The organism is Demequina sp., from assembly GCF_047975725.1.
Taxonomy (GTDB): domain Bacteria; phylum Actinomycetota; class Actinomycetes; order Actinomycetales; family Demequinaceae; genus Demequina.
The window spans coordinates 56,847-101,665 of sequence record NZ_JBKEED010000032.1; the positions used below are offsets into that span (position 1 = coordinate 56,847).

Here is a 44,819-nt window from a genome sequence, read left to right on the forward strand (position 1 = left end):
TTCTTCGGGGTGCTCGACGTGTCGCTGCTGGGCAAGGCGCGCCAACGCGAACTCGTTGACGCCCGCGTGCATCAACTGCGCGACTGGACGCACGACGTGCACGGCACCGTCGACGACGCGCCCTTTGGTGGCGGCGCCGGCATGGTCATGAAGGCCGATGTGTGGGGCGCCGCGCTCGATGACGTCATGCAGCCTGGCGCGCACCTCATCGTGCCCAGCCCCGCTGGCGTGCCGTTCACTCAGGCCATGGCGGCCTCGTTGGCCCAGGAGCCACAGCTCGTGTTCGCGTGCGGACGCTACGAGGGCATCGATGCGCGTGTGGCCGAGCACTACGCGAGCGAGGGCTACCGGGTCACCGAGGTCTCGCTCGGCGACTACGTGCTCAACGGGGGAGAGGTGGCCGCGGTCGCGATGATCGAGGCCGTCACGCGGCTGATCCCGGGCTTCATGGGCAACGCGCAGTCGATCGTCGAGGAGTCGCACTCCGACGGGCTGCTCGAGTACCCGTCGTACACGCGACCAGCCTCGTGGCGCGGGCTCGACGTCCCCCCGGTGTTGCTCAGCGGCCACCACGGACGCGTGGCCGAGTGGCGTCACGAGCAACAGCTCGAGCGCACGCGCGCACGCCGCCCGGATCTGCTCCCTGACTGACGCTCGGCCCATACCGTCGTCAGACGCGCGCGCTGTCGCGAAGCGCCACGCGGGGCTGGGCTGGCGCAGGCCCGTGTGGCATAATTGCTCTTCGGTGCGCGCGGCGCTCAGACCTGCCACAGGGGGTTGAGCACAGCCCGCGACGCACAGCAATCACCGAATGCCGCAAGGCAGATATCGTGCAGGACCTGTGGCGTGTGCGAGGAGAAAGAGTCATGCAGAAGCTTGACCACATCACCGCGGGCCAGCTCCGCGATGACGTTCCGGCGTTCCGCGCCGGTGACACCGTCAAGGTGCACGTGAAGGTCATCGAAGGTACCCGTTCGCGTATTCAGGTGTTCCAGGGCGTCGTGCTCGGCCGTCAGGGCAAGGGCATTGGCGAGACCTTCACCGTCCGCAAGATCTCGTTCGGCGTGGGAGTCGAGCGCACCTACCCGGTGCACACCCCCACGATCGACCACATCGAGCTGGTCAGCCGTGGCGACGTTCGTCGCGCGAAGCTGTACTACCTCCGCGAGCGTCGCGGCAAGGCCGCGCGTATCCGCGAGAAGCGCGAGAACTGAGATCAGCAACATCTCCGAAGCACCGGCGGGCGGCTCCAAGCCGTCCGCCGGTGCTCGTATGTGGGGCTACACCAAGGAGCTCCTCATCATCCTCATCAGCGCGCTTGCTCTGTCGCTGCTGCTGAAGACCTTCTTCTTCCAGTCGTTCTGGATTCCGTCGGAGTCGATGGACCCCACCCTCCAGAAGAACGACCGGATCCTCGTCACCAAGTGGCGGCCCGGCCCCCTGGACCTGCGCCGTGGTGACATCGTCGTGTTCAAGGACACCGCCGGCTGGCTCGGTCCGGTTGACACCTCGGATGACACGGCCCTCGAGACGTTCGGCAAGAACGTGCTGACCTTTACCGGGTTGCTGCCCGAGGACGCGGGCGAGCACCTGGTCAAGCGTGTCGTGGGACTGCCGGGCGAGACCGTGGTGTGCTGCGATGCCGAGGGCCGCCTCACCATCGACGGCGAACCGCTCGACGAGACGTACCTTCCCGACGGAGTTAACCCCTCGGACTTCGAGTTCACGGCCGAGGTGCCCGAGGGCTACATCTGGGTCATGGGCGACAACCGCCCCCGCAGCGCCGACTCTCGCGCGCACCTGGGTGATCCCGGCGGCGGCTCGGTGCCGATCTCGTCGATCGTGGGCACGACCTTCGCCACCGTGTGGCCCCTGAATCACTTCCACGCGTTCACCAACCCCTACGAGGACCCCGACTCGGTTCAGGAGTAGCCGGTGGCCGTTTCGCTCGAGCACGAGGCTGTGCTGTGGGACGCGGGCGCCCGCGTGGTGGCTGGCATCGATGAGGTCGGCAGGGGAGCGCTCGCCGGCCCCGTCACGGTGGGGGTATGCGCGCTGTCACGCCGTGAGGACTGGCCCGTCGGCCTTGCCGATTCCAAGGAACTGACCCCCGCGCGCAGGCTCAGCATGGCCGATGCGCTGGCTGAGTACGGCGTGGCACGCGCCGTCGCGCACGCCTCGCCGGCGGAGATCGATGCGGTGGGGATCGTGGGGGCGTTGCGCCTGGCTGGCATGCGAGCCCTGGCGGCGATCGCCGACGGTGGCGTTCACGTTGACGCCGTGCTGCTCGACGGCAAACATGACTGGCTGACGCCGCCCCCGGCGACGTTGTTCGGGGACTCAACTGGCGCATCGGCCCTGCTGCCGGGGCCCCCGGCGCCGCCGGTGACGATGGTCATCAAGGGCGACTCCCTGTGCGCCTCGATCGCCGCGGGCTCGGTGCTCGCGAAGGTCGAACGAGACGCGCTGATGGCCGATGCCCACCTGCGCCACCCCGAGTACGGCTGGGCGGGCAACAAGGGCTACGGCGCGGCGGGCCATCTGGAAGCACTGCGCAGGCTCGGCGCCACCGATGAGCACCGGCGCTCGTGGTCCTTGCCCGCACACGAGCCGGCGTGACCGGCGCGGCGAGTCGCGGCCCGTTGGCGGAACGAGGATGATGGTCCGGTGAGCAGTGAGGACCTGGAGAACTACGAGACCGACGCCGAGCTGGCCCTGTATCGCGAGTACCGCGACGTGGTGGGCCTGTTCCAGTACGTGGTCGAGACCGAGCGTCGCTTCTACCTGTGCAACAAGGTCGACCTGCAGGTCAAGGCCTCTGGCGGTGACGTCTACTTCGAGGTCACCATGAGCGACGCGTGGGTGTGGGACGTGTACCGCTCGGCGAGGCTCGTCAAGCACGTGCGGGTCGTGACGTTCAAGGACGTCAACATCGAGGAACTCGCGCAGGACGACTCGATGCCCGACATTCGCCAGTTGCGCGCGCGCTGACGGGTATCACGCGCGCGCCGGCCGGCTGAAAGCCGTCGAGGCGGGTATCAAGCGTAGCGGGGAGTGCGCAGATAACGTGGGCGTATGAGTGCCGCCACCGAGGTTGACCGCCGTAGCGGGATAGTCCCCATGTTCATCGGTCTGATGACGGCCATGCTGCTGTCTGCCCTGGACCAGACCATGTTCGCCACGGCTCTGCCGACGATCGTGGGCGAATTGGGCGGCGTGGACCTGATGCTGTGGGTTACGACGGCGTACATTCTCGCGGCGACCATCATGATGCCCATCTACGGCAAGTTCGGCGACCTTGTGGGACGCAAGGGCTTGCTGCTGATCGCAATCGGCATCTTCATGGCCGGTTCCGTCGTGGGCGCGCTCGCCGACAGCATGCCCGGACTGATCCTCGGCCGTGCCATCCAGGGTGTGGGTGGCGGTGGTCTCATGGTGCTGGCGCAGGCGATCATCGCGGACGTGATCCCTGCCCGCGAACGCGGCCGCTACATGGGAGTGCTGGGCTCGGTGTTCGCGCTGTCTAGCGTGCTGGGGCCGCTGCTGGGTGGGTGGTTCACCGAGAGCATCGGCTGGCAGTGGTGCCTGTGGATCAACGTGCCGATGGGTCTGGTGGCGGTCGCCTCTGTGCTGTTCTTCCTGCATCCGCCAAAGTTCGACCGGGCCAAGGTGGTGCCGGATGTGGCGGGCATGACACTGCTCGCCGTCGCGACCACCTGCCTGGTGCTCGCGACCACGTGGGGCGGGCACGAGTACGCGTGGATCTCGCCCATGATTATCGTGCTGCTCGCGGTGACGGTGGCCTCGGCCGTGGGCCTGGTCTTTGTCGAGCGCCGCGCGAAGGAGCCTGTGCTGCCCATCGCGCTGTTCCGCCGCCGCAACTTTGTGCTCACCACCATCGCAGGCCTCATGGTCGGCATCGCGATGTTCGGCACCATCACGTACATGCCCACCTACATGCAGATGGTTACGGGCGTGAACGCGACGGTGGCTGGCCTGCTGATCGTTCCGCTCGCGGCGACCCAGGTTCTCACCTCCGTGGTGGCCGGCCGGATCGTGACCCGCACGGGTCGATACAAGCGACTGCTGCTGCTGGGCGTCGGCATCGTCACTGTCGCGCTGCTGCTGATGTCCACGATGGTCTACGACGAGTCGCTGTGGCTCACGTGCCTGTACCTCGCGCTGCTGGGGCTCGGTCTGGGCATGGTGCTGCAGAACCTCGTGCTGGTGGTGCAGAACACCTTCCCGCTCACGGTGGTGGGCACCGCCACGGCGGCCAACAACTACTTCCGCCAGATCGGCGCAACGCTGGGCGCGGCCTTGGTGGGTTCGGTGTTCACTGGTCGCCTCACGGCGTTGTTGTCGCATCGTCTTCCGGCGGATGCAGTGGAATCCTCGGGGGTCGACTTCAACTCCATCACTCCTGAGTTGGTCGCAGGCCTGCCCGATCCGTACCACGACATCGTCGTGAGCTCCTACAACGATGCGCTCGCGCCGGTGCTCGGCTGGATCGCCCCACTGACGCTGTTCGCCTTTGTGCTGTTGCTGTTCGTCAAGGAGGTGCCGCTGCGCACCACCGTGAGCCGGACGGATCAGGAACCGGATCCCGGCAAGGCGCTAGGCGAGCAACTCGACTGGGATGGGCGCCTGGAGTCTGACTACTCCTCGCCGCTCACGGGTGAGGAGAAGGTCGAGCTGCTCGAGCAGGAGCGTGCGGACCTGTACGAACGTATCGGCGTCATCGACGCGGAGGTGTCGACCGTGGAACTCGACCTACGTCGAGCCAGGGGAGACCAGCCGAACTGAGGGTGCCTGGCGTCGCACTCCCCCCTCCCAGGAGGCAAGTGGCGCCTACGGATCAGCGCGCGGGGGGCGAACGAGGCAAGTGGCGCCTACGGATGAGCGCGCGGGGGGCGAACGAGGCAAGTGATGCTCACGCCGCGCCGCCCTACGAGTCCCGGCCCGCGCATCGGCCGCGCGCACCCACATGCCGCAAACAAAACTCTGCAAAGAAAGTGTTGCAAAGAAACCTTTGCAAGCGTAGCGTGAGGGCATGTCCTCGGTACCCCAGCGTCACATCGATGCCACCGCACTCAAAGCGCTCACCCACCCCCTGCGGGTGGACCTGCTAGACCAACTCGCCATGGGCGGCTCCGCCACCGCGAGCATGCTGGCCGAACGTCTGGGGGAGTCGTCCGGAGCAACCAGCTACCACCTGCGCCAACTCGCGCGCCACGGTCTGATCGAGCAGGACAGCAGCCGCGGCACGGGGCGTGAGCGCTGGTGGCGGATTGTCCCCGGCGGGCTCACCATTGCCGCCAAGGATGTCCGCGACGATGTGGTGGCGCGCAATGCCGCCATCCACGTCTCGCGCCAGATGGCGGACCTCAGGGCCCGCCACGTCGACGCCTTCCTGCGTAGCGGCGGGGAGGAGTTTGGTGCCGATTGGGTGGATGCCTCCCACATGCTGTCGGCTCGCATGCGACTCACCCGCGAGGAGATGCTCGAGATCGCCACTCGCTTTCAACAGGCGATCGACGACGTCGTGGGTCCGCTGCGCGGCCGCGACGAGCCCGCGGGCGCGCGAACCGTCGCCCTGCACTTCAACCTTTTCCCGGTCGTCGGTGTTGAGGGGCCGACCCCTGCCGAACACTCGGAGGAACCGTCATGAGTACCCACGCACCACGAATGGGAGCGGGGTTTGGCCGGCTATGGTCCGCCGCCCTGGGCTCCAATCTTGCCGACGGGATCGCCCGCGTGGCCATCCCTCTCACCGCCGTCACGCTCACGAGTGACCCGATCGCGATCTCGGTCCTGACGGCGTTGGCATACCTGCCCTGGTTGCTGTTTGGGCTCCCGGCGGGGATGATCGTCGACCACGTTGACCGGCGTCACGCGATGGCCGCGGCAAACCTCATGCGCGTGGTCGCCGCGGCGGGGGTGGCGCTCGCGATCGCGACAGGACACCTCAGCATCGTGGTGCTCGCGATCGCGACCATCGTCTTCGGCATGGGGGAGACGCTCTTCGACAACGCCACCAACGCGGTGTTGCCGTCCCTTGTATCGCGGTCGGGTCTCGACAAGGCCAACGGCCGCATCCAGGCCGCGCAGGTGGGTGTGGACCAGTTCATCGCCACGCCCATCTCGGGGGTGTTGTTCGCGGTCGCCATGGTGGTGCCGTTGATCGTGGGCGGGTTGGGGTACTTGATCGCGGGACTCCTCGCGCTCAGCTTGCCGGTAGCGGCCGCGCGGGCCCATGGAGCGTCGGCGGACAGGCCTGCCCCTGTGCCGCTGAGCGTCGCCATGCGGTTCTTGTGGAACCACCGCTACTTGCGCTCGATGGTGATCGTGACGTCGTTCGTGGGATCGTTCCTGGCGATTGCGCAGTCCATTACCATCCTGTTGTTCGTCGAGCGATTCGGCGTGACGGCGCAGCTCATCGGCGTGGTGACCGCAGGCGTGGGGCTCGGTGGGCTGGTGGGCGCCCTGACCGCGGGGATGCTGGTGGCCGCGATGGGTAGGGGCCGGGTGCTGCTCATGGGGTCGGCGTTGGGCGGCCTGGGCCTGGTCGGCGTGGGCTTTGCCCCCAACGCGTGGCTCGCGGTCGCGGCCTATGCCGTGAGTGCGTTCGGGATCGCCTGTTGGAACGTCCCCTGGGGCTCCTTGCGTCAGGCGATCGTGCCTGGTGAGTTGCTGGGACGCGTGATCGGAGCCGCGCGCACGGTCTCGTGGGGGTTGTTCCCCATTGCGACGCTGCTGGGTGGTGTGCTCGGTCGCGTCGATCTCCAGTTGCCGTACATCGTCGGAGGGGCGGGGGCGCTGGTGGTGACGATCGTCGCCGCCCGCCTGCTGCTGTCTGCCGATGCGCAGATGCCGGCCGACGACGAGAGCACCCCCGAGGAGGCCATCGCGAGTGCTGTCGTGGCCGTGGCGCCCGGCGTCGACCCTGACGGCAGTCCGGTCGTGGTCACCGATGCGGCCGATGCGCTCGTGGCGGAGCCTGTCCGTCGCGCCTGACGGCGCTACAGAGCATCCCCAGGCAGGGCCGATGCGGGCTTCTCCCCAGCATCGGCCCTCGCCGTTTGTGGTGGTCGCCTGGGTGCCACCACTGTGGGTCGCGGAGGTGACCCGTGGACGTCAGGCGGCAAGTGGGGCGGTACGGCGAGGACGTCGTCGCGCGAAGGCTCGGCGAACTCGGCTGGGAGGTGCTCGAGCGCAATTGGCGCTGCGCGAGGGGTGAACTCGACATCGTGGCGCTCGATGGAGCGACGCTCGTGGCAGTCGAGGTGAAGACCCGACGTGGCGGGACGCACGGGGGCGGGCTCGAAGCGCTGACCGCGGAGAAGGTGGCCCGCCTCAGGCGCCTGATCGCCCTGTGGCTCGAGGCTCACGACGGCAGCTATGCCTCGGTGCGTATTGATGCCGTCGCGGTGTCGCTGCCCGCCGCGGGGGCGGCGGTGCTCGATCACGTGCGGGGCATCGAGTGATCGGGCGCACGAGTGCCGTGGTGCTGTCGGGCCTCACCGGCCACCTGGTTGACGTCGAGGCGCACATTGGGTCGAGCCTGCCGGGGTTCACGATTGTCGGACTGCCCGATGCGTCGTTGTCCGAGGCAAGGGACCGGGTGCGTGCCGCCGTGGCTAGCTCGGGTCTCGCGTGGCCCCAGCGGCGCATCACGGTCAATCTGTCACCGGCCTCGTTGCCCAAGAGCGGAACGGGGACGGACCTCGCCATCGCTGTCGCGGTGTTGGCGGCAGCAGAACAGATCGATCCCGTGCGCGCGGCCGGCGTGACGCACATTGGCGAACTGGGTCTGGATGGGCGGGTCCGTCCCATCCCGGGAGTACTGCCCGCGGTTGCGGCGGCCGCTGCGCGAGGCGCGGAGCGGGTCGCGGTGCCAGGGGCGAATCTCGATGAGGCTCGGCTCGTGCCCGGCGTGGAGGTCGCGGGGCTCGTGACGCTCGCCGAATTGGCGCAGGCCTATGGTGCGACCACGGCCGTCGCCACCACGAGCGCGCCAGTGCCCTTGCCCACGCAGCCGCTTGCGCTCGTGGAGCAGGTCGACCTCGCCGAGGTGCAAGGGCAGGAGGAGGCTCGGTGGGCGCTCGAGGTCGCTGCCGCAGGGGGTCATCACCTGCTGATGTCGGGGCCGCCCGGGGCCGGCAAGACCATGCTCGCGCGGCGACTCCCGACCATCCTGCCGGACCTCACGGACGAGGACGCCGTGACGACGACCGCCATCCATTCGCTCGCTGGCACGCTCGACCCCACCGGAGGGCTGCTGCGCACGCCGCCTTTTGAGGCGCCGCACCACAGTGCCTCTGCAGCATCGATCGTGGGCGGCGGGTCGGGGCTTGCCAGGCCCGGCGCCATCTCTCGCGCGCACGCCGGGGTGTTGTTTCTCGACGAGGCTCCCGAGTTCCCCGCACGGGTGCTGCAAACCTTGCGCCAGCCGCTCGAGCACGGCGAGGTCGTGTTGCATCGCGCGCACGGCACAGCGAGATACCCCGCGCGATTCCAGTTGGTGTTGGCCGCAAACCCGTGCCCGTGCGGACGCTTCTACGGCACCGGTGAGCGCTGCGACTGCTCGCCGATGGCCAGGCGGCGCTACTTTGGCCGACTCTCTGGCCCGCTCCTGGACCGGGTGGACCTGCAGGTGGAGGTCATGCCGGTGCGGGGCGCCTCCGCGGAACCGGCCGAAAGTTCCGCCGCCGTCGCGGCCCGCGTCGTGCGCGCACGCGCGGCGGCCGCCGCACGGCTGAGCGACACCCCCTGGACCCTGAACTCGCAGGCGTCAGGCACGTGGCTGCGCCGCCACACCGCACGAGGCAGTGCGGCGCTGATCTGGCAGGCGCTCGAGGGTGGCGTGATCACGGCGCGTGGGGCGGATCGCGCCCTGCGCGTGGCGTGGACGCTCGCCGATCTCGACGGGCGTGACAGCCCTGGCCCCGACGATGTCGCGCAGGCCCTGACCTTGCGCTCGCGGGGAGGGGCGGGATGAACCTCGTCAGCGCCGCCGCGGGTGGGCGGCTCGAGCGCTCCGCCGCCACCGTCGCCGATGCGTGGCTTGCGTGGAGCGTTCTGGCTGAGCCTGGCGACGAGGCTGCGGGAGCCCTCGTGCACCTGTGGGGCCCGCAAGCGGCGCTGACGTGGCTCGCCCAGGCGTTGGCCGACCCTGTTGCCGCCACCCATGCGCTCGCGCCCGAACTGCAGCCCCGCGACGTCGACACCTTGGTGCGGGCGAGCGAGCGGTGGGGGCGCCGCGCCGCAGACCTCGACGTCGACGCGGTGCGACAGCGCAGTGAGCAGTGTGGGGCGCGGATCGTGCTGCGAGGGGATCCGCAGTGGCCGCACGCGGTCGACGATCTTGGGGTCGCCGCTCCGTTCGTCCTGTGGGTGCGTGGCGACGGCGATCTGCGCGTCTTGGGAAGCCAGGCGGTGGCGCTGGTCGGCGCCCGCTCGTGCACGGCGTACGGCGACCACATGGCGGCGCAACTCGCTGCCGACCTTGCGCAAGCGGGAAGGGTCGTGGTGTCGGGTGGCGCGTATGGCATCGATGCCGCCGCGCATCGGGGAGCGCTCGCGGCAGGCGGCCAGAGCCTGGCCGTCATGGCGGGTGGGGTGGACCGTCTGTACCCCGTGGGCAACTCCGATCTCCTGGCTCGCACCATGCGCTCTGGCCTGGTGGTGAGTGAGGTGCCGCCTGGATGGGCGCCGCACCGCTCGCGCTTTCTGAGCCGCAACAGGGTGATCGCGTGTGCCGCGGCGACGGTGGTGGTCGAGGCCGCTCACCGTTCAGGGGCGCTCAACACGGTGGGCCACGCGCAGCGGCTGATGCGCCCGGTGGCGGCGGTGCCGGGGCCCGCGACCAGCGCGAGCTCTGTGGGGTGTCACCGGCTCGTGCGCGATCAGGAGGCGGTGCTGGTCACGTGCGCGGCCGAGGTCATCGAGCTCACGGGACCGCTCGAGATCGCGGCCGTGGTGCAGCCGGACGTGGACACGGGCAGGCTCGACTTCGCCAGGCCCGAGGACCGGGCCGCGTTCGATGCCTTGGGGCGGAGGAGCCTGCTCGAGGGCGACATCGCTGTCACCGCGGGACTGACAGCGCCACAGGTGCGCGCGGCCTTGGGTCGGATGGAGGCGACTGGCCTGGTGGAACGCGACAGGGGAGGGTGGCGGCGTCGGTCCGGCGCTTCACTGATCTGAGGACGCAAGACGGGACCGACTTCCCTGGAATCCCTCCCAAATCAGGACAAACCACACGTGAAGTATGAGGTTGATGTGACAAATGTGACACGAGGGGTTGATTTGACGCATGTGACGATGCCACAGTGGCCTCATGCTGACGAGGGGAGACGGTGATCAGGCTGATCTGATCGCCCAGTTCGAGGGCTACCTGCGCCATGAGCGCGGGCTGTCCGAGAACACGGTGCGCGCCTATCGCGGCGATCTGCTACACCTGGCCTCCCATTGCGCTGGCGGATCCAGCATCGACAACGGTGATGAGGCCGATGCTGTCCTGACCGACGTCGCGCTCGCGGACTTGCGCTCTTGGCTCGCGGCGATGGCCGGGGCGGGTCTGTCCCGCACCACCCTCGCGCGTCGCGGCGCTGCCGTGCGGACCTTCTACGCGTGGGCACTCGACTCCGGCACACTCTCGGTGAACCCCGCTGCGCGCTTGGCCTCCGCGCGCGCCGCGAGCACGCTGCCGGCCGTGATGAGCCCTGCCGATGTGGTGACTCTGCTGTCCATTGCCCAGGCTCGCTGCGACGACGGCGACTCGGTGCACGTGCGCGACTGGGCCATGGCTGAACTGCTGTACGCGACGGGCATGCGCGTGGGCGAACTTGTGGGCATCGACCTGCAGGACATCGATCTTGGCGAACGGCTGGTCCGCGTGACGGGCAAGGGCGACAAGGAACGCATGGTGCCCTTCGGGGTGCCAGCGGCACGGGCGATTCGGGACTGGATCGAGACTGCCCGGCCAGCACTGGTGTCCTCCGAGACCGGTCGCGCCCTGTTCCTGGGGCGCAAAGGTGCTCGCGTGGGCCAGCGTCAGGTGCGCGAGGTGGTCCACGAGCTTTGCCGCCTTGCGGAGCTGCCTGAGATCGCCCCGCACGCCTTGCGCCACAGCGCCGCCACGCATCTTCTCGGGGGCGGCTCTGACCTGAGGTCCGTCCAAGAGGTGCTCGGTCACGCGAGCCTCAACACCACACAGCGCTACACCCACGTATCCGCAGAACGTCTGCGGGCCACCTACCAACTCGCGCATCCGCGCGCCTAGGGAGACGCCATGACCAGCCTGAACCCCGTGCTGTCCGAGGACACCGAGGAGGTCGCCGTCGTCGCGCCCGCGCGCGCCGACGCCGCACAGTTGGGCCAGTGGTGGCAGCGCCTCGACATCGACAGCGGCGCATCCCGTCAGGCCGCACGCGACGCGCTGATCACGCACTACGCGCCGCTGGTCACCCAGGTGGCCTCGCGCCTGATTGGGCGCCTTCCTGACATGGTCGAGCTTGCAGACCTCGTCTCCTACGGCACCTTTGGCCTCATCGATGCGGTGGAGAAGTTCGAGCCCGAGCGCGGATTCAAGTTCGAAACCTACGCGGCCCAGCGCATCCGCGGCGCGATTATCGACGAGCTCCGGGCGGCCGATTGGGTGCCCCGCTCCGTGCGCTCCAAGGCGAAGGTGCTGGAGCAGGCGCACCGAGCACTCGAGCAAAAGTTGCTGCGTCCCGTCACCGACGGCGACGTCGCCGACTACGTGGGCTGGCAGACCGGCGAGGTGCGCACTGTGCGCGCTCAGGTGGCACTGTCGCATGTCGCGGCGCTGGACGGGATCGTCGACGCCGGGCAGAGCCGCGCGCTGGATGCACTCATCGACTCCTCGGCGCCCGAGGCATCGGCTTCGGTCGAGGCTCGCGAGACGACCGCGCTGCTGGCCGCCGCGATCCAGGGCGTCCGAGAGCGCGAGCAAGAGGTGCTGCGGCTGTACTACTTCGACAACCTCACCCTCGCGCAGATCGGCCAGATCCTGGGAGTGACGGAGTCGCGCGTCTCCCAGATTCACTCAGGTGCGGTCAAGAAGTTGCGTGAGTCGCTGCAGCGAACGGGCGCCTTCGACTGACCCACGCACCCCGCTCGCGCGGGAGCAGCCGCACGGGACCATAGCCCTCCAGCACGTCAAGGGGGTCCACGTACTGACCGCCGATGCGCACTCCCCAATGCAGGCAGGCGGCAGGCATGCAGTGGCCGGGGGTGTCGGCGACCTGGCCCACACTCTGCCCTGGGGAAACCCGGGCGCCGACGGTGACGCTCGCCACCACTGGCTCGAGGCTTGAGATGGTGCCGTCGTGGTGAGTGATCGACAGGACCGGACGGTCCACGACCACCCCGGCGAAGGTGACGATGCCCGCAGCGGGCGAGCGCACAGGATCCCCGACCGCCGCGGCGAGGTCGACGCCTCGACGCCCCGGCTTCCAATCAGGACGCGGGATTCGAGCGAGAGCCACCACGCGCATCGGCTCTACAGGACTGATGACGGACGGCGAACCGTCGGCAGCACGAGGGACGGCGAGCGGCGCCGGCACGGCGACCGCAGATGCGGGCGAGGCGAGCAGGAGCGCCCACGCGAGCCACAGCACGACAAGGCGAGTGGACGGCAGGGTCATGCGGCCAGCACACTGGGTGACATCGACTACCGCCACCCGCGAGCGGCAAGGCGGGGGAGAGGGCCTCGTCGCTGGACGCTGGGGACGGGCTGAACCTGCCACCCGGTCGCGTGACCTACGCCCCGTCCGGTATCATCGTGACCTGCATCCGGCCTGCCCGGATGACATCGCGCGCCATTCGCGTTCTCGACCGCTCATGCGGCAGGGATCGCGCCGGAAGGGCGTCGTCCGAGTTCTTGCTCGGTGCCCGACCGCGATGGCGCCAGGGATTCGACCCGCGGTGGGTCGCATCGGCAACAAAATACGCGGGACCAACCCGCCCCAACATAGGCACGCAAACGCGCGTGCGGAACAGGAAGTGCCATGGCCGTCGTGACCATGCGCCAGCTGCTCGACTCGGGCGTCCACTTCGGACACCAGACCAGCCGCTGGAACCCCAAGATGAAGCGCTTTATCTTCACCGAGCGCAACGGCATCTACATCATCGACATCCAGCAGTCGCTGGCCAAGATCGACGCCGCCTACGAGTTCGTGCGCGACACCGTCGCCCACGGCGGCACCGTGCTCTTCGTGGGTACCAAGCGCCAGGCGCAGGAGCAGATCGCTGAGCAGGCCGCTCGTGTGGGCATGCCCTACGTGAACGAGCGCTGGCTGGGCGGCATGCTCACCAACTTCCAGACGGTGAGCAAGCGCGTGCAGCGCCTCAAGGAGCTCGAAGAGATCGACTTCGACGACGTTGCCGGCTCGGGCCGCACCAAGAAGGAGCTGCTGGGCCTTCGTCGCGAGAAGGAGAAGCTCGACAAGACCCTCGGCGGCATCCGCGACATGGCGAAGACCCCCTCCGTCGTGTGGATCGTCGACACCAACAAGGAGCACCTCGCGGTGGACGAGGCCCGCAAGCTGGGCATCCCCGTCGTGGGCATCCTCGACTCGAACTGTGACCCCGACGACGTCGCCTACGGCATCCCCGGTAACGACGACGCCATCCGCGCCGTGGGTCTGCTGACCCGTGTGATCGCCGATGCTGTAGCCGAGGGCGTGCGCATCCGCCACACCCCCAAGGGTGACGAGGCCGACGCCACTGGCGCCGAAGAGCCCCTGGCCGAGTGGGAGCAGGAGCTGCTCGACGGCGCGAAGGCCGACGAGGCCCCCGCCGCTGAGGCCCCCGCCGCAGAGGTGAAGGCCGACGAGGCCCCCGCCGCTGAGGCAACCGAGGCAAAGGCCGACGAGGCCCCCGCCGCCGACGAGAAGTAAGGGAACCGCACATGGCGAACTACACCGTTGCAGACATCCAGGCGCTGCGTGAGCGCACCGGCGCCGGCATGCTCGACGTCAAGAAGGCTCTCGACGAGGCTGACGGCGACCAGAACAAGGCCGTCGACATCCTCCGCGTGAAGGGCCTCAAGGGCGTCACCAAGCGTGAGGGCCGTTCGGCCTCCGAGGGCCTCGTGGCCGCCTCCATCGAGTCCGTCGATGGCGGTCAGGTGGGCACGCTCATCGAGCTCAACTCCGAGACCGACTTTGTGGCCAAGAACGACAAGTTCGTGGCGCTCGCCGAGAAGGTGCTCGCTGCCGTCGTGGCCGCTGGCGCTGACTCGGCCGAGGCCGCTCTTGCCGCCGCCGTGGACGGCACCACCGTCCAGGACCTCATCGACTCCGAGGCCGGCATCCTGGGCGAGAAGATCGTCCTGCGCCGCGTCGCTCGCGTCGAGGCCCCGGTCGTGACCGAGTACCTGCACCGCACCAACAAGGACCTCCCCGCACAGGTGGGCGTCCTGGTCGGTACCGACGCTGCTGCTGGTGAGGTCGCTCGCGACGTTGCCATGCACATCGCCGCGTACTCGCCCACCTACCTCGTGCGTGAGGACGTCCCCGAGGACGTCGTCGCCAACGAGCGTCGCGTGGCCGAGGAGACCGCGAAGGGTGAGGGCAAGCCTGAGGGCGCACTGCCCAAGATCGTTGAGGGCCGACTGAACGGCTTCTTCAAGGAGAACACCCTGGTGGAGCAGGCGTTCGCGAAGGACCCCAAGACCACGGTCGGCAAGGTCATCGAGAACACCGGCGGCGCCATCACTGCCTTCTCGCGTTTCCGCGTGGGAGCGTAGGCTTCCCGCCAGGAGGCAATCTCACCATCAGCAACGCGCCGCACCCCAGGAGGAACCCGATGCCCGAGTCCACTACCGTGAATCCGGACATTGAGTCCCCAGGGATGCGGCGCGTTTTGCTGAAACTGTCAGGCGAGATGTTTGGCGGAGGGTCCATCGGGCTCGACGCCGACGTCGTCGGCAGGATCGCGCGCGAGGTCGCGGAGGCCGTGAACCAAGGCGTGCAGGTGTGCATCGTCGTGGGCGGCGGCAACTTCTTCCGCGGAGCGGAGCTGTCGCAGCGCGGCATGGAACGCGCCCGCGCGGACTACATGGGCATGCTGGGCACCGTCATGAATGCCCTCGCCCTTCAGGACTTCCTCGAGCAGGCCGGCGTGGCCACTCGCGTGCAGACCGCCATCACGATGGGGCAGGTCGCCGAGCCCTACATCCCGCTGCGCGCGGTGCGTCACCTCGAGAAGGGGCGCGTCGTGATCTTCGCTGCGGGAGCAGGCATGCCGTACTTCTCGACCGACACCGTGAGCCTTCAGCGCGCCCTTGAGGTGGCCTGCACTGAGGTGCTCATGGGCAAGAACGGTGTGGACGGTGTCTACACCGCAGACCCGCGCAAGGACCCTCACGCGCGCCTGCTGGAGCACGTGACGTACTCCGACGCCCTCAGCCAGGGCCTCAACGTCATGGACGCAGCGGCATTCTCGCTGGCAAAGGACAACGGCATGCCCATGCGCGTGTTTGGCCTTGAAGAGCATGGCAACGTGACTCGCGCCCTTGTCGGTGACACAATCGGGACGCTGGTGACGGCCTAACGGTCGCGCCCGCACTACACAAGGAGCACACGTGATCGACGAGATCCTCCTCGAAGCCGAGGAGCACATGGACAACGCGGTGAGCGTCGCCAAGAACAACTTCGCGAGCATCCGTAGCGGGCAGGCCTCGGCGGCCATGTTCGCCAACATCTCCGTCAACTACTACGGCGCGCCCACTCCGCTGCAGCAGCTTGCCGCGATCACGGTGCCCGAGGCTCGCATGGTGCTGGTGTCGCCCTACGATGCCTCCGCCAAGAAGGACATCGAGAGCGCCATTCGTGCCTCGGACCTGGGCGTGAACCCCTCGGACGACGGCAACGTGCTGCGCATCGTGATGCCTCAGCTGACCGAGGAGCGCCGCCGCGACTACGTCAAGCTTGCGAAGACCAAGGCCGAAGAGGCCCGTGTGACCGTGCGTAACATGCGTCGTAAGGCCAAGGACCAGATTGACTCTGCCGTCAAGGATGGCGAGGTCGGCGAGGACGAGGGCAACCGCGGCGAGAAGGACCTCGACGCGCTCACCAAGAAGAACGTCGACGCTATCGACGCGCTCTTGGCGGCCAAGGAAAGCGAGCTGCTCGAGGTCTGACCTCGGGCCGCTCTTTCGTGCGGCGTCCTTTCCATGAGCCCCTTCCGTCGTCGCAACCACCCCGAGCCGCAGGCAGAGCCGTCGCCCGCGCCCTGGGGCACGGCTGGCACTCAGTCGAGCCCCACGCCACTGTGGTTGCCCACGCACTCGGAGCCCGCGTGGGCGGACCCTGACGTGGCGCCGGGCGTGCATGCGGCCGTCGAGGATGCCCAGCGTTTTGCCGTGACAGGTGAGGTGGACGCCGCACAGGACGCTGTCGATGACGTGCGCGTGGATCCCGCCACCGTCAGGGTGGCCGAGGAGCCCGTGGCTCAGGTCGCGCCGGTGTCGCGCTCGGGCCGCAACATGCCCGTGGCCATCGTGGTGGGGCTGACGCTGCTCGCCCTCGTCGTGGTCGCGGCCTGGGTGCACCCGCTCGCCTTCGCGGGACTGGTCGCCGCAGCGACCTTGCTCGCTGTCGTCGAGTGGCGTGGAGCGCTCGCGAAGCATGACCGGCACGTGCCGCTCGTGCCCGTGTCACTGGTGACCGTCGGTCTCGTCATCGCGACCTGGTTTGGCGGTCCTGAAGGGCTGGTGGTGGCCCTGATGGTGGGCCTGGCCGGTACGGTCGCGTGGCGCGTGGTGGACGAGCGCATCGAGAACACGATGGCTGATTCCCTCGCGGCGATGATGACCGTGCTGTGGATCCCGTTCCTCGGCTCATTCCTGCTCTTGCTCGAACTCGCCAACGACGGTTGGCAACGAGTGCTCATCGTCATCTTGGCCGTGGTGGGCTCCGACACCGGAGGTCTCGCGGCAGGCATGCTCTTTGGGCGTCACCCCATGGCCCCGCGCGTGAGCCCCAAGAAGACCTGGGAGGGCTTCGCCGGAGGGTTGCTGCTCGGTACCGCCGCAGCGGCCGTGGCGGCGTGGTTCTTCTTCGATGGGCGCTGGTGGGTGGGCGCTCTCGTGGGTGCCGCGTGCGCGATGGCCGGTGTCGTGGGGGACTTGGCCGAGTCCGCGATCAAGCGCGACATCGGTATCAAGGACATGAGCTCGATCCTTCCCGGCCACGGGGGCATCATGGATCGTGTGGACTCGCTGCTCATCGCTGCCCCCGTCGCTTACGTTGTTTTCTCTTTGCTGCTAGGAACGTCATGACCTCTCGCCCCTTGCTCCAGATGGCCGCACCGCGGCGCGGCAAGCCGCCGCGCCACTTCGCTGACCTGTCCCACGACGAGCGCGTCGAGACGATGCGCGAGCTGGGTTTGCCTGCGTTCCGCGCCAAGCAGCTCGCCACGCACTACTACTCGCACCTGACGGTCGACCCTGCCGACATGACCGACCTTCCCTCGGGGGCGCGCGAGGAACTCGCGGAGCAGATGTTCCCCCCGCTCATGTCGTCCATCACGTCGCTGGTGGCCGACGGCGGTGCCACACGCAAGACGCTGTGGAAGCTCCACGACGGCGTCAAGGTCGAGTCCGTCCTGATGAAGTACCCCGAGCGAGCTACCTTGTGCGTCACGAGCCAGGCTGGCTGTGGCATGGCGTGCCCGTTTTGCGCGACCGGCCAGATGGGCCTCACGCGCAACCTTTCTGCCGCGGAGATCATCGAGCAGGTGCGTCTCGCGGCCCGCGCGTCGCGCGACGGCGAACTCGGCGAGAGCGTGCGGCTGTCCAACGTGGTGTTCATGGGTATGGGCGAGCCGCTGGCCAACTACAAGGCCGTCATCCAGACGGTGCGCGCGCTGGTGGCACCCGAGCCGCAGGGTTTCGGACTGTCCGCCCGGCACGTCACGGTGTCGACGGTGGGCCTGGTGCCCGCGATGGACAAGCTCGCCAAGGAGGGCATCCCGGTGACCCTCGCGCTGAGCTTGCACGCGCCTGACGACGAACTGCGCAACGAACTGGTGCCGATCAACACGCGCTGGAGCGTGGACGAGGCGCTGGATGCCGCACGGCGCTACTTCGACGCCACGGGCCGTCGCGTATCCATCGAGTACGCACTGATCCGCGACATGAACGACCACGCGCACCGCGCGGACCTGCTCGGTCGCAAGCTCAAGGCGCGCGGCGAGGGGTGGGTGCACGTCAATCCCATCCCGCTGAACCCCACGCCGGGATCGATCTGGACGGCCTCGGACCCGCAGGTCGAGCAGGAGTTTGTCCACACCCTGCGCGGTCACGGGATTCCGACGACTATCAGGGATACTCGTGGCAGTGACATCGATGGCGCCTGCGGTCAGCTGGCGATCAAGGAGGCGTGATGGCGGATCTGTTCCCGCGTGCGGGCTCGACCAAGCTTGGCTACAAGGTCGAGGACGTCGACGCGTACTTTGGCCGTGCGCGCTACGTCTACGAGCAGCCCGGTGCCGCTGAGGAGTTGGCGGACTTCGACGTGCGCCGGGCCAGCTTTGGCCTCCAGCGCGGCGGGTATCAGACGCCGGCCGTCGACTCTGCGCTCGATCGACTCGAGGTCGCCTTCACGGCCCGCATCAAGGAGCGCTATATCGCCGAGCACGGGCAGGACGCGTGGATGCAGAATCTCGCCTCGCGCGCCCAGAGCCTGTACCCGCGCCTGCGCCGGCCAGCGGGTGAGCGGTTCGCCAAGCCGGGCGCGATGCGCGGCGGCTACTCCGCGGCGGATGTGGATCAACTCCTTGACCGCATGACGGCCTTCTTCGACCAGGGAAAGCCGCTGACTGCCGATGAGGTGCGCGCCGCTTCCTTCAAGCGCCGCTCGTCGTGGCGGGCCTACGACGAAAAGGTCGTCGACGCCTACCTAGCCCGTGCCGTAGACATCCTGCTCGGCGCGGCGTGAGCCTTGCCCCCGAGACGGTGACCACGCGAGCGAAGCGCACGGTGGCGCTGCTGGGCTCGACCGGATCGATCGGCACCCAAGCGCTCGACGTCGTTGCGCGCAACCCTGAGCGCTTCGAGGTTGTGGCGCTGGCCGCTGGTGGCTCCGACCCCGCGGCCATCGTGGAGCAGGCAAAGGCCACCGGTGCGCGGCTGGTCGCCGTCGCCCACGACAGCGCCGCTCGCGAGATTTCCTCAGCATTGCCTGGCGTCGAGGTCATCGGCGGACCCGATGCTGCCACGGAAGCCGCACGCTGCGGCGCTGACGTAGTGCTCAACGGCATCACCGGATCGGTAGGGCTGCGCCCCACGCTTGCCGCGCTCGAGTCCGGCAGCACTCTCGCCTTGGCCAACAAGGAATCGCTCGTGGCCGGTGGCGCACTCGTGAAGGCCGCCGTGCAGCGCCCGGGCCAGATCGTCCCCGTCGACTCCGAGCACTCGGCTCTCGCCCAGGCCCTGCGGTCGGGCACCGCCGACGAGGTACGCCGACTGGTCGTCACCGCCTCGGGCGGGGCCTTCCGCGGCCGCTCTCGCGGTGACCTGGCGTCTGTGACTCCAGCAGACGCGCTCAAGCACCCCACGTGGGACATGGGCCCCGTGGTCACCATCAACTCGGCGTCGATGATGAACAAGGCCCTTGAGGTGATCGAGGCGCACCTGCTGTTCGACATTCCCATGGAGCGCATCGACGTGGTGGTGCACGCGCAGTCGGTGATCCACTCGATGGTCGAGTTCGTCGACGGGTCCACCATCGCTCAGGCAAGCCCGCCCGACATGCGCCTGCCCATCGCCTTGGGGCTGGGTTGGCCCGAGCGCGTCGCGGATGCCGCTCCTGGGTGCGACTGGACGAGTGCGGCCACCTGGACCTTTGAGCCTCTCGATGAGGAGGCCTTCCCCGCGGTGAGGGTCGCCCGCCAGGCTGTTGCCGCATCGGCCCTGCACCCCGCCGTGTTCAACGCGGCGAACGAGGAATGCGTGCAGGCGTTCGTGGACGGCGCCCTGCCGTTCCTCGGGATCGTCGACACGGTCCGGCGCGTTGTGGAGGAGTACGAGGCCCCGGCAGAGCTGTCGCTCGCCGCCGTGGACCACGCGGAGCAGTGGGCGCGTCAGCGTGCTCGCGCCTGCATCGGCTGAGGTTGAAGGGACTGTAGGAAACCACATGGCGACGTTCATTGGCGTGCTGGTGTTCTTCGTGGGGCTACTCGCGTCGATCGCCCTGCACGAGCTCGGTCACATGATTCCGGCCAAGAAGTTCGGGGTGCGAGTCAGCGAGTACTTCGTGGGCTTTGGGCCGCGGGTGTGGTCGCGCGTGCGCGGCGAGACCGAGTACGGAGTCAAGGCCATTCCGCTGGGCGGCTACGTGCGGATCGTCGGCATGATCCCTCCCGCCGACCGGGTCAAGCCCGTGAAGGTGCGCGGCTGGGCTGGCAATGTCATTGCCGATGCGCGGGACGCGGCCGTCGAAGAGATTGAGCCGGGGGAGGATCACCGGGCGTTCTACCACCTGACCTGGTGGAAGAAGGTCATCGTCATGATGGGCGGCCCGCTCGTCAACCTCGTGCTGGCGGTCGTCCTCTTCACTACCGTGCTGACGACGGTCGGCTCGCCCGCACCTTCGCTCACCATCGCCTCGGTGACCCCGTGCATCCCGGCGGTGGGCAGCGTCGAGTGCACCGCCGATGACCCGGCCTCGCCTGCGGCAGCGGCGGGCCTCGAAGCGGGTGACACGATCGTCTCCGTCGACGGCGTCGAGGCGCAGGACTGGGCGCAGGCCACCGCGATTATCGCGGCCGCGCCCGGCGAGACCATGCCGCTCGTGGTCGAGCGTGACGGCGAGCCGGTCGAGCTGAGCTTCACCGCTGGGGAGCGCGAGCGCGCCGTGTACGACGACGCCGGCGACGTCGTCCTCGACGAGGCGGGCGATCCCGTGACGGAGACTGTGGGCTACCTGGGAGTGGTGTCGGAGTACACCGCCCAGACCCAGCCGATCACCGCGGGCGTGGGGCTCACCTGGGACTACCTGGTCGCCACGGTCGAGGTCGTCGCGACGCTGCCCGCTCACCTGTGGGACGTCACACAGGCGGCGCTCGGGCTCGAAGAGCGCAGTGCGGACTCGATCATGGGCATCGTGGGCGTGGGACAGGTCGCGGGCGAGATCGCCTCTGCCGACGTCGAGGGCTACGGCCCCGCGCAGAAGATCGGCGACATGCTCATGCTGCTCGGCGGGCTCAACCTCGCGCTGTTCGTGTTCAACATGATTCCGCTCGTGCCGCTCGACGGAGGACACGTCGCGTCGGCGCTGTGGCAGGCCATCAAGAATGGCTGGGCGCGCCTGCGGTCACGGGCTACTCCCGCTCCCGTCGACGTCGCTCGCATGATGCCCCTGGCATACGGCGTGTTCGGGCTACTGCTCCTGATGGGCCTCGTGTTGATCGTCGCTGACATCGTCGCGCCGGTCCAATTGCTCTAGCGGTCACGGGGATAATGGATCAGTGACTTCCATCGGACTCGGAATGCCCGCGATGCCCGCGCCCACCCTCGCGCCCCGCCGCAAGACCCGCAAGATCAAGGTTGGCAGCGTGTACGTCGGTGGTGACGCCCCCGTCTCGGTGCAGTCCATGACCACCACCAAGACGCACGACATCAACGCCACGCTCCAGCAGATCGCGGAGCTCACAGCCGCTGGGTGCGACATTGTGCGCGTCGCGTGCCCCACCCAGGACGACGCCGATGCGCTGTCAGCTATCGCTCGCAAGTCGCAGATCCCTGTGATCGCCGACATTCACTTCCAGCCCAAGTACGTGTTCGCCGCGATCGAGGCTGGCTGCGCCGCCGTGCGCGTGAACCCGGGCAACATCAAGAAGTTCGACGACCAGGTCAAGGAGATCGCCCAGGCGGCGAAGGACCACGGCACCTCGCTGCGCATTGGCGTCAACGCCGGGAGCCTGGACAAGCGCCTGCTCGACAAGTACGGCAAGCCCACGGCCGAGGCTCTCGTCGAGTCCGCAGTATGGGAGGCGAGCCTGTTCGAGGAGCACGACTTCCACGACTTCAAGATCTCCGTCAAGCACAATGACCCCGTCGTGATGGTGCGCGCCTACGAAATGCTCTCGGAGCGCGGTGACTGGCCGCTGCACCTGGGCGTCACGGAGGCCGGCCCCGCCTTCCAGGGCACCATCAAGTCCGCGACGGCCTTCGGTGCGCTGCTCAGCCGCGGCATCGGCGACACCATTCGGGTGTCCCTGTCCGCGCCTCCTGTCGAGGAGGTCAAGGTGGGCCTGCAGATCCTCCAGGCGCTCAACCTGCGCGAGCGCAAGCTCGAGATCGTGTCATGCCCCTCATGCGGCCGGGCCCAGGTGGACGTGTACGAGCTCGCGGAGAAGGTCACTGCTGGGCTCGAGGGCATGGAAGTGCCGCTGCGCGTCGCCGTCATGGGCTGCGTCGTGAACGGTCCCGGCGAGGCCCGCGAGGCCGACCTTGGCGTCGCCTCCGGCAACGGCAAGGGGCAGATCTTCGTCAAGGGCGAGATCATCAAGACCGTGCCCGAGTCACAGATTGTGGAAACCCTCATCGAAGAGGCCATGAGGATTGCCGAATCGATGGAGCCCGTCGAGGGCTCCGCGCCCGTTGTGCTGACGCCATGACCGATTCGCTGCTCCGGCGTGCCCAGCATTCGCTGGCGCCGGCGCAGCGGCGTGATCTGCCCGTGCTCCAGGCGCTGTGTGCCCAGGACCCTGTGGCCACGGTGGTGCCCGCGATGCATCTTGACGCGGCGCTCGCCTCTGGCACGGTGCCCGCCGGCATGTGGGTGGTGCGGCGACGCTCGGGGTTCAGCCACGACACCATCGGCCTGATCTGGGCCGGGGCCAACCTGTGCCTGGTGTTGCCCTCCACCGGCGACGAGGCCGCGGACGACGACCTGCGGGCGGACATCGCCGCCGCCGTGATCGCCCGCCTGTCGCGCCCCGCTGCGCTCGTGGGGGAGGCTCGCGTGACCCTCGACCTGTGGGGAAGGGTCGAGCCCTGGTGGGGTCCCGCGCGGGAGGTGCGCGAGCGGCAGGCGTCGATGCTGATCGACGGGCCCGCGCATCGGCCCTCACCTGTGAGCGAACCAGCGCCTTCCCTCGAGGCCGTGCTCTCCCTCGAGACCGTGCGCCGCGCGCGCGACGAGGACTACGACGACCTGTTGCCCGCGTGCGTCCACATGTTCATTGGCGAGGTGGGCTACGACCCCATGCGTCATGGTCGCGTCGCGTACGAGGAGCGCCTGCACTATCTGGTGAGGGCGGGGCGCGCCTTCCTTCAGTACGGCGTGGTCCACGGACGCCGCCAGGTCGTGTTCAAGGCGGACGTGGGGGCACTGGGGGGTGGCGTGGCTCAGTTGCAGGGCGTGTGGGTCCACCCTGACCTGCGGGGCCGTGGCCTGGCGCGCGCGGGCCTTGCCGCCGTGATCGACACCGTGCGTGCGGATACTGCGCCCATGGTGTCGCTGTACGTCAACGACTTCAACGCCAGCGCCCTCGCGGCCTACCGAGCGGTGGGCATGCGCACGGTCGGGACCTTTGCCACCGTGATGTTCTGACGCGCGCACGCCCTTCCGCTCAGGCCCAGGCGTGCATTACGTTTCCCTCGTGAGGGCACCGTCCCTGCCCGCGCTGGGCACACTGAGACCGCCGGCGATCGACATCGCGATCGCCGGGCTGTTCGTCGCCCTGACGATCGCCGAGACCACCACCCGTGGTGACGACCGAGACCCCTGGATGGTGGCCGTCGCGCTGGTGGGCGTGATCGCGCTCGCGTGGCGGCGGCGCGCGCCGCTTGCCGTGGCGAGCATCTTGGTGATCGCAGACCTCATCACTAATCCCGCGGGGCAGTTTTCGACCGTGCTCGCGCTCGTGCTGATCTCCTACACCGTGGGCTTCGAGTCGCCGCCTCCGCGCCGCTACGTGGGCCTTGCGATTCTCGGTGTGCCATTCGTGGGCGCCGCGCTCGCGCGGACCTCCTTCGAGTTCTCTGACCTCGCCGCAGCGGTGGTGTTCATCTCGGGCCCGTGGCTCGTGGGCGTGGCCACCGCGGCGCGCGCCCAGCGCTCTGCCGAGGCCATCGCGCTGGCAGATTGGCTCGAAAAGGAGCAGGAACGCCGCCAGGCCGATGCGGTGGCGGACGAGCGCGCTCGCATCGCCCGGGAGCTGCACGACGTCGTCGCGCACTCCCTGACGGTCGTCACCATCCAGTTGCAGGCCGTGCGCAGGCGGCTCGGCGACGCACAGGAGGCTGAGGCGCGGGATCTTGCCGCCGCCGAGGCCGTCACGCGTGAGGCGATGGGGGAGATGCGACGCCTGCTTGGGGTGCTGCGAGGCGGGGTCGACGGCGACCGCAGCCCGCAGCCCGGACTCGCGGAGCTGCCGAGGCTCGTGGCGCGCGTCACGACCGACTCCACTCCCGTGACGCTCACGGTGAGCGGCGAGCCAGGCGTGCTGTCGCCCGGTATGGATCTGGCGGTCTATCGGGTCGCGCAAGAGGCGCTGACCAATGCCACTCGCCACGCTCAGGCACGTCGAGTAGGCATCGAGATCGCCTGGCGCGCCGACGCGGTGGTGGTGACGGTCAGTGACGACGGCAAGGGGATGGCCGAGTCTCGCGACGGGTCCTCGGGTGGGGGCCACGGCCTGGTGGGCATGCGAGAGCGGGTGGGCCTCTATGCCGGCGAACTTGTGGTCGAGTCGTCGCGTGGCATCGGCACCACGGTCCGCGCGAGTTTTCCTCGGGAGGCAGTGGCATGACCGACATTCAGGCGCCGGTGAAGGTCGTCATCGCCGACGACCAGGGCATGGTGAGGGCGGGATTTACCTCGTTGCTTGCGGGCGAACCGGGCATCGAGGTGGTGGGGGAGGCCGGAGACGGCGAGCAGGCGCTCGCGGTGATCCGCGCCCAGCGTCCCGATGTCGCGCTGATGGACATCCGCATGCCCGTGCTCGACGGGATTGAGGCCACCAAGCGGATCATCGCCGCTGGGCTACCCACGCGAGTGCTCGTGCTGACCACGTTCGACCTCGACGAGTACGTGTTCGCCGCGCTCCAGGTCGGCGCGTCCGGGTTCATGCTCAAGGATGCCCCTGCCGAGGATTTGGTGGCGGCGATCGGCGTGGTCGCGGCGGGAGAATCGTTGCTGTCGCCGCGCATCACCGCGAGGGTGATCGACGCCTTCGTGACAAGGGCGGCCGTGCGCGTGCCGTCGGCGAGCCGCGAACTGGCGGCGCTGACCGCGCGCGAACTCGAGGTGCTGTCCTTCATGGCGCGCGGCGCCTCCAACGCGCACATTGCGACGGCGCTGTTCGTTTCCGAGGCCACCGTGAAAACACACGTCTCCAACGTGCTCGCCAAACTCGGGATCCGCGATCGGGTGCAGGCCGTGATCTACGCCTATGAGCACGGGGTGGTGACTCCGGGCGACGGACCCGCTCCGTCCTGAGGGGGAGGGGAACCTCCGTCCCCAGGGGGAGTCAGATTTCACGCGCGTGCCCGATCCGCTGTGGTGGCGCGGCGGCGACTCTGGTGAGGTCCGCTCCACTCGAAGGGAATCACCCGCATGTCTACCACTGTCCCCACCTCCGCCGCGCTCGCGACGGACCTCCCCGTCCAACCGCTCGCCGTGCGCTTGCGTCGCTGGGCGCTCATCGCGATGCCCGTCCTTGCAGGCCTGCTCGCCACTGTCGCCGCGCTCGCGGACCCCGCTGCGGGCGCGTCCGGCATGGTCATGTACGAGATCTACACCGACGGCATGGCCGCGCTCCAAATCAAGTCCTTCGGCTACCACTGGGCGTATGCGCTGTGGGTCGCGCCTGCCGTCCTGCTCGCAGGCTCGATCAAGGGCCGCGGCCGCGCGATCGCCAACGTCGCCGCCGTGCTGGGCTTGTGTGCCCTGGCGACCATGCCGGGCATGCTCATGGTCGACTGGATCCAGTCGTCGATCGGCCAGTTGTACGGTCCGGAGGCAATCGACAAGGTCTTCACCCTCGTCGAGCAGCAAGCCTGGGCCTTCCCACTGCTCCAGGTGCCCGCGATGCTCGGCCTATTCCTGGCCCTCCCGCTCATCACGGCCGCACTGTGGCGTGCACGCCGCGCGTCCTGGTGGGCCCCCACCGCGGCCCTGCTCGCGTTCGTCGCCTTCATGGTCTCGGCGGCCACCTGGATCGGCGCCGCCGTCGCCGCCGTGCTCCTCACCATCGTCGCGGTGGCGCTGGAGCGGGCCACCCGGCAGGGCGCAGGCTCCTAGCCAGCACCCCGCGCCGCCCGCCGGACTCCCGGCGGGCGGTGTCGTGCGTACGGCAACCAGCAGGCGCATCGGCCGTGCCCACCCCGTCAAATGGATCCATTTGGTTCACATGGAGGGTCCCCACACCCGAGCAAATGGATCCGTTTGGTTCACATGGAGGGTCCCCACAACCGAGCAAATGGATCCGTTTGGTTCACATGGAGGGCGCCCACACCCGAGCAAATGGATCCATTTGACGGAAGCGAGGGGATCTCCCTCCGCCCGCGCCGCTACGCTTGACCCCATGCTTCGCATGTCCACACTGTTTCTGCGCACGCTGCGCGAGGACCCCGCTGACGCCGAGGTGGCGTCGCACAAGCTGCTGGTGCGCGCCGGCTACATTCGCCGCGCCGCGCCCGGTATCTACACGTGGCTGCCGCTTGGCCTCAAGGTGCTCGCCAAGGTCGAGCAGATTGTGCGCGAAGAGATGGACGCCGCCGGCGGCCAGGAGGTCCACTTCCCGGCGCTGCTGCCGCGCGAGCCCTACGAGGCGACGGGCCGGTGGACCGAGTACGGCCCCAACCTGTTCCGCCTCGCGGACCGCAAGGGCGCCGACTACCTGCTCGCGCCCACGCACGAGGAGATGTTCACCCTGCTGGTGAAGGACCTGTACAGCTCGTACAAGGACCTGCCGCTGACGATCTACCAAATCCAGACCAAGTACCGCGACGAGGCGCGCCCCCGCGCGGGCCTGCTGCGCGGTCGCGAGTTCGTCATGAAGGACTCGTACTCGTTCGACATTGACGACGAGGGCCTGGACACCTCGTACGCCGCGCAGCGCGCGGCCTACGTGCGCATCTTCGAGCGCCTTGGCCTCGATTACGTGATCGTGCAGGCGCAGTCGGGTGCAATGGGCGGCTCGAAGTCCGAGGAGTTCCTGTCTCCCACCGAGGTGGGTGAGGACACGTTCGTGCGCTCGCCCGGTGGCTACGCCGCCAACGTCGAGGCCGTCACGACGCCCGCGCCTGCAGCGATCGACTGGGCCGATGCGCCCGCCGCGCACGTCGAGGACACCCCCGACACGCCCACCATCGAGACGCTCGTGGCCGCGGCCAACGCCGCCCACCCGCGCGCCGACCGCGACTGGACGGCCGCCGACACCCTCAAGAACGTGGTGCTCGCGGTGACCAGCCCCGAGGGCGAGCGCACGCTGCTGGTCGTGGGACTGCCCGGCGACCGCGACGCCGACATGGCCCGACTCGAGGCCGCGCTGTCGCCTGCCGATGTCGAGGCCGCCACCGATGCTGACTTTGAGCGCCACCCGCAGCTGGTCAAGGGCTACATTGGCCCCGGCGCGCTGGGCCCGCAGGCTCGCGCGGAGGGCGTGGCCCGCGGCGACGAGGGCGACACCGCCATCCCGTACCTGGTCGACCCCCGCGTGGTCGAGGGCACCCGCTGGATTACCGGCGCCGATGCGCATGGCAAGCACGTGTTCGACCTCACCATGGGCAGGGACTTCCGTGCCGACGGCACGATCGAGGCGGCCACCGTGCGCGCGGGCGACCCCGCCCCCGATGGCTCCGGTCCGCTCGAACTTGCCCGTGGCGTCGAGATTGGCCACATCTTCCAGTTGGGTCGCAAGTACGCCCAGGCGCTTGGCCTGCAGGTGCTTGACGTCAACGGCAAGCAGCAGGTTGTCACGATGGGGTCGTATGGCATTGGCGTGACGCGTGCCGTCGCCTTGTTGGCCGAGAACAACCACGACGAGCTGGGCCTCGCGTGGCCCATCCAGGTCGCGCCGTACCACGTTCACGTGGTCGCCACCGGCAAGGACGATGCGGTCTTCGAGGCCGCGCAGTCCTTTGCCGAGGGGCTTGAGGCGCAGGGCATTGAGGTGCTCTACGACGACCGTCCCAAGGTCTCGCCCGGCGTGAAGTTCAAGGACGCCGAGCTGCTCGGAGCCCCCTACATCCTGGTGGTTGGCCGCGGCCTTGCTGAGGGTGAGGTCGAGCTCAAGACCCGCGCGACGGGCGCGAGCGAGGCACTGCCCGTGGCCGATGCGGTGGCTGAGGTGGCGCGTCGCGTGCGGGAGGGCCTGGCGGCCTAGTCCGCCGTGATGAGCCCCGGCAGAGCAGGCACGGAAAAAGCGTCCGCTGTCGCCGGGCCGAACGCGAGCGCCTGAGCGTAGGCGTCGAACGCGGCGTTGAGCAGCCAGGGCCTGTCGACGGCATCGGCGGTTGCCGCGAGCTCCGCGTAGGTCTCTGCCAGCCCGGTCTCGACCTCGATGGCGGTCGCCAGGGCGTCTCCCGCATCGGCAACCTGATCGAGCGTGAGGACGTAGACCGACTCACGCTGGTCCTCGACCCCCTCGAAGGCCAGCAGTTGTTCGGCACGCTCGGCCTGCAGGTCCCGGCGCGCGAGCCACTGGGCGCGCAGGTCCTCTGAAGCGCGGGCAGCGATGACCTCGTAGGCATAGCGCGCCCGGTCGTGCTCGAGCGCGAGGTCGGACAGCGTGGCGGCGTCGATCGCAGTGGGCTCGCCAGGGACAAGCGCGGTGTTTGACAGGGCATCGCTCGGTAGTGGACGCACGGCCACCACCACCTCCTGGCCCGCGGCGGTGGCCGAGCCGAACTGGGCGAACCATGCGGACAAGGCGTGGGCGAGACCGGTGGCCCCCAAGATCGCGGCCAGGTTGGCGTCGTCGACGCTCAGCGACTGCCCCAAGGCCTCATCGCGAGCCTCAGTGACGGCATCGTCAAGGCTCGGCTGCGTGGGGGAGGGGCTGGGGCTAGTCGTGGCGTCGGGATAGGCAACGTAGACCCCGCCGAGCGCGTCAAGCCGCGCGGGCGCATCGGCCGCCTCGATGGTGGCGAGCACGGCGCCCTCGGCCGTAGCCGAACCCGCTGTCGCGGCGTCGATCACGGCCTGTTCGCGCTCAGCGGCGGCGTCCCTGATGAGCGTGGCGGCGTCGGGGGAGGGCCACTGCGGGTCGGGAGTCTCCATGCGCCACGAGCATGCGGTGAGCGTCAGGGCCGCAAGCAGGGCCATCGCCCAGGGTGCGCGAGCCTTCATGGCCGCCATCATGCCACGCGGCGCGGGTAGACTGTCCGCGACCGAATTTCAGGAACGGAGCGCGTCACGCGCAGGAGGCTGGGCCCCATGGACCTCACCAACAGGATCGCTGAGCTGGCCGCACCTGCCGCCGCTCAGGCGGGACTCGTCCTCGATGGGGTGAACGTCTCGCCCGCAGGCAAGCGCACCCGCGTCGTCATCACCGTCGACCTGCCCGAAACCGAGGTAGGCAGTGCCGACCTCGACCGGGTTGCCGAGGCCTCGCGTGCCATCGGTGCCGCGCTCGACGAGGCGAACGGGCCCTCGACGGAGTACGTCCTTGAAGTCTCGACCCCCGGCACTGACCGCCCCCTCACCGAGCGCCGTCACTACCTGCGAGCACGGACCAGGCTGCTCGCCTTGTCGCTCGTCGACGGCACGCAGACGGTGGCACGCCTGACAGATGTAGAAGACGATGTGCTGGTGCTCGAAGCGCCGCACGGCACCGAGCGCGTGGAACTGGCGAATGTGGCCGAAGGCCGCATCGAGGTCGAGCTCAAGCGCCTCGACAAGGAGAACTGATGGATATCGACATGTTCGCGCTGCGCAGCCTCGAGAAGGAGCGCGAGATCAAGCTCGACATCCTTGTCGACGCGATCGAGCAGGCGCTGGTCTCGGCCTACCACAAGACGCCCGGCGCCTACCGGCACGCGCGTGCGCACGTGGACCGCGACTCCGGCAAGGTGACGATCTTCGCCCGCGAGGAGCCGGAGCCCGAGTCGGAGATCAGCATCGAGGACCTTCCGGAGTTCGACGACACCCCCGACAACTTTGGTCGCATCGCGACGGCCACCGCGCGCCAGGTGATTGTGCAGCGCATGCGCCAGGTGGGTGACGATGCGGTGCTCGGCTCGTACGCGGGCAAGGAAGGCCAGTTGGTCTCGGGCATCATTCAGCAGAGCGCGGACCCCCGCAACGTGCACGTCGACATTGGCGAGACCGAGGCGCTGCTGCCCCCGCACGAGCAGGTACCCACCGAGTCGTACGAGCACGGCCAGCGCCTGCGCGGCTACGTGCTTGAGGTCACGCGTGGACAGAAGGGTCCGTCGATCACCCTGTCGCGTACCCACCCGGGGCTCGTGCGCAAGTTGTTTGAACTCGAGGTGCCCGAGATCGCTGACGGCACCGTGGAGATCATGAGCCTCGCGCGCGAGGCAGGCCACCGCACCAAGGTCGCCGTGCGCGCCACGGTCCCCGGTGTCAACGCCAAGGGTGCATGCATTGGCCCCATGGGCGCCCGTGTCCGGGCCGTCATGAGTGAACTGCACGGCGAGAAGATTGACATCGTCGACTGGGACGAGGACCCCGCCACGTTCGTGGGCAACGCGCTGTCGCCCTCCCGCGTGGTCTCGGTCACCGTCGTGGACGAGGAGGCCAGGGCAGCCCGCGTGATCGTCCCTGACTTCCACCTGTCGCTCGCGATCGGCAAGGAAGGCCAGAACGCGAGGCTCGCGGCCCGTCTGACCGGCTGGCGCATCGACATTCGCTCTGACGAGGCACCCGAGCAGTCGGGGCGCGCCGATGAAGCCCGTCGCTAGCGGCGGCCGCGTCGCGCTAGACTGATGGAGCCGAGTCTGCCTTCCCAAGGTGCCGACGCGCGTCCGCACGAACCCGTGCGCACTTGCGTGGGATGCCGTGTGAAGTCGTCTCGGTCGGATCTGGTGCGTCTCGCACTCGACGGCCACCGCGTGGTGGTCGACGGGAGCAAGTCGCTGCCGGGCCGGGGTGCGTGGCTGCACCCTGACCCTGACTGCCTTGCGCTCGCGCTGAGGCGCTCAAGCATCGGCAGAGCCTTGCGCTGTGCCGGGGCCGATGCGTCCGGCGTCACCCTCCCGGGTGCGTGAGACCCAGACCCGCCGTGCCCGCCATCGAGATCAAGGGATGAAAGCCCATGAGCGACCGATGAGTACCTCACGATGAGTACCCACTCGTAACGATGGTTCGACCCTGCCTCGGTCGGACCGAGACAGGAGAATTGTGGCAAAGCCCCGCGTTCATGAGATCGCGAAAGAGCTCGGAGTCTCGAGCAAGGATCTGATTACCAAGCTCAACGAGCTCGGTGAATACGTCAAGGGCGCCTCGTCGGCGCTCGAGGCGCCCGTCGTGCGCAAGGCCCGCGAGGCCTTCCCCGCAGGTGCCAACTCGGCCGGATCGTCGGCCCCCGCATCGGCCGCGCCCAAGGCCGCCCCCAAGCCTGCAGCCAAGCCCGGCCCCAAGCCTGGCCCCAAGCCCGCTGCCCCCGCCCCCGAGGCGCCCGCCGCACCTGAGGTCGAGGCTCCTGCAGCCCCCGCCCCGAAGGCTCCGGCAGCACCCGCTCCGGCGGCGCCTGCCGCTCCCGCCGCCCCCCAGGGTGGCGCGAGCCCCGCAGACATGCCCAAGCCGCGTCCGCGTCCTGGTGGCAACAACCCGTTCTCCGAGCGTGCGGCAGGACCCCGTCCGCGCCCGCGTCCCGGCGGCAACAACCCCTTCCAGACCCAGCGTCCCGGTGGCCCCGGCGCGCGTCCCGGCGCTCCCGGCGCCCGCCCTGGTGCGCCTGCTGGTGCCGGCGGCCCCGGCGGTCGTGGACCGCGTCCTAGCCCCGGACAGATGCCCAACCGCACGCCCGGCGGTCCCGGTGCGCCCGCAGGTCGCGGCGGCCCCGGTGGCCGTCCCGGTGGCGGCGCTCCCGGGCGCGGCCCTGGCGGTGCCGGTGGTCCCGGTGGCTTTGGCGGCCCCGGTGGTCGTCCGGCTCCCGGCGGTCGCGGTCGTGGCGGCGGCACCGCTGGTGCCTTCGGTCGTCAGGGCGGCAAGCCCGCACGTTCGCGTAAGAGCAAGCGTGCCAAGCGGGCCGAGTACGAGCAGCAGCAGGCACCGGCCATCGGTGGCGTGCAGATCCCTCGCGGTGACGGCACGACCCTGATCCGCCTGCGCCGCGGTGCGACGCTGACGGACTTCGCCGAGCGCATTGACGTCAACCCCGCGTCGCTGGTGACCGTGCTGTTCCACTTGGGTGAGATGGCCACGGCCACGCAGTCGCTCGACGAGGACACGTTCGAGACCCTGGGCGCGGAGCTGGGTTACAAGATCCAGATTGTCTCGCCTGAGGAAGAGGACAAGGAACTGCTCGAGGACTTCGGGCTGGACCTGGACGCCGAGCTCGAGGCCGAGACCGATGAGGACCTCGAGGCCCGTCCGCCGGTCGTCACCGTCATGGGTCACGTCGACCACGGAAAGACCCGCCTGCTCGATGCCATCCGCAAGTCGGACGTCATCTCGGGCGAGGCCGGTGGCATCACCCAGCACATTGGCGCCTACCAGGTGCACCACACCCACGAGGGCATCGACCGTGCCATCACGTTCATTGACACCCCTGGTCACGAGGCGTTTACCGCCATGCGTGCCCGTGGTGCCGAGGTCACCGACATCGCGATCCTCGTGGTCGCGGCGGACGACGGCGTGATGCCCCAGACCATCGAGGCGCTCAACCACGCCCAGGCGGCGAATGTGCCGATCGTGGTCGCGGTCAACAAGGTGGACAAGGAGGGGGCCAACCCCGCCAAGATCCGCCAGCAGCTCACTGAGTACAACCTGGTGGCCGAGGAGTACGGCGGCGAGACCATGTTTGTCGACGTCTCCGCTCTCCAGGGCAAGGGCATCGACAGCCTGCTCGAGGCCGTGCTGTTGACCGCAGACGCCGGCCTTGACCTTCGTGCCAACCCCAACAAGGACGCCCGCGGTGTGGCCGTCGAGGCTCACCTCGACAAGGGCCGCGGTGCCGTGGCGACCGTGCTGGTCAACTCCGGTACGTTGCGCGTCGGTGACGCGATTGTCGCGGGTACGGCTCACGGCCGTGTGCGTGCGATGTTCGACGAGCACGACAAGCCCGTGCTGGAGGCTCAGCCTGCACGCCCGGTGCTGGTGATCGGTCTGACCTCGGTCCCCGGCGCTGGCGACACCTTCCTGGTGGCAGAGGACGACCGCACGGCACGCCAGATCGCCGAAAAGCGCGAGGCCGCCGAGCGCGCCGCTCAGCTCGCCAAGCGTCGCAAGCGCATCAGCCTCGAGGACTTCACGAAGGCCATCGAGGAGGGCAAGGTCGACACCCTCAACCTCATCATCAAGGGTGACGTGTCTGGTGCCGTCGAGGCACTCGAGGACGCGCTGCTCCAGATCGATGTGGGCGACGAGGTCGACCTGCGCATCATCCACCGTGGTGTGGGTGCCGTGACGCAGAACGACGTGAACCTCGCGACGGTCGACAACGCGATCATCCTGGGCTTCAACGTCCGTCCCGCCGAGCGCGTGCAGGACCTCGCCGACCGCGAGGGCGTCGACATGCGCTTCTACTCGGTCATCTACCGTGCGCTCGAGGACGTCGAGGCGTCGCTCAAGGGCATGCTCAAGCCCGAGTACGAGGAGCGTCAGGTCGGTGGCGCGGAGATCCAGGAGATCTTCCGCAGCTCCAAGTTCGGCAACATCGCCGGTTGCTTGGTGCGTACCGGTGTCATCACCCGCAACGCCAAGGCCAAGGTCGTGCGCAATGGGGTCGTCATCGGCGAGCCCACCATCGACACGCTGCGTCGCTTCAAGGATGACGTCACCGAGGTCCGCGACGGCTACGAGTGCGGTATCGGCCTGGGCAAGTTCAACGACATCCAGGTGGGCGACATTATCGAGACCTTCGAGATGGTCGAGATTCCGAGGAACTAATGGCAGACAACGCACGCGCCCTGAGGCTCGCGGGCACCATCAAGAAGGTGGTCGCCCGCGCGCTGGAGACTGAGATCAAGGACCCTCGTCTGGGATTCGTCACCGTGACCGATGTTCGTGTCACCGGCGACCTCCAGCAGGCCTCCGTGTTCTACACGGTCTACGGCGGGGACGAGGAGCGGGCAGGCACTGCCGCCGCCCTCGCCTCGGCCAAGGGGCGCTTGCGTACGCTCGTGGGGCGTGAGCTGGGCATCCGGCTCACGCCCACCCTCGAGTTCCACCTCGACGCGGTCCCCGAGACCGCCGCGAGCCTGGACAAGGCGCTGTACGAGGCGCACCAGCGCGACGCGGAGCTGGCTCGACTGCGGGAGAACGCGCAGTACGCCGGCGACGCCGACCCGTACCGTCACCCGGCCGAGCCCGAAGGCGACGACGAGTCGGATGAGCCCTCGCGCTAAGGACGAGCCCACCCCCGGGCTGGTCCTCGTCGACAAGCCCCCGGGCTGGACGTCGCATGACGTCGTGGGCCGCATGCGCCGCCTGTGTGCCACCCGCAAGGTGGGCCACGCTGGCACGCTCGATCCCATGGCCACGGGCTTGCTGGTCATTGGCGTCGGCAAGGCCACGCGCCTGCTGACCTACGTGGTGGGCCACGACAAGGTGTACACCGCGACCATCCGGCTGGGACAGAGCACGATCACGGACGACGCCGAGGGTGACATCACGGCCACCGTCGACGCCTCTGGCGTCACGGACGCTCAGATCGCCGATGCGCTGGCTGGCTTGGTGGGTGACATTCAGCAGGTGCCCAGCGCCGTGAGCGCCATCAAGGTCGACGGTCAACGCGCCTACAAGCGCGTGCGTGACGGCGAGCAGGTCGACCTGCCTGCGCGGCCGGTGACGGTGCATGAGTTCACGCTGCTGGAGACCCGCCGCGAGGGAGAGGTCGTGGACCTCGACGTGCGCGTGCACGTGTCGTCAGGCACCTACGTGCGTGCGCTCGCTCGCGACCTTGGCTCAGCCTTGGGCGTAGGCGGGCACCTCACCGCCCTGCGCCGCACGCGCGTGGGCGACTTCCGTATCGAGGATGCCTTCACGCTTGATGACCTGTCGACACTGGTGGACGCAGGCGAGCAGGTCCCTCGGGTGCCCTTGGGTGCGGCCGCGAGTGACATTCTTCCCGTGCGAACGCTGACTGCTCGCGAGGCCGCGACGCTGGGATTCGGGCAGAGCGTCGAGACGGGCGACGCTCAGGGCGACGGGCCGTTTGCTGGCATCGATCAGACCGGCGAACTGGTCGCGGTCCTGTCGCCTGCCCGCGGTGCGCTCAAGCCCGATATTGTCTTCCGCTCCGCGAACGGCTAGGACCTCCGTCCCTCGATTTATCCAACGCCAGTGTTGAATAATCCTCTTGAGGGCGATTCGAGAGAGGCGCATGGCCATGGAGCAACCCGCACTTCCGCAGGCCGGACGGTCGACGGACTCCGTTCAGGGCCACTGGCTGCTCGCACGGCTCGGTAAGCGAGTGCTGCGCCCCGGAGGCAAGGAGCTCACGCTGCGGCTCCTTGATGCCGCCCGTCCCGCGAACGTCGACGTCGTCGAGTTTGCCCCTGGCCTGGGAATCACCGCTGGCTGGCTGCTGGAGCGAGGAGTCGCTACCTACCGCGGCGTCGACGCCGATGCCGATGCTGCCGCGCGCGTCAGCGCGGCAGTGGGGGACCGCGGCACCTGCACCGTAGCGGAGGCGGCCAACACGGGACTCGAGAGCGCATCGGCCGACCTGGTGGTGGGAGAAGCGATGCTGACTATGCAGACCGATCGGGGCAAGGGCGCGATCATCGCTGAGGCGGCGCGCCTGCTGCGCCCCGGTGGCCGCTACGCGATCCACGAACTCGCGCTCACCCCTGACGACGTCGCGCAAGACGTCCAAGACGAGGTGCGCAAGGCTCTCGCCACGACCATCCGCGTCAACGCCAGGCCGCTGACGCTCGCGGAATGGACCGCACTGCTCGACGCCCATGGCTTCGAGGTCGAATGGACGTCGACCTCACCCATGGCGCTGTTGGAGATGCGCCGCAATCTCGCCGACGAGGGCTTCGCGCGCACCGCGCGGATCGTCGGCAACGTCATCAGGGACTCCGACGCGCGCAGGCGAGTGCTCGCGATGAGGTCGGTGTTCCGCCGCTATCAGGCGAACCTCGCTGGTATCGCCATCGTCGCTACGCTCAAGGAGAAGCCATGACCGAATCATCCTCGACCCGCCCGTCGATGCTGGCCTCGCCCAGTGGAACGCTCGCGCACCTGACCTCCGTCGAGGAACTCGCGGGCCTGGTGAGCATCCAGCCCGAATCCACGCTGTCACGCACCGTGCTCAAGGAAGAGGGCGCGCGCATCGTGCTGTTCGCTTTCGACAAGGGTCAAGTGCTGACCGAACACACGGCCGCGATGCCCGTGCTGCTGATGGTGTTGGAAGGCCGGCTTGCCATCACTGCGGACGGCCGCACGGAGGAACTCGTTCCTGGCGGTGTGATGCACATGGGCACCCGCCTGCCGCACGCGGTGGACGCGCTCGAGCCGTCCAAGCTCGCGCTCATCATGCTCGACCAGAGATAGTCCTGCCGTTGCCGTGACCGGCACGTACGACGACGCAAGGCACAATGTGAGCCATGCAGATTTGGCACGGCCTCGACCACGTTCCCGCTGACCTGGGGGCGACTGCCGTCACGCTGGGCAACTTCGACGGCGTGCACCGCGGACACCAGGCCGTGCTCGAGCGGATGGTGAGCGACGCTCACGACAGGGGCCTGATGGCCGTGGCGGTGACGTTCGACCCGCACCCCAAAGCCGTTCACGACCCCGCGCACCAGCCGGTCCTCATCACGGGCCTAGCGGACAAACTCGACAGGTTGGCCGCGACGGGTCTCGACGCGACGCTCGTGGTGCCGTACACGCTTGAGTTTGCGAGTCAGACGCCACAGGAGTTCGTGCGCCGCTGGCTCGTGGACGGGCTCCACGCTTCGCGGTTGGTCGTGGGAACGGACACGAAGTTCGGGCGCGGTAATGCGGGGGACGTCGACACGCTGCGTGCGCTGGGAGGCGCACACGGCTTCGCGGTGGACGTGGTCGACGACGCGTGCGCGATCTCGGAGTCTGGTCGCCGATGGTCGTCGACCTGGGTGCGCGAGCTGCTCGACGACGGAAAACTCGTCGAGGCGGCCGATGTGCTGGGGCGCCCCCACCGGCTGCGCGGCACGGTGGTGCACGGCGACAAGTTGGGTCGGCAGATCGGCTTTCCCACTGCCAACCTCGAGGTGACCGGCGGCATGATCCCTCGTCACGGGGTCTACGCCGGTTGGCTCACGGTACTGGAGGCAGGACCGAGCGAGTCCGCGACCGCCGTGGGTGCGCCCATGCCCGCCGCGATCAGCGTGGGCTTCAACTACACGGTGGGGGTCGAGGGGCTGCGCATCGAGGGCTACGTCATCGACGGTGCAGCGCTGGACCTGTACGGCGCCGAGGTGACGTTTGATCTGGTGCAGTGGCGCCGCCCCATGCTCGACTTCGGTTCCCTGGACGCGCTGATCGACGGCCTGGCGAGCGATGTTGCCTGGTGTCGCACTGTGTTACAAGTTGATTAAAGCGCGCCTCATGAAGTGTTCAAGCGCTATGGTCGGTGAATGGACTCACGCCCGGCACCGACGGCCGACGCGAGCGCTACGCCCCTGGTGTCGCTCGACAAGGTCAACAAGCACTTTGGCGAACTGCATGTCCTGAAGGACATCAACCTGCAGGTGACGCGCGGCGAGGTGGTGGTCGTGATCGGCCCCTCCGGTTCCGGAAAGTCGACCTTGTGTCGGGCCATCAACAGGCTCGAGACCATCGATGACGGCCTCATCAAGATCGACGGCGTTGAGCTACCCCAGGAGGGCAAGCCGCTCGCCCAACTGCGCTCCGACGTGGGCATGGTGTTCCAGTCCTTCAACCTCTTTGCCCACAAGACGATCCTTGACAACGTCACGCTCGGGCCCATCAAGGTGCGCAAGATGCCCAAGAAGGACGCTGAGGCGCGCGCGTTGGAGTTGCTCGAGCGGGTGGGCGTGGCCAACCAGGCACGCAAGTACCCGGCCCAGTTGTCCGGCGGCCAGCAGCAGCGCGTCGCGATCGCGCGCTCGCTCGCGATGGAACCCAAGATCATGCTCTTCGACGAACCGACGTCAGCGCTGGATCCCGAGATGATCAACGAGGTCCTCGACGTGATGACGGACCTCGCCAAAGGCGGCATGACGATGATCGTGGTCACCCACGAGATGGGCTTTGCGCGCAAGGCGGCGAACCGCGTGGTGTTCATGGCAGACGGCCAGATCGTGGAGCAGGCCGAGCCCGAGGAGTTCTTCACGAACCCGCAGTCGGACAGGGCCAAGGACTTCCTGTCGAAGATCTTGACGCACTGAGGTGCGTGGGCGGCCCTGGCGAGTGCCGGGGTCGAGGAGAGGAGAGAAGATGCGAAACAGGACCAAGTGGGCCGCACTGGCTGCGGGCGCCGTGCTCGCGCTGACCGCGTGCTCGTCTGGCGGTGACGTGGAGGTCGCGGACGTCGACGCGAGCGACTTCCCGGAGGGCTCGACCATGGCGACACTCGCCGAGGCGGGCAAGATCACGATCGGCACCAAGTTTGACCAGCCGCTGTTCGGCCTGCAGGCGCCTGACGGCAACCCTGAGGGCTTCGATGTCGAGATCGGCAAGATCATCGCCGGAGAACTCGGCATCGCTCCCGAGAACATCACGTGGACCGCGACGGTCTCTGCCAACCGCGAGCCCTTCATCGAGGGAGGCCAGGTGGATATCGTCGTCGCGACTTACACGATCAACGACACCCGCAAGGAGATCGTCTCGTTCGCGGGCCCGTACTACAACGCGGGTCAGTCGCTCATGACGATGGCCGACAACGAGGACATCACCGGTCCCGACGACCTCGCGGGCAAGAACGTGTGTTCGGTTGAGGGCTCGACTCCCGCCGCCAACATTGCGGAGAACTACCCCGAGGCCGAGCTGGTGCTGTTCGCCGAGTACGCCGACTGCCTCGAGCCGCTACGCAACGGGCAGGTGGACGTGGTGACCACCGACAACGTCATCCTTGCTGGCTATGTGGCCGAGTCTGAGGACGAGTTCAAGGTTGTGGGTGAGCCGTTCACTGAGGAGCCCTACGGCATCGGGCTCGCGCTCGAAGACGACGAGTTCCGTGACTGGATCAACGACGTACTCGAGGAGATCTTCGAGGATGGCCGCTGGCTCGAGGCCTGGAACGCGACCGCGGGCACGGTGCTCCCTGAGCCCGAGGTCCCCACGGTCGACCGCTACTAAGACACACGGACCGCACTCGAGCGGTGCGGTCCGGCCACATCAGGCCGGGCCGCATCACACGAGGGGAAGAAGGACATGGGCGCGCTGCTGGACAACCTCGACCTCGTCGGTAGGGCATTCGCGACCACCCTGTGGATCGCGATCGCTGCCGGGGTGCTGTCCCTGGTGTGGGGAGTGATCCTTGCCGCGTTTAGGGTGTCGCCCATTGCGCCGCTGAGGGCGTTTGGCGCGGCGTACGTCAACGTGTTCCGCAACACGCCGCTGACGCTGCTGTTCCTGTTCTTCCTCGCGGCCTCACCGCAACTGCTGGGTCTCGTGGTTCCGCTTGGGGTGCCGATGGCAATCCTCGCGATGACCCTGTACACCTCGAGTTTTGTGTGCGAGGCCGTGCGCTCGGGCATCAATTCTGTGGGCGTCGGGCAGGCCGAGGCCGCCCGCAGCGTGGGGCTCACCTTTGTGCAGTCGCTGACCTCGGTGGTACTGCCTCAGGCATTTCGCTCGGTCCTTCCGCCTCTCATCAATGTGTACGTCGCACATATCAAGAACACCTCGGTGGCCGCCGGGTTCGCGACCACCGAGCTCGTCGCGATCGCGAACCGGCTCGCCAACGGCAACCCCGGCGACGTGGTCGGCATTTTTGCCGGCATCGCCATCGCGTATCTGATCATGACGCTGCCCCTGTCCATTGCCGCTGAACGGCTCGAGGCGAAGGTGGCGGTGGCCCGATGAGCGACGCTCCCGTGCTGTTCGACATCCCCGGCCCCAAGGCCGAGCGCCGCGACCGCATCTACACGGCGATCGTGCTCCTCGTCCTCGCCGCGCTCGTGGGCTACGTGCTCTACACCGCGTGGCAGCGTGGAATCTTCGACGACCGCTGGACGGTGCTATGGGATCCGCCCAAGGGCCAGAGCGCTGCCGATGTGTGGAGCGCGATGCTGTGGGACGGCCTCGTCGTCGGCACCCTCAGGGCAGTCGCGATTTCCGTGCCGATCGTCGCGGTACTTGCCGTCGTGCTCACGATCTTCCGCCAAGCGCCCTTCCGGATCGTGCGGTGGACTGCCTATGGGTTCACCCACGTGTTCCGTGGCATTCCCGTGTTGCTCGTCATGTACTTCGGGGTGATCGCGCTCGACCTGTCGCCCCTGGTCGCTGTCGTGGTGGGCCTCGTGGTCTACAACACGGCCGTCGTGGCCGAGATCCTGAGGGCTGGCATCGCCGCGCTGCCGCGCGGGCAGAAGGAAGCCGGCCTGAGCATCGGCTTCACGCCTTTGCAAACTATGCTGCGGATCCAACTCCCACAGGCGATTCGGATTATGCTCCCTGCCTTGGTGAGCCAGATCGTCGTGCTCCTCAAGGACACCTCGCTGGGCTACATCATCGCCTACGACGAGTTGCTGAGGGTCGTCAGGAACCTCTACAACTACTTTGGCGACTCCTCCAAGGTGCCGTTCGTGCTCGTGGGTGCCGTGATCTACATCGCGATCAACATGGCGGTGGCGCGCCTCGCGACGTGGCTGGAGGGCCGCATGCGTCGCTCCAAGCACGTGCCACACGACCCCGCTGAGCCTCCGATCGGACATGAGGACGACACCCTCGCCACGTCGCGGGCGCGCGGCACGGGCAGGCCAGTAGCGGAACCGGGGAATGCTGGCGCGTAGCCGCACGACCTGCCCCAGTGCGATGAACGGTCGCTGAATCCGGGGTGAACAAGCGAGCACGAGCGCGCGTTGCGGTGGCCCAGCACGCGCGCCTGGCGCACAGTCGGGTCATGACCGACGTTGCTCCGCCCGCTGTCGCACGCCCCGGCGCACTCCAAGGTTCGCCGAGCGCAGGCCGAGCCGTCGTGTGGCACGGAGGCGAGGTCGACGTGGTGACGGCGCGCTTGCCCCTATGCCGTCCGCGAGAGGTGCTCGTCGCCATGTCCCTTGCGACGGTGTGCGGCTGCGTGAGGGCCCAGATCGCCGAGCACGGCCGTGGCACAGCTCCCATCACGCTCGGTCACGAGGGGGTAGGCATCGTGGTCGCCGTGGGGGCCGGGGCCCGCAGTATCAGCGGTGGCGCGCTGCAACCCGGCCAGCGCATCGTCTGGCTCTCCCAGGTCGCGTGCGGCGCCTGCGCGCGTTGCCGGGCCGGACGCAGGGACGAGTGCCGCGCCGCCTCACACATCGGGGCGGGTGCTGATGCAGGAGACTTGTTGCTGTCGGGCACGTTCGGATCACACCTGCTCCTCCCCGCTGGCACGGCGGTCGAAGAGGTTCCAGCGTGGGCCCCCGATGCCCTGGTGGCCCCGGCGGGCTGTGCCGTGGCGCGTGCCGCTGCGGCCCTCGACCGGCTCGGGCCTGTGGCTGGCCAGCGCGTGGGCGTCATGGGCGCCGGCCTGGTGGGCCTGGCAGCGGCCGCCATCGCCGCGGAGCGCGGGGCCGCATCGTGCGTATTGGTGGACCCCGACCCGGTCCGACGCAGCCGTGCCCTTGCGTTTGGGGCCGATCTCGCGCTCGATGTCGACGTCCGGGCGCCCGCCTGTGACGCCGTCATCGTGACGCCGGGCGCTGGCGCTGGCGCGCGCGCCGCGCTCAGTGCGCTGGGACGCGGGGGAGTGCTCGCGCTGCTAGGCCCGCTCGCCCCGGGCGCTGGAAGCGTCGACCTCGCGGCCGTGGCCCGCGCGGGGTGGAACGTGGTGGGAGTGCGCGGACTCGATCCGCGCCACCTGGTGACGGCGGTCGACGTGCTGGTCTCGACCCACGCCGTGCGACCATGGACCTCGCTCGTTGCCGCGCCGGTGCCCCTCGAGCGGGCAGCGACGGCGCTGTTGAAAAGCGATGCCGCTGCCAGCCGAACATCCCTCGTTCCCTGAGCGCGCATCGGCCGGTCGAAATGAACCGGGCGCTCCTGTATGATGGGACGTCGCCGTGAAACGGCCGCGGATTCCAGTGCTCCGGAGAACCAGCCCGGGTGCGCCGCGCAACGAACGAAGAAGGAGTGGGCCATGCCTCTCGATGCAGCCACCAAGAAGTCCATCATGACCGAGTACGCCACGTCGGAGGGTGACACCGGTTCGCCCGAGGTTCAGGTCGCGCTCCTCACGCAGCGCATCAAGGACCTCACCGAGCACCTCAAGGAGCACAAGCACGACCACCACTCGCGTCGTGGCCTCCTGCTGCTGGTCGGTCAGCGCCGCAACCTGCTGAACTACCTCCAGCGTGTCGACATCGAGCGTTACCGCTCGCTGATTGAGCGCCTGGGTCTGCGTCGCTAAGACGCTCCCGGTGCGCTCGGCCCGGCTGCTCCCTCTTCACGGAGGTTGAGCGGCCGGGTCTTTCACTTTCTCGGGGCGACCTCGCGCCCGTACCCGTGCCCGCACACTCCTGGTGGAACCTCGTCTTCGCAGTGTGTCGTTGACTGGCGTGCGCTGGGACGGAGTTCTCGCAACCCGCCTGATACCATAGGGACGGCCCGCCCACTGGTGGCGGAGCCCAACTTCATACACCTGGCAGGCCAGCTGGACGCTGATCCTCGGTGGAGATGGGCAGAATCCCCGCGCATACGACGCGGCCGCGAATCTGAGCATGTCGACTGACGATCAGTGAGGCATAGGACGCCCCTTTAAGTTCGCCTGGCCTGCTCCAACAGAATGGAGCGACTTCCGCATGGAAGGTCCCGAGATTCAGTTCGCCGAGGCGACCATTGACAATGGTTCGTTCGGCACCCGCACCGTCCGTTTCGAGACGGGCCGCCTGGCCAAGCAGGCTGCAGGCACCGTCGCCGCCTACCTTGACGGCGAGACCATGCTGCTGTCGGCCACCACGGCCGGCAAGCACCCCCGTGATGGTTTCGACTTCTTCCCCCTGACGGTGGACGTCGAAGAGCGTCAGTACGCCGCAGGCAAGATCCCCGGCTCGTTCTTCCGCCGTGAGGGACGTCCCACCACGGACGCGATCCTGACCTGCCGTCTGATCGACCGTCCGCTGCGCCCGTCCTTCGTGTCGGGTCTGCGCAACGAGGTCCAGGTTGTCGTCACGGTGCTCGCCATCGACCCCGACGACTCCTACGACACCCTCGCCATCAACGCGGCCTCCGCGTCCACCCAGATCTCGGGCCTGCCGTTCTCCGGCCCCGTGGGCGGCGTGCGCATCGCGCTGATCGACGACCAGTGGGTCGCGTTCCCCAAGTACTCGCAGAAGGACCGTGCGGTCTTCGACATGGTCGTGGCCGGCCGTATCGTCGGTGACGACGTCGCGATCATGATGGTCGAGGCCGAGGCAACCGACGACGCCTTCCAGCTGGTCTCCGAGGGCGCCACCGCCCCCACCGAGACCGTCGTGGCCGAGGGTCTCGAGGCCGCCAAGCCCTTCATTCGCGCACTGTGCGAGGCGCAGATCCGTCTGGCCGAGCAGTCCGCCAAGGAGACCCGCGAGTTCCCGCGCTTCCTGGACTACCAGGACGACGTGTTCGCCGCCGTGTCTGGTGCCATTGAGGCCGACCTCGCCACCGCGCTGACCATCGCCGACAAGCAGGAGCGCGAGAACCGTCTCGACGAGCTCAAGGCGGTCGCGCTCGACTCGCTCGCCGAGCAGTTCGAGGGCCGTGCCGGTGAGATCAGCGCCGCCGTGCGTTCGCTCACCAAGAAGCAGGTGCGCCAGCGCATCCTCAAGGACGGCGTGCGTATCGACGGTCGTGGGCTGGCGGACATCCGCCCGCTGTCGGCCGAGGTTGCGGTCATCCCGCGCGTGCACGGTTCGGCGATCTTCGAGCGCGGCGAGACCCAGATCATGGGTGTCACCACGCTGAACATGCTCAAGATGGAGCAGCAGATCGACTCGTTCAGCCCCGAGACGCATAAGCGCTACATGCACCACTACAACTTCCCGCCCTTCAGCACGGGTGAGACTGGTCGTGTGGGTTCGCCTAAGCGTCGCGAGATCGGCCACGGCGCGCTCGCCGAGCGTGCGCTGGTGCCCGTCCTGCCCTCGCGTGAGGACTTCCCCTACGCGATCCGTCAGGTCTCCGAGGCGCTGGGCTCTAACGGCTCGACCTCGATGGGCTCCGTGTGTGCCTCGACCCTCGCCCTGCTCAACGCCGGTGTGCCCCTCAAGGCCCCCGGCGCGGGCATCGCGATGGGCCTGGTGTCCGACACGGTCGACGGTGAGACCCGCTACGCGGCGCTGACCGACATCCTCGGTGCCGAAGACGCCTTCGGTGACATGGACTTCAAGGTCGCTGGTACCCGAGAGTTCGTGACCGCGATCCATCTGGAAACCAAGCTTTACGGTATTCCCGCCTCGGTGCTGGCCTCCGCCTTGACCCAGGCCAACGAAGCTCGCCTGCACATCCAGGACGTCATGGCTGAGGCCATCGACACCCCGGATGAGATGGCAGCCACCGCACCGCGCGTGA

At 68.4% G+C, this 44,819-nt stretch carries 46 protein-coding genes (1 of these 46 only partly in view); 44 read left to right on the top strand and 2 right to left on the bottom strand.

Annotated elements, in window-relative coordinates:
• The 13 genes from trmD to ACK5NO_RS12170 form a co-directional block, all read left to right on the top strand.
• Positions 1–651: the 3' portion of a tRNA (guanosine(37)-N1)-methyltransferase TrmD gene (gene trmD, locus ACK5NO_RS12110; RefSeq protein ID WP_416812938.1), read on the top strand. The gene continues 33 nt to the left of window position 1, outside the view; 651 of the gene's 684 nt are visible here — the last part of the coding sequence; the start codon falls outside the window, past its left edge; its stop codon occupies positions 649–651.
• A gap of 215 nt (positions 652–866) precedes the next feature.
• Positions 867–1,214 carry a 50S ribosomal protein L19 gene (gene rplS, locus ACK5NO_RS12115; RefSeq protein WP_416812939.1) on the top strand — a complete coding sequence of 116 codons (348 nt, stop codon included), beginning with the start codon at positions 867–869 and terminating at the stop codon, positions 1,212–1,214.
• A 58-nt stretch (positions 1,215–1,272) separates the two neighbouring features.
• Positions 1,273–1,932, top strand: coding sequence for a signal peptidase I (lepB, locus tag ACK5NO_RS12120; protein ID WP_416812940.1), 660 nt, complete (start codon positions 1,273–1,275; stop codon positions 1,930–1,932).
• A gap of 3 nt (positions 1,933–1,935) precedes the next feature.
• Positions 1,936–2,619, top strand: coding sequence for a ribonuclease HII (locus tag ACK5NO_RS12125; protein ID WP_416812941.1), 684 nt, complete (start codon positions 1,936–1,938; stop codon positions 2,617–2,619).
• 48 nt (positions 2,620–2,667) lie between these two features.
• A complete protein-coding gene (locus ACK5NO_RS12130; protein WP_416812942.1) occupies positions 2,668–2,991 on the top strand; it encodes a DUF2469 domain-containing protein in 324 nt (107 codons plus the stop codon).
• 84 nt (positions 2,992–3,075) lie between these two features.
• Positions 3,076–4,806: an MDR family MFS transporter gene (locus ACK5NO_RS12135; RefSeq protein WP_416812943.1), complete on the top strand. Its 1,731-nt coding sequence runs from the start codon at positions 3,076–3,078 to the stop codon at positions 4,804–4,806.
• A gap of 247 nt (positions 4,807–5,053) precedes the next feature.
• Positions 5,054–5,671, top strand: a complete 618-nt coding sequence (locus tag ACK5NO_RS12140; protein ID WP_416812944.1) for an ArsR/SmtB family transcription factor — start codon at positions 5,054–5,056, stop codon at positions 5,669–5,671.
• On the top strand, positions 5,668–7,017 hold the full coding sequence (locus ACK5NO_RS12145) for an MFS transporter (RefSeq protein WP_416812945.1): 1,350 nt from the start codon (positions 5,668–5,670) through the stop codon (positions 7,015–7,017). Before ACK5NO_RS12140 ends, ACK5NO_RS12145 begins: the two co-directional genes overlap by 4 nt.
• A gap of 113 nt (positions 7,018–7,130) precedes the next feature.
• Entirely contained in the window at positions 7,131–7,487 is a 357-nt protein-coding gene (locus tag ACK5NO_RS12150; RefSeq protein ID WP_416812946.1) for a YraN family protein, read from the top strand.
• The gene (locus ACK5NO_RS12155) at positions 7,484–9,001 is read left to right on the top strand and encodes a YifB family Mg chelatase-like AAA ATPase (RefSeq protein WP_416812947.1); all 1,518 of its coding nucleotides are present in this window, start codon (positions 7,484–7,486) and stop codon (positions 8,999–9,001) included. The genes ACK5NO_RS12150 and ACK5NO_RS12155 overlap by 4 nt, the downstream gene beginning before the upstream one ends.
• Positions 8,998–10,206: a DNA-processing protein DprA gene (locus ACK5NO_RS12160; RefSeq protein ID WP_416812948.1), complete on the top strand. Its 1,209-nt coding sequence runs from the start codon at positions 8,998–9,000 to the stop codon at positions 10,204–10,206. Before ACK5NO_RS12155 ends, ACK5NO_RS12160 begins: the two co-directional genes overlap by 4 nt.
• 133 nt (positions 10,207–10,339) lie before the next feature.
• On the top strand, positions 10,340–11,284 hold the full coding sequence (locus ACK5NO_RS12165) for a tyrosine recombinase XerC (protein ID WP_416812949.1): 945 nt from the start codon (positions 10,340–10,342) through the stop codon (positions 11,282–11,284).
• 9 nt (positions 11,285–11,293) lie between these two features.
• Entirely contained in the window at positions 11,294–12,127 is an 834-nt protein-coding gene (locus tag ACK5NO_RS12170; protein ID WP_416812950.1) for a FliA/WhiG family RNA polymerase sigma factor, read from the top strand.
• On the opposite strand, the gene ACK5NO_RS12175 is transcribed toward ACK5NO_RS12170, so the two are convergent.
• A complete protein-coding gene (locus ACK5NO_RS12175) occupies positions 12,081–12,671 on the bottom strand; it encodes a peptidoglycan DD-metalloendopeptidase family protein (RefSeq protein WP_416812951.1) in 591 nt (196 codons plus the stop codon). The genes ACK5NO_RS12170 and ACK5NO_RS12175 overlap by 47 nt on opposite strands.
• Positions 12,672–13,034: 363 nt before the next feature.
• On the opposite strand from ACK5NO_RS12175, the gene rpsB reads away from it, so the two are divergent.
• The 15 genes from rpsB (at position 13,035) to ACK5NO_RS12250 (ending at position 28,371) form a co-directional block, all read left to right on the top strand.
• Positions 13,035–13,925 (top strand): 30S ribosomal protein S2, encoded by an 891-nt coding sequence (gene rpsB, locus ACK5NO_RS12180; protein WP_416812952.1) that lies wholly within the window; start codon positions 13,035–13,037, stop codon positions 13,923–13,925.
• A gap of 11 nt (positions 13,926–13,936) precedes the next feature.
• Positions 13,937–14,776 carry a translation elongation factor Ts gene (gene tsf / locus ACK5NO_RS12185; RefSeq protein WP_416812953.1) on the top strand — a complete coding sequence of 280 codons (840 nt, stop codon included), beginning with the start codon at positions 13,937–13,939 and terminating at the stop codon, positions 14,774–14,776.
• A gap of 59 nt (positions 14,777–14,835) precedes the next feature.
• Positions 14,836–15,582: a UMP kinase gene (pyrH, locus tag ACK5NO_RS12190; RefSeq protein ID WP_416812954.1), complete on the top strand. Its 747-nt coding sequence runs from the start codon at positions 14,836–14,838 to the stop codon at positions 15,580–15,582.
• A 31-nt stretch (positions 15,583–15,613) separates the two neighbouring features.
• The gene (gene frr, locus ACK5NO_RS12195) at positions 15,614–16,171 is read left to right on the top strand and encodes a ribosome recycling factor (RefSeq protein WP_416812955.1); all 558 of its coding nucleotides are present in this window, start codon (positions 15,614–15,616) and stop codon (positions 16,169–16,171) included.
• A 33-nt stretch (positions 16,172–16,204) separates the two neighbouring features.
• Positions 16,205–17,311, top strand: a complete 1,107-nt coding sequence (locus ACK5NO_RS12200) for a phosphatidate cytidylyltransferase (protein WP_416812956.1) — start codon at positions 16,205–16,207, stop codon at positions 17,309–17,311.
• Positions 17,308–18,417, top strand: coding sequence for a 23S rRNA (adenine(2503)-C(2))-methyltransferase RlmN (rlmN, locus tag ACK5NO_RS12205; RefSeq protein ID WP_416812957.1), 1,110 nt, complete (start codon positions 17,308–17,310; stop codon positions 18,415–18,417). Before ACK5NO_RS12200 ends, rlmN begins: the two co-directional genes overlap by 4 nt.
• The gene (locus tag ACK5NO_RS12210; protein WP_416812958.1) at positions 18,417–18,971 is read left to right on the top strand and encodes a DivIVA domain-containing protein; all 555 of its coding nucleotides are present in this window, start codon (positions 18,417–18,419) and stop codon (positions 18,969–18,971) included. The genes rlmN and ACK5NO_RS12210 overlap by 1 nt, the downstream gene beginning before the upstream one ends.
• Positions 18,968–20,143 carry a 1-deoxy-D-xylulose-5-phosphate reductoisomerase gene (gene dxr, locus ACK5NO_RS12215; protein ID WP_416812959.1) on the top strand — a complete coding sequence of 392 codons (1,176 nt, stop codon included), beginning with the start codon at positions 18,968–18,970 and terminating at the stop codon, positions 20,141–20,143. The genes ACK5NO_RS12210 and dxr overlap by 4 nt, the downstream gene beginning before the upstream one ends.
• 25 nt (positions 20,144–20,168) lie before the next feature.
• A complete protein-coding gene (locus ACK5NO_RS12220; protein ID WP_416812960.1) occupies positions 20,169–21,479 on the top strand; it encodes a M50 family metallopeptidase in 1,311 nt (436 codons plus the stop codon).
• A 43-nt stretch (positions 21,480–21,522) separates the two neighbouring features.
• Positions 21,523–22,653: a flavodoxin-dependent (E)-4-hydroxy-3-methylbut-2-enyl-diphosphate synthase gene (gene ispG / locus ACK5NO_RS12225; RefSeq protein WP_416812983.1), complete on the top strand. Its 1,131-nt coding sequence runs from the start codon at positions 21,523–21,525 to the stop codon at positions 22,651–22,653.
• Positions 22,650–23,591: a GNAT family N-acetyltransferase gene (locus tag ACK5NO_RS12230; RefSeq protein WP_416812961.1), complete on the top strand. Its 942-nt coding sequence runs from the start codon at positions 22,650–22,652 to the stop codon at positions 23,589–23,591. The genes ispG and ACK5NO_RS12230 overlap by 4 nt, the downstream gene beginning before the upstream one ends.
• Before the next feature lie 49 nt (positions 23,592–23,640).
• The gene (locus tag ACK5NO_RS12235; RefSeq protein WP_416812962.1) at positions 23,641–24,792 is read left to right on the top strand and encodes a sensor histidine kinase; all 1,152 of its coding nucleotides are present in this window, start codon (positions 23,641–23,643) and stop codon (positions 24,790–24,792) included.
• Positions 24,789–25,481, top strand: coding sequence for a response regulator (locus ACK5NO_RS12240; RefSeq protein ID WP_416812963.1), 693 nt, complete (start codon positions 24,789–24,791; stop codon positions 25,479–25,481). The genes ACK5NO_RS12235 and ACK5NO_RS12240 overlap by 4 nt, the downstream gene beginning before the upstream one ends.
• Positions 25,482–25,598: 117 nt before the next feature.
• Positions 25,599–26,285, top strand: coding sequence for a hypothetical protein (locus tag ACK5NO_RS12245; protein WP_416812964.1), 687 nt, complete (start codon positions 25,599–25,601; stop codon positions 26,283–26,285).
• 283 nt (positions 26,286–26,568) lie between these two features.
• Positions 26,569–28,371, top strand: a complete 1,803-nt coding sequence (locus ACK5NO_RS12250) for a proline--tRNA ligase (RefSeq protein ID WP_416812965.1) — start codon at positions 26,569–26,571, stop codon at positions 28,369–28,371.
• Here ACK5NO_RS12250 and ACK5NO_RS12255 read toward each other — a convergent pair.
• A complete protein-coding gene (locus ACK5NO_RS12255) occupies positions 28,368–29,336 on the bottom strand; it encodes a DUF4439 domain-containing protein (RefSeq protein ID WP_416812966.1) in 969 nt (322 codons plus the stop codon). The genes ACK5NO_RS12250 and ACK5NO_RS12255 overlap by 4 nt on opposite strands.
• A gap of 87 nt (positions 29,337–29,423) precedes the next feature.
• On the opposite strand from ACK5NO_RS12255, the gene rimP reads away from it, so the two are divergent.
• The 16 genes from rimP to ACK5NO_RS12335 form a co-directional block, all read left to right on the top strand.
• Entirely contained in the window at positions 29,424–29,897 is a 474-nt protein-coding gene (rimP, locus tag ACK5NO_RS12260) for a ribosome maturation factor RimP (RefSeq protein ID WP_416812967.1), read from the top strand.
• Positions 29,897–30,913, top strand: a complete 1,017-nt coding sequence (gene nusA, locus ACK5NO_RS12265; RefSeq protein ID WP_416812968.1) for a transcription termination factor NusA — start codon at positions 29,897–29,899, stop codon at positions 30,911–30,913. The genes rimP and nusA overlap by 1 nt, the downstream gene beginning before the upstream one ends.
• A gap of 99 nt (positions 30,914–31,012) precedes the next feature.
• On the top strand, positions 31,013–31,219 hold the full coding sequence (locus tag ACK5NO_RS12270) for a YlxR family protein (RefSeq protein WP_416812969.1): 207 nt from the start codon (positions 31,013–31,015) through the stop codon (positions 31,217–31,219).
• A gap of 133 nt (positions 31,220–31,352) precedes the next feature.
• Entirely contained in the window at positions 31,353–34,064 is a 2,712-nt protein-coding gene (gene infB / locus ACK5NO_RS12275; RefSeq protein ID WP_416812970.1) for a translation initiation factor IF-2, read from the top strand.
• The gene (gene rbfA / locus ACK5NO_RS12280) at positions 34,064–34,522 is read left to right on the top strand and encodes a 30S ribosome-binding factor RbfA (RefSeq protein ID WP_416812971.1); all 459 of its coding nucleotides are present in this window, start codon (positions 34,064–34,066) and stop codon (positions 34,520–34,522) included. The genes infB and rbfA overlap by 1 nt, the downstream gene beginning before the upstream one ends.
• Positions 34,506–35,429: a tRNA pseudouridine(55) synthase TruB gene (truB, locus tag ACK5NO_RS12285; RefSeq protein ID WP_416812972.1), complete on the top strand. Its 924-nt coding sequence runs from the start codon at positions 34,506–34,508 to the stop codon at positions 35,427–35,429. The genes rbfA and truB overlap by 17 nt, the downstream gene beginning before the upstream one ends.
• A gap of 76 nt (positions 35,430–35,505) precedes the next feature.
• Positions 35,506–36,306: a methyltransferase domain-containing protein gene (locus ACK5NO_RS12290; protein ID WP_416812973.1), complete on the top strand. Its 801-nt coding sequence runs from the start codon at positions 35,506–35,508 to the stop codon at positions 36,304–36,306.
• A complete protein-coding gene (locus ACK5NO_RS12295; RefSeq protein WP_416812974.1) occupies positions 36,303–36,677 on the top strand; it encodes a cupin domain-containing protein in 375 nt (124 codons plus the stop codon). Before ACK5NO_RS12290 ends, ACK5NO_RS12295 begins: the two co-directional genes overlap by 4 nt.
• A gap of 53 nt (positions 36,678–36,730) precedes the next feature.
• Positions 36,731–37,702 carry a bifunctional riboflavin kinase/FAD synthetase gene (locus tag ACK5NO_RS12300; RefSeq protein WP_416812975.1) on the top strand — a complete coding sequence of 324 codons (972 nt, stop codon included), beginning with the start codon at positions 36,731–36,733 and terminating at the stop codon, positions 37,700–37,702.
• A gap of 39 nt (positions 37,703–37,741) precedes the next feature.
• Positions 37,742–38,515, top strand: coding sequence for an amino acid ABC transporter ATP-binding protein (locus ACK5NO_RS12305; protein WP_416812976.1), 774 nt, complete (start codon positions 37,742–37,744; stop codon positions 38,513–38,515).
• A gap of 49 nt (positions 38,516–38,564) precedes the next feature.
• Entirely contained in the window at positions 38,565–39,425 is an 861-nt protein-coding gene (locus ACK5NO_RS12310) for a glutamate ABC transporter substrate-binding protein (RefSeq protein ID WP_416812977.1), read from the top strand.
• 75 nt (positions 39,426–39,500) lie between these two features.
• Positions 39,501–40,154: an amino acid ABC transporter permease gene (locus tag ACK5NO_RS12315; RefSeq protein ID WP_416812978.1), complete on the top strand. Its 654-nt coding sequence runs from the start codon at positions 39,501–39,503 to the stop codon at positions 40,152–40,154.
• Positions 40,151–41,083 (top strand): amino acid ABC transporter permease, encoded by a 933-nt coding sequence (locus tag ACK5NO_RS12320; protein WP_416812979.1) that lies wholly within the window; start codon positions 40,151–40,153, stop codon positions 41,081–41,083. Before ACK5NO_RS12315 ends, ACK5NO_RS12320 begins: the two co-directional genes overlap by 4 nt.
• A gap of 110 nt (positions 41,084–41,193) precedes the next feature.
• Entirely contained in the window at positions 41,194–42,279 is a 1,086-nt protein-coding gene (locus tag ACK5NO_RS12325) for an alcohol dehydrogenase catalytic domain-containing protein (RefSeq protein ID WP_416812980.1), read from the top strand.
• A gap of 132 nt (positions 42,280–42,411) precedes the next feature.
• Positions 42,412–42,681, top strand: coding sequence for a 30S ribosomal protein S15 (rpsO, locus tag ACK5NO_RS12330; protein ID WP_416812981.1), 270 nt, complete (start codon positions 42,412–42,414; stop codon positions 42,679–42,681).
• A 391-nt stretch (positions 42,682–43,072) separates the two neighbouring features.
• Positions 43,073–44,819, top strand: a 1,747-nt coding sequence (locus tag ACK5NO_RS12335) for a polyribonucleotide nucleotidyltransferase (RefSeq protein ID WP_416812982.1), incomplete at its 3' end; no start/stop codon positions are given.

Coding starts and splice junctions, on each gene's coding strand:
- rplS (WP_416812939.1), top strand. CDS start 867: ATGCAGAAGCTTGACCACATCACCGCGGGCCAGCTCCGCGATGACGTT.
- lepB (WP_416812940.1), top strand. CDS start 1,273: ATGTGGGGCTACACCAAGGAGCTCCTCATCATCCTCATCAGCGCGCTT.
- ACK5NO_RS12135 (WP_416812943.1), top strand. CDS start 3,076: ATGAGTGCCGCCACCGAGGTTGACCGCCGTAGCGGGATAGTCCCCATG.
- ACK5NO_RS12140 (WP_416812944.1), top strand. CDS start 5,054: ATGTCCTCGGTACCCCAGCGTCACATCGATGCCACCGCACTCAAAGCG.
- ACK5NO_RS12145 (WP_416812945.1), top strand. CDS start 5,668: ATGAGTACCCACGCACCACGAATGGGAGCGGGGTTTGGCCGGCTATGG.
- ACK5NO_RS12160 (WP_416812948.1), top strand. CDS start 8,998: ATGAACCTCGTCAGCGCCGCCGCGGGTGGGCGGCTCGAGCGCTCCGCC.
- ACK5NO_RS12165 (WP_416812949.1), top strand. CDS start 10,340: ATGCTGACGAGGGGAGACGGTGATCAGGCTGATCTGATCGCCCAGTTC.
- ACK5NO_RS12170 (WP_416812950.1), top strand. CDS start 11,294: ATGACCAGCCTGAACCCCGTGCTGTCCGAGGACACCGAGGAGGTCGCC.
- ACK5NO_RS12175 (WP_416812951.1), bottom strand. CDS start 12,671: ATGACCCTGCCGTCCACTCGCCTTGTCGTGCTGTGGCTCGCGTGGGCG.
- rpsB (WP_416812952.1), top strand. CDS start 13,035: ATGGCCGTCGTGACCATGCGCCAGCTGCTCGACTCGGGCGTCCACTTC.
- tsf (WP_416812953.1), top strand. CDS start 13,937: ATGGCGAACTACACCGTTGCAGACATCCAGGCGCTGCGTGAGCGCACC.
- pyrH (WP_416812954.1), top strand. CDS start 14,836: ATGCCCGAGTCCACTACCGTGAATCCGGACATTGAGTCCCCAGGGATG.
- ACK5NO_RS12200 (WP_416812956.1), top strand. CDS start 16,205: ATGAGCCCCTTCCGTCGTCGCAACCACCCCGAGCCGCAGGCAGAGCCG.
- rlmN (WP_416812957.1), top strand. CDS start 17,308: ATGACCTCTCGCCCCTTGCTCCAGATGGCCGCACCGCGGCGCGGCAAG.
- ACK5NO_RS12210 (WP_416812958.1), top strand. CDS start 18,417: ATGGCGGATCTGTTCCCGCGTGCGGGCTCGACCAAGCTTGGCTACAAG.
- ACK5NO_RS12220 (WP_416812960.1), top strand. CDS start 20,169: ATGGCGACGTTCATTGGCGTGCTGGTGTTCTTCGTGGGGCTACTCGCG.
- ispG (WP_416812983.1), top strand. CDS start 21,523: ATGCCCGCGATGCCCGCGCCCACCCTCGCGCCCCGCCGCAAGACCCGC.
- ACK5NO_RS12230 (WP_416812961.1), top strand. CDS start 22,650: ATGACCGATTCGCTGCTCCGGCGTGCCCAGCATTCGCTGGCGCCGGCG.
- ACK5NO_RS12240 (WP_416812963.1), top strand. CDS start 24,789: ATGACCGACATTCAGGCGCCGGTGAAGGTCGTCATCGCCGACGACCAG.
- ACK5NO_RS12245 (WP_416812964.1), top strand. CDS start 25,599: ATGTCTACCACTGTCCCCACCTCCGCCGCGCTCGCGACGGACCTCCCC.
- ACK5NO_RS12250 (WP_416812965.1), top strand. CDS start 26,569: ATGCTTCGCATGTCCACACTGTTTCTGCGCACGCTGCGCGAGGACCCC.
- ACK5NO_RS12255 (WP_416812966.1), bottom strand. CDS start 29,336: ATGAAGGCTCGCGCACCCTGGGCGATGGCCCTGCTTGCGGCCCTGACG.
- rimP (WP_416812967.1), top strand. CDS start 29,424: ATGGACCTCACCAACAGGATCGCTGAGCTGGCCGCACCTGCCGCCGCT.
- nusA (WP_416812968.1), top strand. CDS start 29,897: ATGGATATCGACATGTTCGCGCTGCGCAGCCTCGAGAAGGAGCGCGAG.
- rbfA (WP_416812971.1), top strand. CDS start 34,064: ATGGCAGACAACGCACGCGCCCTGAGGCTCGCGGGCACCATCAAGAAG.
- truB (WP_416812972.1), top strand. CDS start 34,506: ATGAGCCCTCGCGCTAAGGACGAGCCCACCCCCGGGCTGGTCCTCGTC.
- ACK5NO_RS12290 (WP_416812973.1), top strand. CDS start 35,506: ATGGAGCAACCCGCACTTCCGCAGGCCGGACGGTCGACGGACTCCGTT.
- ACK5NO_RS12295 (WP_416812974.1), top strand. CDS start 36,303: ATGACCGAATCATCCTCGACCCGCCCGTCGATGCTGGCCTCGCCCAGT.
- ACK5NO_RS12300 (WP_416812975.1), top strand. CDS start 36,731: ATGCAGATTTGGCACGGCCTCGACCACGTTCCCGCTGACCTGGGGGCG.
- ACK5NO_RS12305 (WP_416812976.1), top strand. CDS start 37,742: ATGGACTCACGCCCGGCACCGACGGCCGACGCGAGCGCTACGCCCCTG.
- ACK5NO_RS12310 (WP_416812977.1), top strand. CDS start 38,565: ATGCGAAACAGGACCAAGTGGGCCGCACTGGCTGCGGGCGCCGTGCTC.
- ACK5NO_RS12315 (WP_416812978.1), top strand. CDS start 39,501: ATGGGCGCGCTGCTGGACAACCTCGACCTCGTCGGTAGGGCATTCGCG.
- ACK5NO_RS12320 (WP_416812979.1), top strand. CDS start 40,151: ATGAGCGACGCTCCCGTGCTGTTCGACATCCCCGGCCCCAAGGCCGAG.
- ACK5NO_RS12325 (WP_416812980.1), top strand. CDS start 41,194: ATGACCGACGTTGCTCCGCCCGCTGTCGCACGCCCCGGCGCACTCCAA.
- rpsO (WP_416812981.1), top strand. CDS start 42,412: ATGCCTCTCGATGCAGCCACCAAGAAGTCCATCATGACCGAGTACGCC.